This is a genomic window from Paraburkholderia sp. GAS32, assembly GCF_050434225.1.
Taxonomy (GTDB): domain Bacteria; phylum Pseudomonadota; class Gammaproteobacteria; order Burkholderiales; family Burkholderiaceae; genus Paraburkholderia; species Paraburkholderia madseniana.
Genome location: NZ_JBNPVS010000042.1, coordinates 1 through 56845, shown reverse-complemented (window position 1 = coordinate 56845; position 56845 = coordinate 1). Strand labels below are relative to the sequence as shown.

Below are 56845 nucleotides of genomic sequence, written 5' to 3'. Positions count from 1 at the left end.
GGCCTGCTCTACGAACACGAGCAGCTAAATGAGACGCTTCATTCGAATCTGCAGGAACTGCTCGGCGTGCACGACGTCTCCGTCTTCAAGCATCTCGCTGCAATGGTGCGAGCGGGCAAGGTCGTCGATGCCGAAGGCCGAGACGTCTATCTGAGTGGCGCTGACGGCATGAAGGGCCTGGATGGTTTGCGCCTGCCGATCGGCTTTATCCATGGCGAGAAAAACGAAACCTATCTGCCGAAGAGCACCTTGCTGACCTATGACATGCTGGTCGAGCAATGGCCCGAGCAGCCGTATGAACGGCATCTGATTCCCGGCTACGGGCACATCGACTGTATCTTCGGCAAGAACGCGGCGGTGGATGTCTATCCGGTGATTGCGCGGTATCTGAATGCGCATTGACGGAACGGCCAGGGCGTAGCCGCGCGTTACGCCCGCGAACCGCTGGCGCGCGGCGCACCCTGTTCAAAACAACTTGCCCGGATTCAGAATGCCGTGCGGGTCCAGCGCATGTTTGATGGCCGCCATTGCAGCCAATTCAGCCGGCGAGCGCGAGATCGGCAAGAACTCGCGCTTGAGCAAGCCGATCCCGTGTTCCGCCGATACCGAACCGTGCAACGGTCCCAGCATCCCATAGACGAACGCATACACCGCGTGATGATCGACGCCGGGGATCGAATGACCGTCGACGGTGACATGCAGATTCGAATCGCCGATATGGCCGAAGAAATACGACACGTTGCCAGGCCAGCGCTGATCGAGCGCTGCGCGGCAACGATCGACGAAAGCGCCGATTTCGCCGATGGGCAAACTCACGTCAAAGTTGATCGGATCGAGCCGCACCGGAAACTCCGCAGTGCATTCGCGAATCGCCCATAACGCCCGCACGTCGGCCACCGATTGCGCGATCACCGCGTCGCGGATCGCTTCTGAATCGAGCGCTTCGGTCAGCACGGCAGAGAAGCGTTCGCCGTCGTCACCCGCGTCGAAGCTCCCGTGTTCGATCAGTGCATAGAGCGGGTGCGAGTCGGCGAATGGCGAGCGCGTGCCCGTCAGCTTCACGCCGAAATCGTAGAAATCCGGCCACATGATCTCGAACGCGCCGATGTCGTTGCCAAAGCGCGTCGACAGGCGGCGCAGCAGGTTCACGGCGGCGGCGTAATCGTCGAGCGCGACGAGCGCGGTGTGGCGCGCCGCGCGTGGCGGATGGAGCCGCAGCACCGCGCGCGTGATCACGCCGAGCGTGCCTTCCGAACCGATGAACCAGTGTTTGAGGTCGTAGCCGGTGTTGTTCTTGACCATCTTGCCGAGCGAAGTCAGCACGTCGCCGTTGGCGAGCACGACTTCGAGGCCGAGCACCTGATCGCGCGCGGTGCCCGACTGGATCACGCGATTGCCGCCCGCGTTAGTCGCCAGATTGCCGCCGATCTGGCACGAGCCGCGCGCGCCCAGATCGAGGGCGAGTTCGAAACCCGCTTCGGCGGCGGCTTCCTGCGCGGTTTGCAAAGTCGTGCCGGCGCGCACGGTCAGCGTGGCCGACGCGGTGTCGATTTCTTCGACGCCGGTGAGCCGTTCGAGCGACAACGCGATATCTGTCGCGCGCGCAATCGCGCCACCTGCGAGACCGGTCATGCCGCCCTGCGGCACCACCGGTTGATGCGCTGCGTGGCAAATGGCCAGCGCGCGCGAGACTTCTTCCGTGCTGCGCGGCAAAAGCAGCGCGGCGGGACGTGTCGGATCGTGGCGGGTCCAATCGGTCATCGCGTGCTCGCCGATCTGCTCGCCAACGCGCACTGCGTCGGCCCCGAGCGCGGCGCGCAGCGCGTCGAGCGTTGCGGAAAGCGGCGCTGCGCTGACGTTTGCGTTGCTGCCCACGCTGCTTGCGACGCCGTTTGCCAAACTGTTATCCGTCATGCAGTGGTTCCTTGCGTTCCTTCAACCGCCCGTTTCTTGCGATAGCCCATCGAATCATTGATTCGCCCGAGGATGTAGTCACCCGCAGCGACTGGCTGATACTTGAGTTCGGCCTCACTCGTGCCGAGCTCACGCGGATCGACCATCGCACCGTAAGTGGGATCATAGAACGTCGCGATCGAATAGCGCTCGCGCCCCGACGCATTGATCACGCGATGCAAGGTGGAGCGGAAGCGGTCATTGGTCCAGCGCGCCAACAGGTCGCCGACGTTCACCACGAAGCTGCCCTCGATCGGCGGCGCATCGACCCACGTATCGTTGGCGATCTCACGCACCTGCAAGCCCCCCACCTGATCCTGCCACAGCAAGGTAATGCAGCCGTAGTCGGTATGCGGCGCGACGCCGAACTGATCCGCGTCCGATTGGGGCGGCTGCGGCGGATAGTAGACCATCTGCGTGCGCTGCATCCGCTTCGTATAGCGCGGTGCGAAGAAATGTTCGTCGACGCCGAGACTCACGGCCACGGCACGCAGCAGATCGGCGCCGCATGCGGCGACCGCTTCGTAATAGCCGTAGAGCGCAGGCCGCAACTCAGGCATGAAATCCGGCCAGTTGTTCGGCCCTCGCAGCGCCTGGCCCGCACGCACATCGGGATCGTCCTCAGGCAGCTCCAGGCCGATGCTGAAGAACTCCTTGTAGTCGGGACGCTTGGCCTGATACATGGTGGCGTCGCCGAGCGCGTTGAAACCGCGATGCCGTTGATTGACCGCCGCACGCCGCTTCGTCTCCACCGGAAACGCAAAGAACGTGCGCGCCACCTGTTCGGCCGCATCGATTGCCGCTTGCGGCACGCCGTGATTGACGATGTAGAAGAAGCCGATCGTCGTGCACGCTTCGCGGATTTCGTACGCCACGCGCGTCAAAGCCTGCGGGTCGCCGGCACGCACGCCGGCAAGATCGATGATCGGAATGCGGGTCACGGGCATTGCGTTGCTCCCTGGAGGGCTAGTCAATTCAACCGACGAAAGAGGCTGATGAATCAGTCGCGACAAGCTCGCGTGCCTCGTGCATTCCAGTTGTATATACCGCCAAAAGCGTACCCGCAAGTTGCTTTGCGGGGCTTCACGTAAGGGCTTTTCTCTACTCGTGCGTTTATTTATTTCGCGCGAAAACTGCGGTATATACTGCATCGCATGACTCGCGCCGGTCCATGCTGACGAACCGCTTTCGCGCGACACCGCTTTGCCAACCGGAGAATCCCATGAGCATCCTTGCAGGCTGGAAGTGTCGTTTGGTCATGCTGGCGTTGTGCGCGGCAAGCGTCACCGCCCACGCGGAAGACCAGCTCGCCAAAGTGAAGAAAGCAGGCGAACTGGTGGTGGGCACCGAGATGCAGTTCGCGCCGTTCGACTTCCTTGAAAACGGCCAGCAAGCGGGCTTCAATAAGGACCTGTTCGCCGAGGTCGGCAAGGAAATGGGCGTCAAGGTGCGCTTCATCGACTTGCCGTGGCCGAGCGTGCTGCCGGGTCTCGAAGCCGGCAAGTTCGATATGGTGGGCGGCCCACTGACAGTCACGAAGGCGCGCATGGAACGCTACACGTACACCCTGCCGATCGCGGACGCCACCGACGCGCTGCTCAAGCGCGCCAACGATTCCGCCGTCAAGCAATCGTCGGATATCGCCGGCAAGACGGTCGGCGCGGGCAAAGGCTCGGCCCAGCTCGACCAGTTGAAGACCTACGTCGCCACCTTGCCGAAGCCGCCTGAAATCCGCGAATACGTCGACAACAATCAGGCCTACGCCGATCTCGCCGCCGGCCGCATCGCGGCGGTCGCGAACTCGATGACCAACATCGCGTATGTCGCGAAACAACGTCCCGAAACCTTCGCTGTGGTGCAGCCGCCGTTCGGCGCGAAAGTGTACTTTGCTTACTGCCTGCGTAAAGACGCGGACAGCAAGACGCTCGCCGATGCTTTCAACGCCGCGCTCGTGAAAATGCACAACGACGGGCGCCTCGCGACCTTGCAGAAAAAGTGGTTCGGTGTCGCGATGGATGCGCCGACAACGATGCCGACGCCGAACTATTGATGCACTGATCTAGCGAGTGCGACGCGTATGTTCAGCACGACCGTCTTCCTCCAGGGCCTGCCGCTGCTGCTGCATGCGGCACTCGCTACCATCGGCATTTCACTGACGGGCCTCCTGATCGGTTTCTTCGTCGCGATCGGCGTGTGTGCCGCACGCCTCTCCCCGAAGCGCTGGGCGCGCATGTTCGGCGGCGCCTACGTGTTCTTTTTTCGCGGCGTGCCGATGCTGGTGCAACTGCTGCTGGTGTATTACCTGCTGCCGTTCGCCGGGATCAACGTATCGCCCATCGTCGCGGCAATCAGCGCCGTGTCGCTGTGCTCCGCTTCCTATATCGCCGAGATTCTGCGCGGCGGCTTTCTCAGCATTCCGCCGGGCCATCTCGAAGCCGCGCGCATGCTCGGGCTCTCACCGTTCGATATGCTGCGGCGCATTCTGGTGCCGCAGGCGTTTCGCTTGACGCTGCCTTCGCTCGTCAACGAAATGGTGCTGCTGATCAAGGCTTCGTCGCTGATTTCGGTGGTGGGTGTGGCCGAACTGACGCGCACTGCGCAGAACATCGCGGCCAGCACCTATCGGCCGCTCGAAGCCTACGTCGCTGCCGGGCTGATTTACTTCGTGATCTGCGGCACGCTGGCGCTCGTCGCGCACGCCGCCGAATACCGTTTGCAGCACGCCTGACCCACCTAGAGCTTGAGATTGAAATAGGCCATGCAAAAGCTCGACCCCACCGTCATTACACACAACCTGCAGCCGATTGCCGCCGGTCTCGCGACCACGCTCGGCACCTGGGCCGCGGGCGTCGCGATCGGCATTCTGATCGGCTTTCTCATCGCCGTGCTGCAGCTCTTTTGCGGACGCTGGGTGCGCGGCGTATTGCGCTTCTACATCGAACTGTTTCGCGGCACGCCATTTCTGGTGCAACTGTTTTTGCTGTACTACGGCGGCCCGTCCTTCGGCCTCACGCTCGAACCGATGACAGCCGGTGTGCTCGGATTAGGCCTCTACGGCAGCGCGTATTTCGCCGAAGCCTTTCGCTCCGGCTTTCAATCGGTGCCGCCGGGTCATCTCGAAGCGGCAGCCTGTCTCGGACTCACCCGCTGGCAAGCCGTCCTGCGCATTCAGGTGCCGCAAATGCTGGTGCTGATCGTGCCGGCGTTGACCAATCTGATTATCGTGCTGAGCAAGGAAACCGCGGTGCTGTCGATCGTCACCGTCCCCGAGCTCACGTTCGTGCTGACCGGCATCGGTTCGGCCACCTTCGCTTTTGTCGAAACGCTGCTGGTGCTGTGCGTGTGCTATCTCGCGCTGGTCGAATTGACCTCGCGCGCGGGCATGTGGGCCGAAACCCGCATCGCGCGCTTCATGGCATGAACGGAAATCCGGACCATCTTATGAACGCTATCGCCGACATGCCGTCCTCCACTTCCACCGCTGCCTTCGATACACCGCCCGGCGCGCCGCTGATCGAAGTGCGCGACCTGAAGAAACGCTTTGGCGAGGTCGAAGTACTGCGCGGCGTCGATCTCGAGATCGCCCGCTCCGAAGTGGTCTGCATCATCGGCCCATCGGGCTCGGGTAAGAGCACGCTGCTGCGCTGCCTCGCCGCGCTCGAAACCTACGATCAGGGCGACGTGCGCATCGAAGGCGAACTGCTCGGTTACAGCGAGCGCAATGGAAAACGCGTGCGAGCGTCGCAAGGCGAGATCAATCGCGTGCGGCGCAACGTCGGCATGGTGTTTCAGCAATTCAATCTGTGGCCGCATATGACGGCGCTCGGCAATGTGATGGAAGCGTTGCTGCGCGTGCGCAGTCTGTCACGCGATGAAGCGCGCCGCCGCGCCAATGCGATGCTGGAAACCGTTGGCCTCGCGCATAAGGGAGATGCCTACCCGTCGAAACTCTCGGGCGGCCAGCAGCAGCGCGTTGCAATTGCTCGCGCGCTGGCAATGGAGCCGCACATCATGCTATTCGACGAGCCGACCTCGGCGCTCGATCCCGAACTGGTCGGCGAAGTATTGCAAGTGATGAAGCAGCTCGCGCGCGACGGCATGACGATGGCTGTCGTCACGCACGAAATGGGCTTTGCCGCGCAGGTCGCCGACAAGGTGATGTTCATCGATCAGGGGCGCATCGCCGTGCAAGGCAAGCCGCGCGAGGTCTTTCACGATGCCGGGCAGCCGCGTTTGCGGCAGTTCCTGCAAAACTACTTCGACCGCAATGCCTTCTGGGCGCGCGGTCCGGATGATGCGGAGCCGGTATGAACTTGCGCCGATGCCCTCCCGATTCGGCTGGCTCGTGCAGTTCACGCGGACTGTAGCGCAAGGGCCGCCGATGTCCTCCACCGTTCGCAGCAAAGCTCACGACAATCCGCCCGCCGCGGCGATGAAAACCGCGCGCGTGGTGACTGACGCACCGGCCGCCCGCTACGAACAGGTCAAGACCCACATCCGCCAGATCATCGAATCGGGCGCGCGGCAAGCGGGCGACCGTCTGCCGTCCGAGCTGGACCTGGTCGCGACGTTAGGCGTGTCGCGCATGACGGTGAACCGCGCGCTGCGCGAACTCGCCGATGAAGGCCTCGTTACCCGCGTGTCCGGCGTCGGCACCTTCGTTGCGCAAACCAAGCCGCAATCGACGCTGCTGATGATCGCCCATATCGGCGACGAGATCCGCTCGCGCGGTCACGAATACAGCTACGATACCGTCCTCTCGCAACGCGAAACTGCGCCGGTGACGGTGTCGAACGCATTAGGGCTTGCGCCCGGCGCTTCCGTGTTTCATGTGATTTGCGTGCATCGCGAGAACGGTCTGCCGGTGCAGCTCGAAGACCGCTACGTCAATCCGGTCACGGCGCCGGACTTCCTGAAGCAGGATTTCTCTACGACGAGGCCGTCCGAGTATCTGTTCGAGACCGTGCCGGCGCATGACGTCGAGCATGTCGTCGACGCGGGTCTGCCGACGCGCGCCGAAGCCGAGTGGCTGGAAATTCGCGCCGATGAGCCGTGCCTGACGCTGATGCGCCGCACATGGACGAGCGGCGTTGCGGTCACGTTCGCGCGTTTCGTGCATCCGGGCTCGCGGTATCGGCTCGGTTGCCGATTCACGCCGGATCTGTCGCAGCGCCAGGGCTAGCGGCGCGAGCGCCGTGCCCTCGCCCGCTTCCTGCCATTCACACGTTGCCCGCCAGATGGAAACGCGACGCCGGATGCCACAGTTGCACCGACGTCGCCACATCATCGCCGACCCATGTGCGGCGCCATAGCTGCAGGCAAGGCTCGCCGATATCCATCATCAGATGCCGCCGCACATACGCGTCGGGCTTCTGCGCATAGATACGAAACTCCGCGCGCTGGATCGGCGCGAGCCGCACCATGTAGTGATTCGGCGTCTCGACAGTGAAGTCCTGCTCCAGGTACTCGGGGAACACCTTCGGATTGACGTAGCGATCTTCGTACTGGATCGGCTCGCCCTCTTCGCTGTGTACGATGCACGAGTGAAACGCCGGGCCGCTGGCAAGACCGAGCGCTTCGAGCGCTTGCTGATCGTCGCTGGGTTCGAGCGTCAGCACACGTGCGGAATGGCGATGGCCACGTGCGGCGATTTCGTCGGCGATATTGCGGATTTCCAGCACCGTGGATTCGTAGCGCTGTGGCGCGACGAACGTGCCGGAACCTTGCACGCGCGTCAGCACGCGTTCGGTGGTGAGCTCACGCAGCGCGCGCGATACCGTCATGCGCGCGACACCGAATTCCTTGACCAGCTCCGTTTCGGATGGGATCAGGCCGCCCGGCTTCCAGTCGCCCTCGCTGATGCGCCTGATTACATAGCGCTTGATCTGCTCATAGGCGGGCATCGCCTTGGCGGGTGTCTCAGGGGTGCGACCCGGGCGGTCCTGCGTGTCTGCGGTTTGCGCGTTTGTAATAGTGTTCACGTCGACCTCGTGGGTGGTACGCGGGTGGTACACGTTAGGCCGGTTCACCGGCGGGTAAGCCCGCTCACCGGCTTTGTCTCCATCTATCTGATTCATCCATTCGAGCCGGCCACGCCATTGCAGCAACGAGCGTCGTCAGCCTGCGTGGGCAGTGGCCCGGCCGTCGTTGGCCGCCGCGTCGGCGCCAAGCTTCCCCGCCGCGCCAACGCTCGTCACGCTCGCAAATGCGGCGCGAGCTGCGTCGCTAACCGAAGCGTCCAGCCCGGGCCGAATATTACCCGGGTTTGGCAGCGGCGGCGGTGTTTCGTCGGCGATGATGCGAAACGCGATGCTCATGTCGTCCGCGAGCGGCCGATCGTCGCGATACGTCGGCACAGCGCGGCGTATGCGTTGCCAGAGCGCATCGGTGTGCGGCGCGCGCGGTGCGTCGATGCTTTGCAGATCGTAGGCTTGTGCCGCCGCCAGCAATTCGATGGCGATGATGCGCCCGGCGTTGTCGACGATCTCCAACGCTTTCAGCGCAGCGGGCGTGGCATGGCACAGGTGGTCTTCCTGCAGACCGGATGTGATGCCGCCGTCGAGACTCGCGGGCATCGCGAGGCGCCGGTTCTGCGCGACCAGCGAGGCCGCCGTGTACTGCGCGATCATGAAGCCCGAACAGGTGCCGCCCGGCTCCGCGAGAAACGCCGGCAAGCCGCTCACGAGCGGATTGACGAGACGGTCGAGACGCCGCTCGGCCATCGCCGCGACTTGCGCGATCGCGGTGGCAAGGCTGTCCATCGCCAGTGCGATCGATGCCCCCACCGCGTGCGCCTGCGAATAGACACGTGGCTCTTCCGGCGTGCCGGCGACGATCGGGTTGTCGGTAATCGACGCGAGTTCGCGATTGACCACGTCGGCGGTCCCAGTGAGCACGTCACGCGCGGCACCATGTACGTGCGGAATGGTCCGCATGCTCAGCGGATCCTGCGTGCGCTGGCCGACCACCGCGGCAAGAATGCCGCTATCGGCGAGCGCGGTACGCATGCGTTCGCCGACCAGGTTCAGGCCCGGCGAAATGCGCAGCGCCAGCGAGTCTTCGTCGAAGGCCGCGAGTTGACCACGCAGATTCTCGAAGCTCATCGCGGCGACCACGTCGGTCCAGTCGAGCAAACGGGCGGCGCGCGACAGCGCCAACGCGGCGAGACCCGTCACGCACGGCGTGCCGTTGACGAGGCTTAAACCCTCCTTCGCGTCGAGCACCAGCGGTTCAAGGCCGAGCAGTTGCAACGCATCGCGCCCTTTGAGACGCTCGCCGCGATAGCGCACATGCCCCTCGCCGATACAGACGAGCGCGATATGCGCCATATGGCTCAGATAACCTACCGAGCCGAACGCCGGCACTTCCGGCAGGCAATCGGCATTGAGCAACGCGACCAGTTGATCCGCGACTTCGAGGCGAATCCCCGAATGCCCGTGTGCAAAATTGTTGACGGCCGCCGCCATGATCGCGCGCGTCTCGGCAACACCGAGCGGCGCGCCCACGCCTACCGCATGACTCATCAGAATATTGCGCGACAGCGTGCGCTGTTCGGACGGCGACACGATTACGTCGCACAACGCGCCGACGCCGGTATTCACGCCGTACGCGCGAATCCCGCGCTCGACGATCTGCTCGACAAGCACGCGTGCCGCCCGGATACGCGAGCGGGCATCGGTGGAAAGCTCGAGCGGTTCGCCAGCGGCGATGGCCGCCACCTGAACCCAGTCGAGAGGACGATCGGAACGGATCACGGCCATGATAGTGCTCTGTGCGGTGAAGTAACGAAGTGGCAACCAGCCAACGCTGATCGATTAGTTAGTCGCGCGGTCCTGGTGGCTCGACACGAATTGGCGGAAACGGTCCGACTTGCATTCGACGAACACTTCGTCCGGCGTGCCGTCGGCTTCCACCTGACCTTGATGCAGGAACATCACGCGATTCGACACATGGCGCGCGAAACCCATTTCGTGCGTGACGACAAGCATCGTGCGGCCCTCTTCGGCGAGCGAGCGCATCACGCGCAGCACTTCGCCGACCAGTTCGGGATCGAGCGCCGAAGTCGGCTCATCGAACAGCATCACTTTGGGATGCATCGCCAAAGCGCGCGCGATCGCCACGCGCTGCTGCTGACCGCCGGACAGATGTGCGGGATAGTGGCCACGCTTTTCCGCAAGACCGACTTTTGCCAGCAGCGCTTCCGCTTCTTCAACCGATTCGGCACGGCTGCGCTTTTGCACGCGCATCGGCCCTTCGATCAGATTCTCCAGCACGGTCATATGCGACCAGAGATTGAAGTTCTGAAACACCATCCCGAGTTGCGAGCGCACCCGGTCCACCTGGCGGCGGTCGCTCGGTTGCAGCTTGCCGTCGCCGCGCCGCTTCATTTTCAGCTCTTCGCCGCCGAGTGCCACCGAACCGTCATCCGGCGTTTCAAGCAGATTCAGGCAGCGCAGAAAGGTGCTCTTGCCGGAGCCGCTCGCGCCGAGAATCGAAATCACGTCGCCTTGATGGGCGTCGAGCGAAATGCCTTTGAGCACGTGATGGTCGCCGAACGACTTATGGATGTTCTTGACCGACAGTGCAACAGGTGCCGTAGCGTTCATGGGATTCTCCAGATTCTGCAAGATATGCGATCGTTCAGGGCGCGGCGCGGCGTGCTTCGGTCGTGGACGAAACCGGCCGGCTCGGCGAGCTTTGTGCGGGCGCCGCACGCAGATGGCGCGACAGGCGCGTCTCGAGGAAGCCGAGCAAACGCACGATGACGAAATTCAGGAACAGATAGATCAGCGCGGCGCAGATGAATACTTCCGTGGTGCGATACGTTTGCTGAATGATCTGCTGCGCGACGCCGGTCACTTCCCACACGGTGACGAGACTCGCGAGCGCGGTCGATTTGACGAGCAGCACGGCCTCGGTCGAATACGCGGGCAGACACTGACGCAGCGCAATCGGACCGATCACGCGGCGCAGCAGCGCGAAACCCGACAGGCCGATCGAATAACCCGCTTCGATCTGACCGACCGGCACGGCCATCAACCCCCCGCGGATAATCTCAGCGGTATATCCGGCGGTGCACAGCGCCAGGGATAAAACCGCGCACATGTACGGCTCGCGCAACACCGGCCACAGGAAGCTCTCGCGAATCACGCCGAACTGGCCCATGCCGTAGTAGACGAGGAACATCTGGATCAACAGCGGCGAGCCGCGGAACACGAGGATATAGGCACGCGCGAAACGGTTCGGCAGCCAGTGCGGCGACACGCGCATCGTGACGATCACGAGCGAAAGCAAGCCGCCGAGAATCAACGAGCAGAAGAACAGCCCGAGCGTGGTCGGCACGGCCGCGATCAGTTGCCGCAGCGTGTCGAGCAGAAAATCGAAGTCGAAATGCATGATGTCCGGTCCTCGTCAGTTGCGCGCGAAGTTGCGCTTGAAGGATCGGCCCACGCGCGCTTCGGCGTGGTTGAAGACCCGGTTCGAGATGCTGGTCATCAGCAGATACAGCGCGCCGCCCACCACGAAGAACGTGAAGTACTGATGCGTCGAACCCGCCGCCACCTGGCTAGCGCGCAGCAGTTCGGCCAGCCCCGTGACCGAAATCAACGCCGAGTCTTTCAGGCTCAATTGCCAGACATTGCCGATGCCGGGCAAGGCGAAACGCAGCACTTGCGGAATCAGAATGCGGCGCGCCATCGTCATGGTGGGCATGCCGATCGAACGCGCTGCTTCGAGTTCGCCGCGCGATACCGCGAGCACCGCCGAGCGATACACCTCGGCCTGATACGCGCCGGAAATCATGCCGACCGCGAGCGCGCCGACCACGAACGGCGGCACGCCGACAAAGCCGTCCGCGCCGAACCATTGACCAATCGTGGTCACGAGCGTCGAGCCGCCGAAATAGAACAGATAGATGACGAGCAGCTCAGGTACGCCGCGAAACACAGTGGTGTACAGGTCGCCGATCACGCGCAGCGTGCGAAAGCGCGACAGCTTGGCCGCCGCTACCAGCGCGCCGAACACGGCGCCGACAGCGAGCGCCGCCAGCGTAAGCGCGACCGTCATCAACGCTGCGAGCAGCAACACGCCGCCCCAGCCTTCCTGCCCGAAGCCGAGCATCTCTATCAGAGCCATTCCCTACCCCTCATCCATTACGGCGGATCGAACCAGCCGACAGGCGCGGTTTTTCACGCCGCGCCTACCGTTACCTCTGAACGCTCAGGCGAATCAAGGCGTGACGTCGGTCTTGAACCACTTGGCGGAGAGTTTCTTGACGGTGCCATCGGCAAGCGCGGCGCTGATCGCGGTATCGAACTTCGCTTTCAGGTCGGCGTCCTGCTTACGGAACGCGAGACCTTCACCCGGACCCCAGATCGGGCCGCCGATCTTCGGGCCGGCCATGATGATCGACGCAGTCTCTTTCTTGTCGACGTTGGCGGCGTAGTAGGTCACGTCGTCGAACGAGGCGTCGATGCGGCCGTTGGCCAGATCGAGGTCGCGCTCAGGCGAGGTTTTGTAGACGCGGATCGTGGCGACGTCCTTGAAGCCGTCGTTGATGAACTTGGTGTAGACCGTGCCCGACTGAATGCCGATGGTCTTGCCCTTCAGTTGCTTGCGCAAAGCGTCGACGGTGGGTTGATCGGTCTTCGGATCGCCCGACAGCTTGACGACGGCTGCGGTCGGTGCGGCCTTGGGCAGCACTTTCGCGTCAGTCACGGCGAACGTGGCCGGCGTGGCGGCGTACGGCTTCGAGAAGGCGATGATTTTTTCGCGTTCCGGCGTGATCGAGATCGCGTCCATCAGGACGTCGAACTTGCCGGCCTGCAGACCGGGGATCATGCCGTCCCAGTCTTGCGCCACGAGGTTGCACTGGAGCTTGATGCGCTCGCACAGATTGGCGACCAGCTCAGGTTCGAAGCCGCCCAGCTTGCCGCCCGGCAAGGTCAGGTTCCATGGGGCATAACCGCCTTCCAGCGCGATCGTCACCGTCTTCCAGTCTTTGGCCTGCACCGGTGCAGCGAAAATCGTCGCGGCGCCGAGTACGGCGCCCATCAATGCTTTTGCTAACGTCGTGCGCTTCACTTTCACGTCGAAACTCCTTTGATTGAGGAAACCGCCAAGCTGGGTTTTTAACTGCCGTCTAATTTGTATAGACAAGCTTGCATGAGTCAAAAAGCCATCGCAAGAGGATTTTTTCGAAATCGCCGAAATCATCGGGTAAGCCCCTATGCGCGACCGTGTAATAAGGCTTTTAAGGGAGTTTTGAAAGGGCAAAGACGGTGCGCCGGTCACCGCCGGCTGCGCCAGCGTGGTGCGTTTTGTCTAGACAGGTTGGTGTGAGAAGAGCGAACGCGCTTCGAGTTGGCGCGCAGCGCGCCCTACCAGATGAACGGCACGAAGCGATAACGCACGCGCGTGGTGTAGGCGGTGTAGCCCTCGAGTTGCGCTGCCAGCACGCGCTCCTCGCGCACCGCGCGCCAGCCAATGCCGATCACCAGCAACGGCACGCAGGCAAGCCCCCACCACGAGCCGAGCAGCAAGGGAGTGCCGATGAACAACAGCAGCGCGGCCGAGTACATCGGATGACGGACTAAGGCGTAGGGGCCGGTGTCGATGACTTTATGACCGCGGCTTGCCTGGATCTTCACGACGGGCGCGGCATAGCTATTCGCCCGGAACACGATCAGGCACATGAAAATGCAGACGAAGATACTGAGCGAGCCGAAACTCACCAGCCATACCGGCAGCGGCGCCGACCAGCGGTAGCGCATTGCATCGAGCGCCATCAGGACGAGCCAGGCGCTCCACATCACCGCCACGGCCACCATAAAGAAACTGTCCCAGCGACTTTGTTGCGCCTGAACGATCGGCGCGAGACGCTCGGCAAGCAGACCGGGATCGTGGCGCGCCAGCCAGAAACCGACCCACAAACTCAGCCCGCCGGTCTCGATCAGATACCACCAGCCGGCAGGCCACGCGAGCGTACCCGCGGCGCCGAACAGCAGCGCGCCCATGCATACCAGCCAGGCTGCTGTTTGCAGGACAAGGCGCGTGATCATGGCTGGTTCGTGCCCGCTGGTGGTTGTTGAAGTTCGCTATACGCGGCTGTCTCAGACGGAGGCCGTCGCGGGTGAGCGCACGCGCCCGAAAACGTCTGCCATGTCGATGTCGCCCGTGTTCAGACCGAATTGATCGCGAAGGCAGGTTGCGAGTTCGTCCGCGCTTTTTAGCTGCCGCTCGCTGATGATCTGGCCGTCCGCGGCGCGTTCGTTCAGTTGGTCGTTGCGCAAGGTCAGCCGCGACTCTGCCAGGACCCGGCAAACGATCAGATGATTCAGGAAGATCGAATCCGGTGCGGTCGAGGTGTACCAGTTCGAGGTCTCGTAATCGATCCACTCGACCGGGTGCAGGTCGAAACGGTAGACACGGGCCCACGTGTCATCGCGGGATTGGACGTCGAGGTAGAGCGCGTCGTTCGATGCATCGGCGAGGCGGAACGTGCCGAGTTGCGTCGGCTGCGCGGTGCCGGCGATCAGGCGCAGCGGTGCCGTCAACGTCATGCTGCCGAAACCGACATCGGCGATCCAGGCTTCGTCTTTGATGTCGACGCGCAACACCATGTGCGTGCGAGGGGGGATCGCTCCGGATTCGCGGCCCCAAAGGACTCGGCCCAGCAGGGGCGTTATGTCGAAGCCTAACTGCGTCAGGACGTTCGCGAAGAGTGCGTTCTGCTCGAAGCAATAGCCGCCACGTTTTTGCGCGATCAGCTTTTGTTCGACTGATTCGAGATCCAGTTTTACCGCACGGTGTGTGAGCGGATTCAGGTTCTCGAAGGGGATCGCTCTGGGATGCAGCTTGTGGAGTTCCTGGAGCACTTCCAGCGTCGCCGCGCGAGGTCCTTTGTAGCCGATGCGGGTGAAATAGTTTTCCAGATTCACTGTGTGTGACATCGGTGTCGTCCCGGTATGGTTTTGGGCGCCAGGCAGCACTTAAGGCTTTCGCACTGCGGCGCGGCTTCGGAAGATGATCATAGCTTCTTTTGTTCCCTGCCCCGAATCCGGGCTCCGGAACCGGTTCGACATGGCCACAACCATACTAAATCATTACGTTTATATTCCATTTAATTTACATACAAAGAACCTTTAGCAGCAGTACGTAAAGCTAAAAATTACACGCCAGTAATATTGATACGAATCGTTCTCATTTGTGTTGACGCACCTATTCCGCATGCGTACGATCTCGCCATCTGCCGCATCAGGCGTCGCGAACCGATGCGGCACATCGCAGGCACCTGGTGACGTAGCGCCGCGATAGTCAGATCAGTCGATACAACACAAATAAGGATTTCGATGAAGTTCGCTCAGTCCGTCGAGCCCGCCATTCAGGCGCGTTCGCTTCACGACTCCGCCATGCGCGGCGGCGCCACGCGTCGTTCGCGTTTGCCTTCCTTGCGCCGCGCCGCGCTTTGCGCGGCTTTCGCGTGGGCCTCGTTGACCGCCGGCGCGGCCATGGCGGAAGCCAATCCCGATGCCGCGCCGGAAGCGCCCGAAGCCGACCTGAACATCAAGGCGACGCAGACGAATCAGTGGACCGGGTTCTGGAATCGCCCGACGATGCTCGGCGACATCGGCGGTCTGCGCCCCTGGCTGGGCAAATACGGCGTGACGTTCACGCTCACGGAAACCAGCGAAGTGCTCGCCAATGTCCGCGGCGGTCTCGCGCGCGGCGCGGACTACGATGGCCTGACCACGGCGACCGTGCAGATGGACACGCAAAAGGCGTTCGGTTTGCCGGGCGGCCTGTTCAACGTCAGCGCCTTACAGATCCACGGGGCCAACCTCAGCGCCAACAAGCTCGGCACGCTGAATACGGCCAGCGGCATCGAAGCTCAGGACACGACCCGCCTGTGGGAACTGTGGTACCAGCAGTCGTTCCTGAACAAGCGCATCGACGTGAAGGTCGGTCAGCAAAGTATCGACCAGGAATTCATCACCAGCACGAATTCAGCGCTGTTCGTGAACACGATGTTCGGCTGGCCTGCCCTGCCGTCCTACGACATGCCGTCCGGCGGTCCCGCTTATCCGCTGGCCGACCTCGGCGTGCGCGTGCGCGGACAGATCACGCCTTCGTTAACGGCGCTCGCCGGCGTATTCGACGGCGATCCGCTCGGCAACAACCCGAACAACAAGAGCGGCACCAACTTCAACCTGCACAACGGCACGCTGTTCATCGGCGAGTTGCAGTACGCGATCAACCAGCCGGCCGACGGCGAAATGGTCAGTGCGGGCGGCGGCGGTTTGCCCGGCACCTACAAGCTCGGCGTCTGGTACAACAACGGCAGCTTCGCCGATCAGCGCTTCGACAACACCGGCCTCTCGCTCGCGAACCCGGCGACGACCGGCGTCGCGCAGAATCATCACGGCGACTATAGCTTCTACGCGGTTGCCGACCAGATGATCTGGCGCCCGGATCCGGACTCGCCGCGCAGCCTCAACGTCTTCGCGCGCGTGATGGGCGCGCCCGGCGACCGCAATCTGGTGAGCGTCGCGGCCAACCTCGGCATCGTGCTGAAGGCGCCGTTCGTCGGTCGCGACAACGACAGCGCCGGCATCGCGCTCACCTACATCAAGATCGGCAACCACGCGAATGGTCTTGATCAGGATAACCTGGCATTCAGCGGCGGCCCCTACGGCGTGCGCACCAGCGAAACCACGCTCGAAGCGACCTACCAGTATCAGGTCAACCCGTGGTGGCAACTGCAGGCCGACGCTCAATATACGTTCAATGCCGGCGCCGGCCAGAACCCGAGCGATCCGACGCAGCCGCTGCGCAACACGTTCGTCATCGGCGTGCGGACCAACATTACGTTCTGATGCCGTTCGCCATCACCACACACGCTCAAGACCCATCGAATCCCATGCTTTCGATCATGACCGCAACTACCGCTTTGTGCGCAGGCACCGAGGCTCACTCATGAACAATCCCACGCGCAAGTTTTCGCCGCGCGCCGCGCGCGCCCTGATCGCCGCCGCAGTCAGCACGGCCGCATTCGCGACGGCCGGCCTCGCGCACGCCGAACCGCAAGGTTTCCTCGAAACCGTCAAGCATCACACCACGCTGATCAACACCGTGCCGGGGAACGGCGACCAGAATCCGTACGCGGTGGTGGTCGCTCCGGTGACGGCAGGCACCGTCAAGCAAGGTGACGTCCTGGTCGGCAACTTCAATAACTCGACCAATCTGCAGGGTACCGGCAGCACGATCATCAACTATCACCCGGACACCAAGGAGATGACGGTGTTCGCCACGGTGCCGCGCGATCTGAAGGAATGCCCGGGCGGCATCGGCCTGTCGACCGCGATGACGATGCTCAAGTCGGGCTACGTGATCGTCGGCAGCACGCCGAGCAATGACGGCACCACCGGCACCAAGGGCGCCGGCTGCCTGATCGTGATCGATCCGAACGGCAAGGTTGCATCGGCCATCAGCAGCCCGAATATCAACGATCCGTGGGGCAACATGGCGGTCGTCGATAACGGCACCAGCGCGACGCTGTTCGTCAGCAACGCCGGCTTCGGCGTGGGCGGTGCGAACGGCAATCCGCCGGTGTTCAAGCAGGCCACCGTGCTGCGTCTGGACCTCGACGTGCCGGCCGGCAAGGCTCCCGTCGTCAAGAAGGAAACCGTGGTGGGCAGCGGCTTCGGCGCACAGGCCGATAAGGGCGTGTTCCTCGTCGGCCCGACCGGACTCGCGCTCTCGAACGATCAGAAACTGCTGTACGTGTCCGATGCAATCGGCAACCGCATCACCGAAATCGACGAACCGATGACGCGCGACACCAGCGCAGGCGTGGGCCGCCAACTGACCGCCGACGGTCTGCTGCATCGCCCGCTTGCAATGGTCACCGCGCCGAACGGCCACCTGCTCGTCACGAACGCGCTGAACGGCCAGATCGTCGAAATCGATCCGGCCAGCGGCAAGCAGATCTACGCACGCTGGATCGACACCGACAAGGCGCAATCGCCCCCGGGCAACGGCGACCTGTTCGGTCTCGCGATGACGCCTGAAGGCGACGGTTTCTACTACGTGCAGGACGACGTGAACACCCTGGTGCTCGCGAAGTAGACGCAGCAAAGACGGACGCAGATCCGGCCAACGAGCCGGAACGCAACCCAGGCATTCCCCACGGCCAAATGAAGGTGAAGGAACCATGGCAAACGATCAACCCCCGCGGCCCTCTCGGCGCGGTTTTCTGAGGGCCGGCAGTGCGGCGGTCGCAGCGGGCGCGAGCCTCGGTGCGACCGGCGTCGCCCAGGCCGCGCTCGGCAAGACGCCGGCGCACGGTGCCGATCCGCAGACGGCGGTCGAGCCGTTCTACGGCTTGCATCAAGGCGGCATCGTCACGCCCCAGCAGAGTCACACGTACGTTGCCGCGCTCGATCTGACGACCGAGAAACGCGAAGACGTGATCGCGCTGCTGCGTGCCTGGACCGACGCTGCCGCGCGCCTGACGCAAGGCGCCACAGCCGCACCGCTGCCGACCGGCGCCGCGGCCAAAACAGCACTGGCAGACACAAAGATTGATACGCAGGTCGGCACGAAGTCCGATGCCAAGGCCAACGACACAGCCTACAGCCCGACCAACACCAAAGCCGCGCCCGATTCCGGCGACGTGCTCGGCCTCGGCCCATGCGGCCTGACGATCACGTTCGGTTTCGGCCCGGGTCTGTTCACGAAGGACGGCAAGGACCGCTACGGCCTCGCCTCGCGCCGCCCCGCCGCGCTCGTCGATCTGCCGCGCTTCAACGGCGACCAGCTCATCGCCGAAAAAACCGGCGGCGACCTGTACATCCAGGCCTGCGCGAACGATCAGCAGGTCGCGTTTCACGCGGTCCGGCAATTGGCGCGTCTCGCGTACGGCACCGCAGCGATGCGTTGGGGCCAGGCCGGTTTCCTGTCCGGTCCGCGCGGTCAGACGCCGCGCAATCTGATGGGCTTCAAGGACGGCACCAACAATCCGTCGACCGCAAAACCACAGTTGATGAACGAATTCGTCTGGGCCGGCGCCACCGCCGACGCGCCCTGGATGGAAGGCGGCACCTACACCGTGGTACGGCGCATCCGCATCACGCTCGAACACTGGGACAACACTGAAGTCGACTTCCAGGAGCAGGTGTTCGGCCGTCACAAATATAGCGGCGCGCCGATCGGCAAGAAAAACGAGTTCGACGCCGTGGACCTGAAGGAAGAGGACAAGGACGGCAATCCGGTGATTCCGGAGAACTCGCATGTGCGTCTGTCGAATCAGGCGAGCAACAACGGCGCGCAGATTCTGCGCCGCTCCTATTCGTACAACGACGGCACGAACTTCTACATCGAGCGCTGGCCGCCGTGGCGTCAGGAAACCGAGTACGACGCGGGGCTGATTTTCGTGGCTCACCAGAGCGACCCGCGTACCGGCTTCATTCCGATCAACGACAAGCTCGCGAAGTTCGACATGATGAACCAGTTCACGACGCACGTAGGCAGCGCGGTGTTCGCGGTGCCGCCGGGCGCGAAGCCGGGTTCGTATATCGGCGCGGGGTTGTTCGAGACGTAATGCAAGCCACGAAGTAAGTCGCAAAGCAAGCCGCCGGCCGCGAGGCAGGCGGCGCATCAAAGACCAACAACATCACTAACGGATTTTAGGATCATGGCTCATTCCTGGTTTGGCACTCGCCTGCGCCTCGTCAGCAGCGCTGCCGCCCTCACGCTGGCCGCCTTCGCGACCGTACCGTCGACGGCCCACGCTGCGTCGATCACGCTCTACAACGCGCAGCACGAGCAGGTCGTCAATCTGCTCGCCAAGGACTTCGAAAAGCAGTCGGGCATTTCGGTGAAGATCCGCAACGGCGAAGGCCCGGCGATGGCCGCGCAAATCGTCGCGGAAGGTGCAGCGACGCCCGCCGACGTGTATTTCACGGAAAATTCGCCCGAGCTGACGCTGCTCGAAGAGAAAGGCCTCTTGAACAAGGTCGACGGTTCGACCCTCGCTACCGTGCCGGCGCGTTTCAACTCGCCGACCGGCGCATGGGTCGGCGTGACCGCGCGTGAAAGCGTGCTGGCCTACAACACGACCAAGCTGCAAGCATCGCAACTGCCGCAATCGCTGATCGACCTGGCCAAGCCAGAATGGAAAGGTAAGGTCGGCATTGCACCGAGCGACGCCGACTTCCTGCCGCTCGTGAGCGCCGTACTCGCGCTGAAGGGCGAAGCGCAAACCGTGCAATGGCTGAAGGGCCTGAAAGCCAACGCGCAGATTTTCGACGACGAAGAAGGCGTGGTCGCCGCGGTCAATCGTGGCGGCGTGGCTACCGGTGTGATCAACAACTACTACTGGGACCGTCTGCACGCCGAACTCGGCGACGCGAAAACCCGCAGCGCGGTTCATCACTTCGGCAACGGCGACGTCGGCGCGCTGGTGAACGTGTCGGGCGCGGCAGTGCTGAAGTCCGCGCACAACACGGACGGCGCGCAGAAGTTTCTCGCCTATCTGGTCGGCGAACGCGCGCAAAAGTTGATGGCGAACAGCCACGTCATGTTCGAATATCCGCTGCACGCAGGTGTCGCGCCGGACCCGATCCTCAAGCCCTTCGCTGAACTGAATCCACCGGCGCTGACGATCCAGCAACTCGGCGACGACAGCCAGGCAGGCAAGTTGCTGCGCCAGGCAGGCTTACTGTAAATGAGCGATGCCGTGTCAGCCGGGCCTCCGGTTGTAACCCCCGCCCCGGCGCGCGCCCATTCGCGCGCGCCGCGCGGTTTGTTCGCGGCAGCAGCACTCAGCGCTTTGCTGGTGTTGCTGCCGATTGCGTTTACCTTCTGGCGCGCCGCGAGCTTCGGTATCGGCGAGGCGGTCGATCTGATCTTCCGGCCACTCGTCGGCGAACTGCTGGTCAACACGCTGCTGATCACCGTATCGACCACGCTCGTCTGCGCTGCCGTCGGCACGGCGGCCGCCTGGTTTGTCGAACGCACGCATTTGCCGGGGCGGCGCATCTGGGCCGTGCTCGCTGCCGCGCCACTTGCGATGCCGGCCTTCATCTCGAGCTATGCCTGGGTGTCGCTGAGCCTGGATTTGCAAGACTTCAACGGCGCATTGCTGGTGCTGAGCTCCGCGTATTTCCCGCTCGTTTATCTTCCGGTGGCCGCGGCGTTGCGCAGCATGGACCCGGCGCTCGAAGAAAGCGCGCGCGCGCTCGGCTGCAACCGCTGGACCACGTTCATTCGCGTCGTGCTGCCGCAACTGCGCCCTGCGCTGCTCGGCGGCATGCTGCTGGTGGCACTCGGCGTGCTGTCTGAATTTGGCGCGTTTACGCTGCTGCGCTTTCGCACCTTCACCACGCAAATCTACGCGGAATACCGCACCAGTTTCGACGGCGGTGGTGCTTCGCTGCTCGCGTGCCTGCTGATCGTGATCTGCCTCGTCGTGCTGGCCTTCGAGTTTCGGGTACGCGGCGCGGCGCGTTATGAACGCGTCGATCGCGGCACACGTCGCGCGGTGTTGCGCTACGACCTCGGCGCGTGGCGTTGGGTCGTCGTCGCCGGTTTTGCCGCGCTTGCGATCGCAACGCTCGGTGTGCCGCTCGGCATGATCGGCTTCTGGCTTACGCAACCGGGCGCGGCCGCCGTCACCCCGGCTGACGTGTCGCCCGAACTGCTGTTCAACGCGACGATCTCGTCGCTCGGTTTCGGGCTCGCCGCCGCATTGCTGACCACGCTACTGGTGGTGCCGCTCGCGTTCCTGCTGGTGCGCTATCCGACGCGTTTCGCGACGCTGTTCGAACGCACCGTGTTTCTGGCACAAGGCATACCCGGGCTGGTGATCGCGCTGGCCATCGTGTCGCTCGCGGTGCATGCACTGCAACCGCTTTATCAAAGCGCGACGCTGCTGGTGATCGCTTACGCGATGCTGTTCATGCCGGTGGCACTGGTGAGCGTGCGCGCCGCCTTCATGCAGGCGCAGCCACGTCTTGAAGAGACTGCGCGCGCACTCGGCCTGACCTGGTCGCAGACCCTGTTCCGCGTGGTGTTGCCGCTCGCGGGCCCTGGACTCGGCGCGGCCGCGGCGATGGTGTTCATTTCGGTCGTCACCGAGCTGAATGCGACGCTGCTGCTCTCTCCCATCGACACGCAAACACTCGCGACCCAGGTCTGGGCCGACACGTCGACAATGGCGTTCGCCGCCGCCGCGCCCTATGCGGCGTTGCTCACCGGCATTTCGCTGTTCGCCTCCGGCCTCCTGTTCGCATTGCTCGGCAAATCGGCATTACTCGGCGAGCGCAGCTGAACGTCGCGCGCCCTCGCCCGCTTTTTCCATCGGATTTTCATGAGCGAACTTCGTATCCGCGGCCTGCAAAAATCGTTCGACGGCCATCCGGTGCTGCACGGCATCGATCTCTCCGTCGAACGCGGCACGCTGCTCGCGCTGCTCGGACCGTCCGGCAGCGGCAAGACCACCTTGCTGCGGCTGTTGTGCGGCTTCGAACGCGCGGATCGTGGCAGCGTCGAAATCGACGGCCGCCTCGTTGCTGGCGACAACCTGCATGTGCCTTCCGAGCAGCGCCACATCGGCTATGTGCCGCAGGAAGGTGCGCTGTTTCCGCATCTGTCCGTGGCGGACAACATCGTGTTCGGCTTGCCGCGGACGCAGCGGCGCGCACGTCATCGGGTGGCTGAATTGCTGGAGCTGGTCGGCTTGCCCGCGAACTTCGGCGCTCGCGCGCCGCAGCAGTTATCGGGCGGTCAGCAGCAGCGTGTGGCGTTGGCTCGCGCGCTCGCGCCGTCGCCGACGCTGGTGATGCTCGACGAACCTTTCTCCTCGCTCGACGCCGCCTTGCGGCTCGAAACGCGGCAAGCGGTGGCAAGCGCCCTGGCCGCGACGGGCGCAACGGCGGTCCTTGTCACGCACGATCAATCGGAAGCGCTGTCGCTCGGTCACGAGGTTGCGGTGCTGTGGAACGGCCGGCTGATCCAGACCGCCACGCCGGAGACGCTGTACCGCCGGCCGGTGACGCGTGAACTCGCGTCGTTCGTCGGTGAAGCGGTGTTGTTGCCGGGCGTCGTCAAGCACGATCGCGTCGACTGCGAGCTCGGCGACTTGGCGCTGTGCGAGCCGATGGGCAATGGCGCAGTCGATGTGATGGTGCGGCCTGAACAGATCCGTCTGCTGCGTGCTGAAGAAACGATGCCGAATGGCGTGGCGTCCTATGACGCCGTCGTGCAGGAGGTGATCTTTCAGGGGCAGGACGCGGGCGTCGCGCTGCAATTGCAGTCCGGCGCGCGGACCGTGGTGCGCGCTCGCGTGCCGGGTTATCTGTCGCCGCGGCCGGGCGAACACGTGCGGCTTGCGGTGGATGGTGAAGTGACGGCTTATCCGCGTAGTTGAGCGGCGCGGTTAAGCCCCGCGCGTTTGCGGGCGCAGCGACAAATCCTGCACCATCTGCGCGGCCAGATAATCGCACGTGGGCCGGTCCGATTTGGCGCTACGCGCCACCACGATTTCCAGCGGCGCGATCTTCGGCAAGCCTTGCGCTTCGCCGAGAATCGCCAGCCGCGGCGGCACGCTGCATCGCGTGAGTGCGATCACCGACAGCCCCGCGTCCACCGTCGCCACTAAACCCATCAGACTGGCGCTGCTAAACGCCGCCCGATAGCGGATATGCGCGCCGTCCAGCGCAGCCAGCGTGTGCTGGCGCGCGACACAACCCGGCTCGTAAAGCCCAACTGGCAAAGGCGACGCCGCCAGCACCGGCGTATCCACCGACGCCCCTACCCACACCATCGGCTCGCTGCGCACGAACTCGCCGCGCAATTTTCGGTCACGCGTAACGAAGGCGAGATCGATCTTGTTGTCCGCCAGCATCGGCGCGAGCGACGTGCTCTGCGCGCAGACGATCTCGATCTCCACGTGCGGATACAGATTCGAAAAACGCCGCAATACCGGCGACAGCAGCGACGACACGTAGTCGTCCGGTGCGCCCAGCACCACGCGCCCGGTCACCTCGGGCCGCACGATCGCCGACCACGCCTCCTCATGCAACGCCAGCACGCGCCGCGCGTATTCGAGCAGCGTATTGCCGGGCCGCGTGAGCGAGAGATTGCGCGTATTGCGGGCGAACAGCGTGGTGCCGAGCATGGTTTCGAGCCGCTTGATCTGCATGCTGACTGCCGCCTGCGAGCGATGCACGGTCGTCGAAGCCTTCGTGAAGCTGCCCGTTTCCACCACCGCGACGAAGGTGCGCAGCAAATCGACGTCGAATTCGGGGTGCATGATTTATCAATCCAGCTTATGGAATTACTCAATTTAATTCGTTTGTCCATGCCGCGCAAGCCGCGCGATACTCGTGACTCCACCTTATGTGACCCACTTCCGGAGCCGCTTCGCATGTCCCTCACCCAACGTCAACAAGGCGCCATTACGCTGGCCAGCGGCGGGCTTCTGATGGGCACGCTCGGCATCTTCGTCGAGGAAGCGCGGCTCGGCGCGCTGACGCTGGTGTTCTTTCGCTGCCTGTTCGGCTTCCTCTCGCTCGCGGCGTATTGCGCGTGGAAAGGTTTCTTCACACGCGCGCATTTCACGCGGCGCACCGTCGCGCTCGCGCTGATCTCCGGCGTGTTGATGGTCACGCAGTGGGTCGGTTTCTTCGACGCAATCCATCGCACCAGCATTGCGGTGGCGACCGTGGTGTTTCATGTGCAGCCGTTCTGGGTCGTGCTGATGGGCGCGGCGCTGTTCAACGAGCGCCTCGGCGCCGACCGGCTCGGCTGGATCGCAACCGCGTTCGTCGGGCTAGTTTTGGCTTCGGGCGTCGCGGCCACCGTGAATCTGCAGGGACATACAAGCTATCTGATCGGTATCGGAGAAGCATTGGCAGGTTCGGTGCTGTATGCGAGCGTCACGCTGATCGCCAAGGGACTCGGCAGTCTGCGACCGCATCTGCTGACGCTCGCGCAATGCGCGGTCGGCGTGGTGTGCCTGCCCTTCATTGCGCCGCTTACCGCCGTGCATATCGGGCCGATGCAGTGGTTCTGGCTGGTCGGCATGGGCGTGCTGCATACGGGGTTGTCATACGTGCTGATCTACGGCGCGCTACCGAAACTGACCACGCCGATCATCGCCGTGCTGCTATTCGTCTATCCGCTGACGGCGATCGTGGTCGATGCGGTTGTGTACGGGCGAGCGCTGTCGCTGCCGCAACTCGCGGGTATGGCATTGATCGTCATCGCAAGTCTGGGCGTGAATCTCGGCTGGCCGCTACTTTCGATGTTGCGCCCCGGCGCCCGCGCACGGCGTCACGCCGATTGAGCTTTGAGCAGTAGGGCCGGCGGCGCCGGACGGGTTGCACGCCGGTCGCGCGCCGCTTACCGTCACCGGGTGACAGTTCGCGTTCGGGGCATCGGCTTTCATTTCGCCGAAAAAAATCCCTGCAAAAACCCCGCATTTTCCATTCATTTCGCACAATCGAGAATCGTTCTCGTTTATACTTTCCAGATATTACAAGCCGGGCACTGATCCGGCTTCTGCTGCACTTCCCATCCCCACATCGACATGCCATTCCGAGGCAGCCGATGTCACGCCAGCGCATCTTGCGTTGACGCACGGCGCCCCGGCCGTTTCGACTTTCGAATTCATTCAACAGCAACAGGGGAAATCACCACTTCGTCTCGCCTGACTGACCACACGCCCTTTGCCTGGCCGTGCGCGCCTGCTTGCGCCTTCTTTGCGCACGTCTGGCGCTTTTGTATTGGCGCTTCCGCTGAACGCTGCACGTCAAAACCAAAAACACTACCCATCCATACTCGAAGAACGTCGCCATGAACGTCAAAAAGAATACTTACCGCGCGCTACTGCTCGCCACTTCTCTTGCCAGCGCCAAACCTTTGCTGGCGCAGGAAGCTACGCCCGCTGCCGGCGCGGCCGACAGCACGCTGCCCGCCATCGCCGTCAAGGCCGCGGCCGACCGCTCGTACGACTCGAACACTTCGAACACCGCGACCAAGATGAACATGTCGCTGATGGACGTGCCGCAGACGGTCAACGTCGTGCCGCGCGCGCTGCTCGACGAACAGAACGCGACCTCGCTGCAGGACGCGTTGCGCAACGTGCCGGGCATCGGTTTCTCGGTCGGCGATGGTCAGCGCGACCAGATCACCCTGCGCGGCTTCAACAACATCACCGATCAATACGTCGACGGCATTCGCGACGATGCGCTCTACTATCGCGATCTGTCGAACGTCGAACGTGTCGACGTGCTGAAGGGGCCGGCGGCCGTGCTCTATGGACGCGGCTCGGCCGGCGGCCTGATCAACCGCGTACTGAAGAAGCCGACGGCCAATCCACAGCAAGCTGTGGGTGTGACGCTAGGCACCGAAGGCGAACGGCGCGGCGAATTCGATCTCGGCTGGAATGCGAACGACGCCGCGCGTTTTCGCATCACCGGCGCCGCCGAAAACTCGAACAGCTTTCGCGACCAGTTCCAGTTGAATCGCCAGGCCGTGGCGCCGTCCGCGCAATTCCGCATCGACAAGGACACCATCCTCAATATCGAAGCCGATTATCTGCACGACCGCCGCACCTCGGATCAGGGTCTGCCCGCCTATCTCGGCCGCCCGGTCAACGTGCCGATCAACACGTACTACGGTTCGGCCGACGCCGCGAACACGTCCTATAACGATGTCGATGCGAAGAGCGCGACTGTATCGCTCGATCACCGCTTCAACGATTCGCTGTCGTTGCACACTGCCGTGCGCGCGTACGACTTCTCGCTCGAACGCAAAAACTACGTCACGTATGAGCCGATCAAGACGGCGCCGAATCCGGTCGTCACGCTCGATCAAAGCACCCGCTTTCGCCAGGATCACGGCGTGGACGGCCTCTTCGAATTGACGCAGAAAACGACGCTGTTCGGGATGAAGCACGAGCTGCTGTACGGCGTCGAGCTGTCGCAACAGCAGAAATTCGACACCCTCTACTCGACCACCAAGGTCGCAACGTACAACCTGTACGATCCGCAACTCATCGATTTGCCGGGTGTGAAGCCGGGCACGGCGGCGAAGACGAATGCATCGACCGTGCTGGGACTCGCCGGCGTCTACACGCAGGACCTGATCTCACTGACCGAGCACTGGAAGATTCTTGCCGGCCTGCGCTTCGACTATCTGACGCAGACCCGCAACGACTACACTTCGGCGCACGTGAATCTGGACCGCACGGATCGCGCGTGGAGTCCGCGTGTCGGTCTGATTTACGAACCGCTCGACTGGGTGTCGCTGTACGCGTCGTATAGCCAGTCGTTCTCGCCGCTCGCCGATACGCTGATCAGCAGCGGCGCATTCGCCAACGGTTCGGCGCTGGCGCCGCAAAAGACCACCAGCTTCGAAATCGGCTCGAAGTTCGACCTGGGCCGCGCGAGCTCGAGCGTCGCGCTGTTCGACATGAAGCAGACCAATCAGCAGATCGCCGATCCGTCCAACCCGACTTACGCGCTGCCGATCGGTACGCAGCACGTGCGCGGGCTGGAACTATCCACCACGGGAGAAATCGCGCCGAAGTGGTCCGTGTATGCGGGGTATGCGTACCTGAACGGAAACGTCGACGGCTCGCCGCAAGCGAGTTCAGCCGGGCTGGTGCTGCACAACAACACGCCGGGACTGATGCCGCGTCATAGCGCGAGCGTGTGGATCAAGCGCGATCTGAAGTACGGGTTCTACGCGGCTGGCGGTGCGCAGTTCCAGTCGGCGCGCTATACCTCGGCGAGCGATGCGGTCACCTTGCCTTCTTTCGTGACGTTCGATCTCGGCGCGGGGTATCACGGCAAGAACGTGGACGTGGCATTGACGCTGGATAATCTGTTCGACCGCAAGTACTTCATCGCGGCGCACGGCAACGCGGATATGTACAACATGCCGGGCGCGCCGCGCACGCTGACGGTGTCGGCAAGGTGGCGTATGTGAGGGGTGTAACGCGTGACATGCGCTGCACGCGTTGATGCGTTAAACGAACAACCGGGCACTGCGCCCGGTTGTTCGTTTCAGTCGTCATAGTGAAAACGGCTCACTGCGGCAACACCTCTCCCTTCGTCTCCGGCGCAAACGGAATCACGAACAGGCCGACGATAAACGCCAGCGCCGTGAGCGCCACCGGCACGCCCAGCGTATGCATATGCAACACCGCCGCGCCGAGCAGAAAATTCACACCGGCTCCGACAAACCGCCCGAACGACGTGCAGAACGCAAACGCCGTGGCTCGCACCCGGGTCTCGAACTGCTCCGGCAGCCACAAGCTGAACAGCGCGAAATTGCCGCCGAAGAAACCCAGCACGCAGAGCCACGCAATAAATGGCGCGAGCCCATTCGGCAGATAGAACGCCCAGCCAAAACTGCCGACAATCGCCACCGCCATGCCGAGGAAGTAAACCGCCAGTGTCTTCTTGCGGCCGATCCGCTCAGCCAGCGGCGGCAACGCGAGACAACCGAGAATCGTCGAAATCGACAGCAAGCCGGTTGCCAGCGACGCGGTCCGGATCGCATCGTTCTTCGCCATGCCGGCCTTCGTCGCCAGTTGGATAACAGCCGATGGCTCGTATACCGCGCCTGCCCACAAACCGATAATCGCGATCGTCAGTAGAATGCACGCAACCCACGTGCGGCGCCGATACGTCGGCCCGAAAATTTCGCGCAGCGGTTTGGCGCGCACGGTGCTCGCGTCCGCCTTTTCCCACTTCTCCGTTTCCTTCACGCGCAGCAGCACCAGAATCGCGACCACGACCGGCACCGCGCCGGTCAGGAACATCGCGCGCCAGCCGTAGTGCACGCCGATCGTGTAGTTGAGCGCGGCCGCCAGAAAGAACCCGGCGTAATAGCCCGTTTGCAGATACCCGGCGCCCATCTTGCGGCGATCTTCCGGCCATGACTCGGCCACATAAGTTCCCGCCAACGCCCACTCGCCGCCAATGCCGACCCCGGCAATGAAGCGATAGATGGCGAGCTCCCACACGTTGTGCGAGGTCGCCGCAAGTCCCGTGAAAATAGCGAACGTGAAAATGGTGCCCGCCAGCACCTTGGTGCGGCCGAAGCGGTCCGCCAGCGGTCCCCAGATGAACGACAGCCCCCAGCCCACCAGAAACAGCGCGAACAGAATCGAACCGGCGAGGCCGACATTCGCGGGCGTCGCGGCATACCCCGAGCGCGGCAGCAACTCGGTCAACGCCGGCGTCAGCACGAGCGCGTAGATGAACGAGTCCATCCCGTCGAGCGTCCAGCCGGCCCACGCTCCCCAAAATCCTGCGATCTGCGAACGATTGAGCGGCGTGCGGCGCCGAACGACCGGCGTGCGGTCGGTTAGTGAATTCATCATGCTCCTCCGGCCCTGCGGTTGGCTTACGTGACTTACATAAAGGGAACGACGAGATGGCGCGCTTGCCAGTGGATCGCTGTGCCTCGTATAACGACGAGAGGACATCGCAGGCCACCGGGTGGTGGAAAACTTTCCGGGTTTGCCCGCCTGTTAAGTGCGCAATTTCATATATAATATTCAATATCATGAACGACGCAATAGATGGTTTTCCCCTGGATGCCCCGGCGCGCAGCCCGCTTTTACCCGCGGCGGCGCCGCGTGAGAGCACGTCCCACATCATCGCGGAGGCGTTGCGCGCGGCGATTGTCGACGGCACCCTGGCGCCTGGTGCGCCGCTGCGGCAGGACGCGATCGCGCGGCATTTTTCGGTCAGCGCCATTCCTGTGCGCGAGGCCTTGCGCCAGCTCGAAAGCGAAGGCTGGGCGAGAGCCGCCGTGCATAAAGGCGCGACCGTCGCGCCGTTGTCGGCGGATGAAGCGCGCGAAATCTATGAGATTCGCTCCGCGCTGGAGAGCCTCGCCATCGGACTCGCCATTCCGAATCACACGGCCGCCACGCTGCGCGAATCCGCCACCCTTTGCCTTGCCGCCGAACGCGAGCCGGACCCGTCGTTGTACGTCGCACGCAATGTCGCGTTTCATATGAGCCTGTATGCGCCCGCCGCCCGTCCGCAACTCGAGGACATGATCGGCACGCTGCATCGGCGCGGCGAACGGTATCTGCGCCTGAAGTTCGGTCTGCCGTCGTACAAAGGCGAGTCGGACAACGAACACACCGCCTTGCTCGACGCCGTACAACGTCGTGATATTCCCGCTGCACAGTCCCTGGTTGTCGCGCATCTGCTCGGCACCGGCGACCTGCTCCATCGTTTCCTGACCGAACGCGCGCAGGCGGAAGCCGCGCTTGCGAATCAACCCAAGCCGCGCGCCAGACGCACGCGCACCACCACCGGGAGCTGAATCCGCCGATGAATCGATCCGCCGAAGCCACCGAAGCGTCCACCACCGCACGTTCCTGGACCACGCGCCGCGACGAAAAGAACCGTCGACTCGCGGCCATCGCACCATGGCTGGAAGACGGCGTCCTGCCGACCAACCGTATCGTCGATGCGCTTGAAACACTGATTCAGCCGGGCGACCGCGTCGCGCTCGAAGGCGACAACCAGAAACAGGCCGACTTCCTGTCGCGCGCGCTTGCCAAGGTGGACCCGCAAAAGATCCACGACGTGCATCTGCTGATATCGAGCATCGGCCGTCCTGAACATCTGACGCTGTTCGAGCGCGGCATCGCGCACAAGGTCGACTTCTCGTTTGCCGGGCCGCAGAGTTTGCGCGTCGCGCAACTGCTCGAAGACGGGCAACTCGAAATCGGCTCGATCTACACGTACGTCGAGTTGTACGCGCGGATGTTCGTCGATCTCACGCCGCACGTCGCGCTGCTGTGCGCGGAAAAGGCCGACCGTCACGGCAATCTGTACACCGGTCCGAACACCGAGGACACGCCGACCATCGCCGAAGCCGCCGCGTTCCGGCACGGCATCGTGATCGTGCAGGTCAACGAAATCGTCGATGAACTGCCGCGCGTCGATATTCCGGGTTCGTGGGTCGACGTAGTCGTAGAGGCGGATAGGCCCTTCGCCGTCGAGCCGCTCTTCACGCGCGACCCTCGGCATATCGGCGACCTGCAGGTACTCACCGCGATGATGGTGATTCGCGGCATCTACGAACCGTACGGCGTGACATCGCTGAATCACGGCATCGGCTTCGATACGGCGGCGATCGAATTGCTGCTGCCCACCTACGGCGAATCGCTCGGCCTGAAAGGCAAGATCTGCCGCAACTGGACGCTCAATCCGCACCCCACCATGATCCCCGCGATCGAATCGGGCTGGGTCGACAGCATCCATTGTTTCGGTAGTGAGGTCGGCATGGAGGCGTACATCGAAGCGCGCCCCGACGTCTTTTTCACCGGCAACGACGGCAGCCTGCGCTCGAACCGTGTGCTGTGCCAACTGGCCGGTCAATACGGCGTCGATCTATTCATCGGCTCGACCTTGCAGATCGACGCGGACGCCAATTCGTCGACGGTCACGCGCGGCCGCCTCGCCGGTTTCGGCGGTGCGCCGAATATGGGCCACGATCCACGCGGCCGGCGTCATTCGAGCGAGGCATGGCTCAAGCTGCTGAAAGATCAGGGTCCGGTGTCGCGCGGACAGAAGCTGGTCGTGCAAATGGCTGAAACGTACAAGAAAGGCGGCGAGCCGACCTTCGTCGATGAACTCGATGCGGTGGCCGTCGGCGCGAAGAGCGGCATGCCGATCGCGCCGGTGATGATCTACGGTGACGACGTGAGCCACGTCGTCACCGAGGAAGGCATCGCGTATTTGCACAAGGCCGAAGGGATCGACGAGCGGCGTGCGGCGTTGGCAGCGGTGGCCGGTGTCACGCCGATCGGGCTGCGCGCGAAGCCGGAGAAAACCGCCGAATTGCGCCGGCGTGGCATCGTCGCGTATCCGGAAGATCTCGGCATTCGACGCGGTGAAGCGAAGCGCTCGTTGCTGGCCGCACGCAGCATCGACGATCTGGTGACGTGGTCGGGTGGACTGTACGAGCCGCCGGCCCGCTTCAGGAGCTGGTAACGATGGCGCCCGCTGTTTTGCTCGAGTGCGAGGCCGACGCCATGCCGGACGCGAAGGCGGAACTCGCGTCCCGTGCGGCCGCGCTGACTGGGAGAGAGACGGGCACGGCCAGGTTCACGGCGTATGCCGAACCAGTGGCTGACGTCGACGTGCTCTGGCGCATCGCGCCGGCACGCCAGCGCGCCACGGTTTTGCACGCGGCAGACACGGTAGAAAGGCAGGCGGTTAGGGTACGGGCAGCACCGTCCGATGCACAGCTCGCGCGCTTCGCGGTGTCCGCGCTAATCGAAGAGGCTCAACTCACGCCGAAACCCGCACTGGTCGACCGGCGCGGCAGCGGTGCGCATCGCGACCTCGATCTCGCCACCATGCTGCGCTCGGCACATGCGTTGGAACCAACCTTCGCGGCGCTCGCCCGCGCGGCTCGCCGCCACGGCGAACCATCCGCGCTTTTGCGTGCTGAACTCGCGCAGATCGGCCGCGCCGGCGAACAGGACATGCTGCATGCCACCGGCGGCAGCAACGCGCATCGCGGCGCGATCTGGATCGTCGGCTTGCTGGTGGCGGGGGCTTCGATGACGGGCGACACTGCGCACCTGAGCGCTTCGCGCGTCTGCACGCTCGCGGCACAAACTGCCTGCTTCCCGGATCGCTTCGCCGCCCCCTCCGATAGTCACGGTGAACGCGCGCGGCAGCGCTATCAGGTCGGTGGAGCACGCCGCGAAGCGCAAGACGGTTTCCCGCATGTCGTCAATATCGGCTTGCCCGCTTTACTCGCAGCGCGGGCCCGAGGAATCGACGAAACCGCCGCGCGCGTCGACGCCCTGCTCTCGATCATGGTGTCGCTCGACGACACCTGTCTGCTGCATCGCGCGGGTTTGCCCGGTTTGCACGCCGCGCAACGCGGCGCGCGCCGCGTGCTGCAAGCCGGCGGAAGCTCGACGCCGGATGGGCACACCGCCCTCGTCGCACTCGAACACGCATTGCTGTCGCTCAACGCATCCCCTGGCGGCGCAGCCGATCTGCTCGCCGCCGCCCTCTTTCTCGACATGCTGGCGCATCACGACGCCGGCGGGAGCTCAGCCTCATGGAACATCTGACCTTCGACTATCCGGCGCAACGCGCCGTCACGACTCGCGCGCATGTCGGCGTAGTCGGTTCGGGCGATCTGGAAGTCCTGCTGTCGCCAGCCGAAAACGGCGCGGCCCTGAGCGCGCATGTGGTCGTGCGGACCAGCGTCGACGGCTACAGCCACATCTGGAAGAGCGTGCTCGACCGCTTCTTCACGCGCTACGACGGCGCAGCGCAAATCGAAATCAACGACTTCGGTGCGACACCGGGCGTCGTCGCGCTGCGGCTCGCGGAGGCCATTGAAGCGGCGGAACAGGGAGACGCCGCATGACTACTGTCGCCGCCGCACACCCCGCGCCGATGCTGCGCGAAAGCTTTATCGAACTGCCCGCCCGCGAACGCGCCCGCTCGCTGCTCGACGCCGGCACGTTCCGCGAACTGCTCGGACCGTTCGACAAGATCGAATCGCCGTGGCTGCCGTTGCAAGGTGTCGTCTGCCAGGCGGATGACGGCTGCGTGATCGCACGCGGCACTATAGACGGCGAGCCGGCTGTGGTCGCTGCCATCGAGTCCGCGTTCCAGGGCGGCAGTATCGGCGAAGTGTCGGGCAGCAAGATCGCCGCCGCGCTCGAGATGGCCTTGCGCGACTGCGAACGCGGCAAGATCGTCCGCCCAGTCGTGCTGTTCGAAACCGGCGGCGTGCGGTTGCAGGAAGCTAACCTCGGTCTCGCGGTCATCGCCGAGATTCAGGCCTCGATTGTCGCGTTGCGCCGGCATGTGCCCGTGGTCGGCGTGATCGCGGGGATGGTCGGTTGCTTCGGTGGCATGTCGCTGGCAGCGGCCTTGTGCTCGTATCTGGTCGTAACGAAACAGGGACGGCTCGGCATGAACGGCCCCGAAGTGATCGAACAGGAAGCCGGTATTGAAGAACTCGATGCGAGCGATCGGCGCCGCGTTTGGCAATTGATCGGCGGCGAACAACGGGCCGCGACCGCGCTCGCCGATCAACTGGTCGACGACGATGCGGACGCGGCACGCGCCGCCGTGCGGTCCGCATTCACCCAAGGGCTGCCGGCTGCGCATCGCAGCGAACAGGTTGACGTTTTTCTCAACCGCCTCGCGCGAATCGACCCGGCCAGCGTGACGCCGGAAACGATGCGTGACGTGTACAACCCACATGCGCAGAACAACGCGCGCAAGGAGCAGGCATGAGCGATGCCACCCTCAGCCGCGGCGCACGCTGGTTCCATGCACTTGCCGGCGAATCGTCCGGTAACGCGCCCGTATGGTGCGGCGACGCGTCGCTCGGCGGCGAGACCGCGCACTTCATTGCGGTCGTCCCCGATCCCGACAACCGCTTTCCGCGCGCGACCGATAACGTCGTCGGTCTCGAACAAGGCTGGCTGCTCGCACGCGCTGTACGCGAGGTCATTGCGCAGGACGAAGCGAGCGGTACGCGCCGCCCAATCGTCGCGATCGTCGATGTGAAAAGCCAGGCGTACGGTTACCGCGAAGAGATGCTCGGCATTCACCTCGCCTGCGCCGCCGCGGTCGATGCCTATGCATCGGCGCGCGACGCCGGGCATCCGGTGATCGCGCTGATCGTCGGGCCCGCCATGTCGGGCGCATTCCTCGCGCACGGCTATCAGGCCAACCGGATCGTTGCACTCGAAGCGCCGGGCACGATGGTTCACGCAATGGGCAAGGAAGCGGCCGCGCGCGTTACGCGGCGCACCGTCGAAGCACTCGACGCGCTCGGTGAAACCATTGTGCCGATGTCGTACTCGATGACGTCGTTCGCCAAGCTTGGCCTGCTCGATCAGTTGATCGAAGGCATCGACGCCGACGCACCCGATGCCGCGCAAATCGAGCGCGTGCGTCAGGTATTGACCGAACAGATTCGCAGCGCGCGCGCTGGCGGTCGCGATCTGTCGCATCGTCTGGAATCGGCTGCCGCTCAAAAGAATCGCGCGGCGTCGATCGAAGTGCGGCGGCGTCTCGCCGAACAATGGGATGCCGTGTAATGCAGGTCTGCGCCGCGCCGCCGTTTGCAGCCGATCACGCGTTGTCGTGCGACGCGCGCTGGCAGCCGCATGATCTGCTGCGCTTGCACCGCTTGCCACAGTTTGACGGCGAGCCAGCGTGGGTTCGCGGGTCTTTCGAGCGCGCGCCGTATGCGGTTGTGCGACGCGCACTGGCCGCTGACGGCTTCGTGGCGATCGGCTTGCGCGGTACGGAGCGGTCGCAGCGTTACGGCACGTGGGCGCATCGGGACGATATTGAAATCGCCGTGGCGCCGGAAGCGTTGGCGCGACGCAGCCCGCTTGCGTCGCGCAATGCGTTGCCGACTTTCGCGGCCCTTGCTGCACTACGACGCGACACGGCCAGCGCATTGGCTGGATTCGTTTGGGGACCGACCGGCAGCGCAGGCTTCGAACTGGCAACGCAGACTCTCACGGTCACGTTCTCGAGCGATCTCGATCTGCTGATTCGCGCACCGGAAAAACTCTCGCACCACGCCGCCATTCAGTTGCTGGACTATCTTCAAGCGACCGCGCAACGCGCCGGCATTCGTGTGGATGCGCAACTGGAAACGCCCGCAGGCGGCGTTGCGCTGGCCGAGTGGGCAGCGGACAAAGCACGCGTGATGGCGCGCCATGCTCGCGGGCCGCAATTGGTTACCGATCCGTGGGCGCCCGCTCACGGCAATGCCTGATGCTTGCTCTTCTGTTTCCCGGCCAGGGCGCGCAGTCGGAAGGATTTCTGCACCGTCTGCCGCAGCATCACGCCGTGACCGGCACACTCGAAGAAGCGTCTCAGGTGCTCGACATCGACGTACTCACCCTTGACACGCCAGATGCCCTGCGCTCAACCGTAGCTGTTCAGATCGGTTTGACCGCCGCGGGCGTGGCGATCACACGCGCACTGGCAGAGGAACAACTCTTGCCGGAGATCAGCGCGGGTTTGTCGGTGGGCGCGTACGCGGCGGCGGTCAGTTGCGGCGCGGTTCACTTTGGCGACGCGTTAAAGATGGTTCGCAAACGCGCCGAGTTGATGGAGACAGCGTACCCATCCGGCTACGGTCTCGCGGCAGTGTCGGGTTTGACCGAGTACCAACTGGAAACACTCGCCGCGCAGCACGCTGAAGCGGGCAATCAACGCGTCTATATTGGCAACGTAAATGCGCCGCGTCAGATCGTCATGGCCGGGGCGAATGGCACGCTGGACACGTTCATCGAACGCGCTCTGGCGGCAGGTGCTCGCAAAGCCATGCGTCTTGCGGTAAGTGTGCCGTCACATTGCGAACTGCTCGCGCATGCCACGGACGAACTCGTTGCGTACGCAAAAGACGTCCCTTTCCACACGCCACAGACTACCTATATCGGCAATCGCGGCGGCCGCCCCTTGTACACAGCAGACGCCATTCGCGACGATCTCGCGACCAATATGCGTCACACCGTACGCTGGTTCGACGCGCTCACCGTTATGCAGGAAATGGGCGCCCGCGTGCTGATCGAAGCGCCGCCGGACCAGGTGTTGACGGACATTGCGCGCGAGAACTTTCCGGAGACCACTGCGCTTGCCGCAAGTGCCTTCTGGTTCGACAAGCTGGTCGCTACTGCGCGTCGGCGACTCGGTATGGATGGACTCTAAGACGCGGCCATTCGCCCGACTCGAGCCCTGCCTCACCGCCTCTCGATCAACTGCCGCCCCATCGCCTTCGCATACTGATCACACGCGCTGCGTGCAACGCGCGATGCCGCCAGCACACCGACGTCGGCGTCGTCGCGGTAGATCATCGCAACGTCGATCGGCGGCGGCAGCGGACGCACCTGCAATTGCCCCAGTTCGCCGCTGCTCAGAAAAGGTTCGACGAACAGCGCCGGTACTGCCGCGATTCCATAGCCATCGCGCAACAGTTTCACGATCACCGCCACCGACGGCATACAGGTCACCTGAGTATCCGCAAGCGGCACACCGGCGCGCTTCGCGAGCATCTCCACGATCGCCTCCACGGCGACTTGCGGCGCGGTGCCACGGCCGAACGTCAGCACGGGTTTCCGCAATACAGTCTGCACATGCTTCGCACGGCTCGCCGGAATCAGATCGTTGCGCGCTATCCAGCGCACCGGATAGCTCGCCAGCAAGGTCGAAACGATCGACGCTTCCTGTTCGCCGGTTTCCTCCACCTGAATGACGAGATCCAGCTCGCCGGCGCGCAAACGAGGCCCAAGCACGGCGCTCGAGTCGACGGTCAGGTCTACGACGATGCGGTTGTACTCGACGTTCAGCATCCGGATGTAGTCCGGCAGCCAGCTATGCACCACCGTTTCGATGACGCCGAGCCGCAACCGCTTCGTCACCTGGGTTTCGTCCTGTGCGGCCAGTTGCAGCGAGCGCGTGGCCTGCACCACCGAGCGCGCATGCGCGAGCAGCCGTTCGCCATGCGCCGTGAGCTGGAATTCGGCGGCATCGCGCTCTATCAACTCGACGCCCAACTCTGCTTCAAGCGTTTTGATGCGTAGCGAAATCGCGGCGGGCGTCGCGTGCATTGCCGCAGCGGTCGCGCGAAAACTGCCTAGACGGGCGAGCGTCAGAAACGTTTCGACAAAGCGGGTATTCATTGCATTAGCTCTCCCAACAGCGACCCGAAAGACTCGATCATCGCCGCAAAATCACCGGCGGTGCTGTTAAGTTTAATTTAACAAAACACAAGAATAACTCGCTGGAAGGATATTTTTGGCGTTACTAATCTGGCTTCCATCGGTCACCCGGACCTAGCTGGAGTCAAGCCGTTCATGTCCTACACGCCATCCGAGTTTCGTCAGCAGATTCGCAGCCGCCGTCTTTCCGGGCCGACTGCGGGCTACTGCGGCGACTACGCGCAAGCCAATCTGGCGATCCTGCCCAGGCAATACGCCGACGACTTCCTGCGCTTCTGCACGCTCAATCCGAAGGCTTGCCCGTTGCTCGGCATCGGCGAACCCGGCGAATGGCGTGTCCCATCGCTCGGCAACGATCTCGACATACGCAACGACGTCCCCGCGTTTTACGTGTATCGCCACGGCGAACGTGCCGAGGAGGTGCGCAGTCTCGACGAACTGTGGCGCGACGATCTGGTGGTGTTCGCGATCGGCTGCTCGTTTTCGTTCGAGGAAATGTTGCGGCGTGAAGGTATTCCGCTGCGCCATATCGAACAGCAGGTCAACGTGCCGATGTATCGGACGCGGGAACGCAACGTGGCCGCAGGGGTATTCGGCGGCAATCGCGTAGTTTCGATGCGACCGATGAAAGCCGCCGACGCAATCCGCGCCATCCAGATCACCAGCCGTTTTCCCGCGGTACATGGCGCGCCGGTTCATATCGGCGATCCCTCGCTGATCGGTATTCGCGACATTACGCGGCCCGATTTCGGCGACGCAGTCGAGGTACGCAGCGACGAGTTACCGGTGTTCTGGGCCTGTGGCGTCACACCACAAGCCGCGATAGAAAGCGCGCGTTTGCCGTTTGCAATCGGGCACAAACCGGGACACATGCTCGTCACCGACATTCCCAACACCACGCTGGCGATGCTCTAGCCGCGGCGCTATTTGAGTTGCCCCACCCCAAGTCGCGCACCAAGACGCGGCCACTGACTACGACCGGAGCCCAGCTATGAAAACCGAAGTACAGTTGACCGCAGACACCGAGCGCTACAGTGCGCCCGGCACAGGCAAAAACCCGTTTGCGTGGTATCAGCAGATTTCCGTTAGCGAGAAGCGTGCGTTCTGGAGCTGCAAGATCGGCTACGTGCTCGACGCAATGGACACGCAATTCCTGAGCTTCGTGATTCCGACGCTGATCGCGACATGGGGCATTACGCGCGGCGATGCGGGTCTCATCGGGACGGTCACGCTGCTGAGTTCCGCGCTCGGCGGCTGGGCGGCCGGTGTGCTGTCGGATCGCATCGGCCGGGTGAAGACCTTACAGATCACGATTCTCTGGTTCGCGGTTTTCACGCTGGCTTGCGCACTGGCGCAGAATTTTTCGCAGCTGCTATGGGCACGTGGCCTGATGGGGCTCGGCTTCGGCGGAGAATGGACGGCGGGCGCAGTGCTGATCGGCGAAGTGATCCGTCCGCGTGACCGCGGCAAGGCGGTAGGCCTTGTACAGGCAGGCTGGGCAATTGGCTGGGGCGTGTCGACGCTGCTGTTCATGGCCGTGTTTTCATGGGTACCGGCCGACTACGCGTGGCGCGTGCTGTTCGCGATCGGTATTGCGCCGGCGCCATTCGTGATCTGGATTCGCCGCTTCGTTGAAGAGCCAGAGGTGCATCGGCAGCAGAAAGAAGCGCAAGCCGCGGCACAAACGCGTCCCTCGTTGCTCGACATCTTCCGCGGCGACATCGTCTGGACGACGCTGCGTGCGTCCATTCTCGCGACCGGCGTGCAAGGCGGCTACTACGCGGTGACCACCTGGCTACCGACGTATCTGAAGACCGAGCGGCATCTGAGCGTGATCGGCACCGGCAGCTATCTGGGGGTGGTGATCGTCGGCTCGTACTGCGGCTATCTGACGGGCGCTTACGTCAGCGACAAGATCGGCCGCAAACGCGCGTTCATCACGTTCGCGCTGGCCTCGTGTGCGATCGCGCTGATCTACACGCAACTCCCGCTCGACAACCTCACGATGCTCGTGCTCGGCTTCCCGCTCGGCTTCTGTGCGTCCGGCATTTTCTCGGGGATGGGCGCGTTTCTCACCGAGCTGTTTCCGACGCGCATTCGGGGCTCCGGCCAGGGCTTCTGCTACAACTTCGGGCGGGCAGTCGGCGCGACATTTCCGTTCCTGATCGGCTACGTCTCGCAGACCATGACGCTCGGTCACGCGATCGGCGTATTTGCCGCCGCGGCATACGGACTCGTGATCCTCGCCGCGCTGACGTTGCCGGAAACCCGAGGGCGGGAACTCAGCACCTAAGCCGCGCTGCCGCGCACTCGCGCTATAACGCCTGCTCCGGCGCGCGTCCGATCACATGGGAATCGGACGCCGCTGGTGCATCGCCGCGACCATGCTCACGGCCTGGCGTCACAACAGCACCGGTGCCACCCGGCCGCCCCACCGATTTCGCATGCCGCTCGATCAGCCGTTGCAGCAGGCAGAACGCGCACAGCAACGCGCCGATCACAATGCGGGTCCACCACGAACTGAGCGTGCCGTCGAAGGTAATCAGCGCCTGGATCGTGCCTAGAATGCCGACGCCGAACAGCGAACCGATCACATAGCCGACACCGCCCGTCAGCAACGTTCCGCCAATCACCGTCGCCGCGATCGCGTCGAGCTCCATACCCTGCCCTTGCAGCCCATAACCCGACAGCACGTAGAACGTGAACACCGCGCCGCCGAGCGCCGAACAGAAGCCGCTCAACGCATACACGCCGATCCGCGTGTGCGCGACCGGCAAGCCCATCAGCAACGCCGAGCGCGGATTGCCACCAATCGCATACACATTGCGGCCAAAACGCGTGAAATGCGCGACATAGATCGCCGCGGCAAGCGTGACGAGGGCGATCAACACATTGGCCGTCACCGAACCGACACCGATATTGAGCCGAAACGCGGAAATTTTCTGGAACGTCGGATCGTTGATGGTGATCGACTGCGTCGTGATCAGAAAGCACAGGCCACGCGCGAAGAACATGCCGGCCAGCGTGACAATGAACGCCTGCAAGCGGAAAAAGTGAATCAGCGCCCCCTGTACCGCGCCGAACACCGTGCCCATCAGCAACACGATCGGCACGATCAACCAGACTGGCCAATGCATGTGTTCGGACAACACCGCTTCGACGATGGTGGTCAGCGCCACCACCGAGCCCACCGACAGATCGATCCCCCCGGACACGATCACAAACGTCATACCGATCGCGACAATCAGCAGGAAGGCGTTATCGACCAGCAGATCGAGCAGCACTTGCCACGAGAAAAAGCCGGTGTACATCACCGAGCCGAAACCGAACAGGGCGCAGAACAACAGGACAGTGACGGCGATCGGTAAGGTGCGCGGATCGACGATATGAGCCCAGGCCTCGAGGAGTCGTCTCATCGCGCCACCCCGCGCTGCCTGAAGAGCGACATGGCGAGCGAGCGCGCCGAGGGCGACTGGATCACGCTCACCGCCAGCACCACGGCCGCCTTGACGACGAGCGTCGCTTCCGGCGGCACGCCGATCGAATAAGTCGTATAGGTGAGCGTCTGGATGATCAACGCTCCCAGCACGGTGCCGGCGAGACTGAAGCGGCCACCGAGCAGCGATGTGCCGCCGAGCGTCACCGCCAGAATCGCATCGAGTTCGAGCAGCAGGCCCGCGTTGTTGCCATCGGCGCTGCGCACGTTCGAGCTGATGAGGATGCCCGCCATCGCGGCGGTCAGTCCCGAGAAGCCGTACACCGCGAATACCAGCGCTTTCGAGCGCAGGCCGACGAGACGCGTCGCCACTGGATTAACGCCGATCGCGCGAATGAAGAGCCCGAGCGCGGTGCCTTCAACGAGCCCCACGGTGGCCAGCACGGCAACGCTTGCGATCCACACCGAACACGGCACGCCAAGCCAATACCCACCGCCGACGAACAGGTAACCCGGTGCGCCGATCGGGATGATCTGCCCCGCAGTCAACAATTGCGCAATGCCACGGCCGGCGACCATCAGGATCAACGTTGCGATGATCGGCTGCATGCCGACGAACGACACCAGCAATCCGTTCCACATGCCGCTCAACACGCCGACGATCAGCGCCGCGACCAGGGCCTGCACGATCAATCCGGCGCTCGGCGCGGGTTGCGTAACGAGTATCGTGGCCGCTGCGGCGCCAGCGATCGCGACCACCGCGCCAACCGAAATATCGATGCCGCGCGTGGCGATCACCAGCGTCATGCCGGTCGCAACCAGCACCAGCGGCGCAGCGCGATTCAACACGTCGATCGGCGCGCCGAACAGGTGCCCGTCGAGCATTCTCAAAGAAAGAAAATTTGGATTCACCAGGAGGTTCAGGGCGCACAAGAGCACCAGCGTGACGCACGGCCAGATCAACGGGCGCTCCACACCATCGCGCACGAACCAGTTCGATAGCTTCATTCGCCGCTCCCCGCGATGAGTCGATAAATGTTGTCTTCGTTCGAGGCCTTGCCGGCCACTTCTGCGATCTTGCGACGATCGCGCAGCACCGCCACACGATGACTCACGCGCAGCACCTCGCTGATCTCCGACGAAATGAACAGGATGCTCAGACCGTTCGCGCACAGCGCCAGCAAGCGGTCCATGATGTCGAACTTGGCGGCGACGTCGATGCCGCGAGTGGGCTCGTCGAGAATCAGGAGTTTGGGATTCGTGGCGAGCCAGCGCGCGAGCAGCGCTTTCTGCTGGTTGCCGCCGGAGAGCAGCCCGATCGGCTGTTCGGCGTCCGCTGCCTTGATACCGAGACGCTCGATCCACATGTCCGCGATTTCTTGCGCGCGATGCCGTTTGATCTTGCGCAGCCAGCCGCGTCGCGCCTGCAGCGCCAGCAAAATGTTCTCGCGGATCGACAGTTCGGCGACGATGCCCTCTTTCTTGCGGTCCTCCGCGCAATAGCCGATGCCGTGGCGCACCGCGTCCCGGGGCGAACGCAGCCGCACAGGCCGGCCTTCGATCAGGATCGTGCCGCTGTCGGCGCGATCTGCTCCGAACAACAGCCGGGCGGTCTCCGTGCGGCCCGAGCCTAGCAGGCCGGCCAGGCCCAGGATCTGGCCCGGCTGCACGTCGAGGTCGATCGGCTGCAACGTGCCGCGCCTTCCGACGCCGCGCAATTCGACGAACGGCTGAACCGCGTCCTTGCTCTCTGGCCCTTCATGAACAGCGTGGCCGTCATGTGCCGCCTCGCGCAAACGCGCGCTCATGCGCTCATGACCGACCATCTTCGCGACCAGTTGATCGGCCGGCAGATCCCGCGCGAGATATTCGCCTTCACGCTCGCCGTTGCGCATTACCGTGATGCGATCGGAAATGGCATAGGTTTGCTCGATGAAATGCGTGACAAACAGAATGGCGATTCCAGACTGCTTAAGATGCCGAAGTATTTTGAAAAGCTGCGCGACTTCGCCGTCGTCGAGACTGGAGGTCGGCTCGTCGAGGATCAGCACGCGTGCGTCGACTGACAGTGCCCTTGCGATCGCCACCATCTGCTGCACGGCGATCGGATAGGCGTCGAGCGATCTGGTGACGTCGAGCGTCACGTCGAGGCGGGCAAGCGCTGCCTGCGCGCGCCGCTTGATGTCGGGCCAGTCGATCGCGCCGAAACGCTTTGGCTGCCGGCCCGCAAAGATGTTCTCCGCCACCGACAGGTTCTGGCACAGGTTCACTTCCTGATACAGCGTGCGCACGCCGGCCGCTTCCGCCTCCTGCGGCGACGCAAACGCGACGGTCTCGCCACCGAGGCGGATCGTACCGGCGTCAGGCGCGACTACGCCGGTCAGCACGTTGATCAGGGTGGATTTGCCGGCGCCGTTCTGTCCCATCAGGGTGTGAATCTCGCCGGGGAACAGACGAAAGTCGACCCGCTGCAGCGCTTTCACGCCCGGAAACGTCTTGCTGACGCCGGTAGTGGCCAGAATGGGTTCGAGTGCATTCGAGGCGGCGCCGTCGCGAGCGTCGCCTGTGACGGCCTTCATGGCCGGCGGATTGGGTTCCGATGCGGGATGCGTCATAGACCTCGCTCGATCGGCGGTGCGTTGGTCGGGTGGGCTCAGGCTGGCCCCGTTGTGCGCAATCTGATTCTGCGGAAAAGAGACCGCCCGCTGCCGAAGCAGCCAGGCGGTCAGGCACCACTGGAGAAACCCCTGCGATCCGTCCGTACTTCGCTTGCGTTCTGCGTCTATCGTATGGATAGCTAATCAGTTAGCCATCACACTCCGCCTCAGTACTTGCGCGTCGGCAAAGTCTGCGCCGCGACGCTCATCGGGAAGACGGTCTCTTCCGTCAGGATGCGCTTGGGCAGCGGCTTGCCGGCCACCACGTCCTTGACCGCCGACATCAGTTGCGGCCCCAGCAGCGGACTGCATTCCACATCGACGTTCATCTTGCCCGCGGCCATCGCCTGGAAGCCGCCCTTGGTCGCATCGAACGAGACGACGGTGATGTCCTTGCCCGGATGCATGCCGGCCTCTTCCATCGCCTGGATGGCGCCGAGCGCCATATCGTCGTTATGCGCATAAACTACATTTATTTTATTTCCATAAGTTTTTATAAATGCTTCCATCACCTGCTTGCCACCGGCAAGCGTGAAGTCGCCACTTTGCGACGCAATGATCTTGAATTTGGGATCGCTCTTGATCACTTCGATCAGGCCGGAATGGCGGTCGTTGGCAGGCGCCGAGCCGACCGTGCCCTGCAGTTCTGCGATGTTGATGGGACCTGGATCATTCTTATAGTGATCGGCCAGCCAATGACCACCGCGCCGGCCCTCTTCCATGAAGTCCGAGCCAATCATCGTTACGTACAGCGACGTGTCTTTCACGTCGATGTTGCGGTCAGTCAGGATCACCGGAATTTTTGCGGCTTTAGCTTCGCGCAGCACCGGCTCCCAGCCGGATTCGACGACCGGAGAGAACGCGATCACATCGACTTTCTGCGCTATGTAGGAGCGGATCGCCTTGATCTGGTTTTCCTGCTTTTGCTGGGCGTCGGAGAATTTGAGCTTGATCTTGGCGTCCGCCGCCGCTGACTTCACCGACTCGGTGTTGGCGGTTCGCCATGCGCTTTCCGCGCCGACCTGGGCGAAGCCGAGGGTGATCTGTTTGTCCTGCGCGTATGCGCCCGGCGCTGTCAGCGCCAGTGCGCCGATGCTCGAGCAAAGCGCAAGCGCGCCCAACGCACGACATGCGGCGCGTCGTGTATTCGCCATGACTGTCTCCTGATCGTTGTTGTGTAGGCGATCCATCGAACCCGCCCGGCATTCGCGGCCCTCACGGTGCGTGGATCGTGATGTAGCGTAGTGTCTGGGGCGTTAACCGTCCAATCATATGATTCGCGTCAGCGATACCAATTCTGGTATCGCTGGCGGTATCGGCAGTAACGGTGGACGTGGGCAATGCTGCGGGTTCGCTCGAGCATCGGCGGCGATCGAGCGTAACGCTGGAGATGCTTTTTTATGCGCTTAAGTGCTCGATGTGGCTTCGTGCCTTATAGCGAGTGGGTGCCGGGCTTTGGGGCCTTCGGACCAGGAGCGGCGCGGCTAACGGTCAGCCCGCAAGCTAGCGAGTTGCCCCGCGCGGCGTCACCCAGCGAAACGTCAGATTGATCCGCTCGCCGGCCACACGCGGCTCCTTCGGCACGCGATGCCGCCAGTCGGCCTGCGTGTTGCCCTTCATCACCAGCAAGCTGCCGCCTTTCAGCGAAAACGACTGCACGACGCCAGTCTTGTTGTGCCGCAAGTCGAAAGTGCGCGCGACGCCCAGGCTGATCGACGCAATCACCGGCTGGGTGCCGAGTTCAGGCTCGCGGTCCGCATGCCATCCCATGCTGTCGGTGCCGCTGCGGTAGCGGTTGATCAGCACGCTGTTAAAGCGCGCGTGGCAGCTTGCCTCCGCGGCGGCTCGCAGTTCCGCGACGGTCGCGGTCCACGGTTGCGGTACGTTGCGAATGCCGGAGTAGACGTAGACCGCGTCCGGTTCGCCCTGCCAGGCGGTCAGCCGCGGCAGCGGCACACGGCCGGCGGGCGTACCCATCATGTCTTGACGCCATTCCACTTCGCCGATGAGTTGCGCCAAAGCGCGCGCCGCGGCCTCGGGCGCGAGCCACTCGGGATACCAGTCCACGTCGGGCGCCGGAAGGTCGTCGAAAAGGTCCGCCATAAGATTGCCCGAATGCGATTGCGTGCGCGACACGTGCGCGAGTGAGAACCTAGCTATTATGGCGGCAACGACGACGACGCTCACGCCTGTGGCTTGCGCTGTCATCCGTTTTTTTCACTCTGCAACTTCAACGGGTATCCATCATGATTCTTTCCGATCAGGCTCTCGACCAGCTCTTTCGCAAAGCGCGCACCCATAACGGCTGGCAGGCCAAACCGGTCGACAACGCCGTGCTCAAGCAGCTCACCGAACTCGTGCTGCTCGGCCCGACCTCGGCCAATTCAAGCCCCGGCCGCTTCGTCTACGTGAAAACGCCCGAAGGCAAAGAAAAGCTGCGTCCGGCCTTGTCGCCGGGCAATCTCGAGAAGACGATGGCGGCACCGGTCACGGTGATCGTCGGGATGGATATGGCGTTTTACGAGCATCTGCCGAAACTGTTTCCGCATGCCGACGCGCGTAGCTGGTTCGCCGGCAACGACAGGGCGATCGCGGATACGGCCTTTCGCAATTCGACGCTGCAAGGCGGCTATCTGATTCTCGCTGCTCGCGCACTCGGCCTGGACACGGGTGCGATGTCGGGCTTCGACGCCGCCAAGGTCGACGAGGCCTTCTTCGCCGGCACGACCGTAAAGTCGAACTTCCTGATCAATCTGGGCTATGGCGACCCGTCGAAGCTCTTCCCGCGCAGCCCGCGCTTCTCCTTCGACGAAGCCGCCCAGATCGTCTGAAAGCCCTTAAGCCGCCGGTGCGTTTATCTGAAGAGCGCCACGTAGAACACCACTGTGCCGATCACCGCACCGATAAAGCAAAAGCCTTCGTCAGCGTCGTCGCCATTGGAACGCAACCACGCGCCGACGACGCCGAACAGCCCTGCGATGCCGAGTGCAACGCATACCATCACCACGTCGAATAACGCGTTTTTGCCCAGCTCGGAGAAGTCGATGTCGCGCACGCCGAAGTACAAGGCGAGCGCCATCAGCGATATGCCCACCAGCGGCAGCATGACGTGGCTGCCCTCTCGTCCGACGTGATGCCCATGAAGTACGTGGCGTACGTGATTGCCCGACCCAAGCAGTTTCATGATGCGCCTCCTGCCTCGCCCTCAACCGAGGACAAAACGAACCGCCGCTGGGCCGCGATGGCCCTGAGACGAGCCGGTTCTATTTGAGAATAGTGCACGCGAAACACAATTCAAAGCCCATTTAATTAGAGCGTCGCTGCAGTTCAGACGGCGGCATGCGGCAACGAGAATTGCTGCGTTGCGGTATCCACTTGCCTCGTCAAAAACAGACGTGTCCGGCCAGTCCTGGAAGCAGATCTGGCGCCCTCGGCAAGGGTTTGCACATCTCGGTAGAATGATCCGGCTCGCCCGCTATTTCATGATTGCAGTTGGCGAGCCGCCGCCGTTGCTCCGCTCGTGCCGGCCCCTTCCCGCCTCTATCCTCTCTATGCGCCGCTCATCGTTTCTTGTTCGCTTCATCCTGATTGGCATCCTGCTGCATATCTACGTCGGTTTTCGTCTGATTCCCGACATGCCCGTCAGCATCACCGGCCGGTGGCTGTGCGCGTTGTGGCTGGTGCTGTCGATCTTTCTGATACCGCTCGGCATGCTGGCGCGCACCATCAAACAGCAGCCGCTCAGCGACCGCCTCGCGTGGGTCGGGCTGCTGGCGATGGGTTTCTTCTCGTCGCTGCTGGTTCTGACGTTCGCGCGTGACCTGGCGCTCGCCTCGCTGCTCACCGTCGATGCAATCTGGCCGAACACGATAGCAATCGCGCATTGGCGCATCGGCTCGGCGGCCGCGGTACCGCTGCTTGCGCTGCTCTCGACACTCGTCGGCCTGTTCAACGCACGGCGCCGCGCCAAGGTCGTGACGATCGAGGTGCCGATCGACGATTTGCCGCCGGCGCTCGACGGCTTCACGATCGTCCAGATCAGCGATATCCACGTCGGCCCAACCATCAAAGGCCGTTACGTGGATGCGATCGTCGACGCGGTGAATCGTCTGAAGCCGGATCTGATTGCCGTCACGGGCGATGTGGTGGACGGCAGCGTGCCGCAATTGACCAGACACACGCAGCCCCTATCACGGCTCAGCGCGCGTCACGGGGCGTTCCTCGTGACCGGCAACCACGAGTATTACGCCGGTGCGAACGCCTGGGTCGATGAATTCCGGCGCCTGGGGTTAAACGTTCTGCTTAACGAGCATGTGATCGTGGAACACGACGGCGCGCGCGCCGTGATTGCCGGGGTGACCGATTACTCAGCGGGCCATCATGATCCGTTGCATCGCAGCGACCCGGTTGCGGCCCTCGCAGGAGCGCCTGGCGACGTGCTGATCAAAGTACTGCTGGCACACCAGCCGCGCTCTGCCGAAGCAGCCGCGGCAGCAGGTTTCACACTGCAGCTATCCGGCCACACACACGGCGGGCAGTTCTTCCCATGGAATTTCTTTGTGCGTCTCCAGCAGCCGTTCACGGCTGGTCTCGCACGGCTGAACGGCCTGTGGGTCTACACGAGTCGCGGCACCGGCTATTGGGGACCGCCGAAGCGCCTGGGAGCTCCCTCGGAGATCACGCGATTGCGCCTCGTGCCCGGCGAGCCCGACTAAGGCCCCGGGCTAGAGTGCCGCATATCGCCGCATCGGAGTCATACTGGATTGCACTGCAAAAAAGAAACGCGGATGTCCGCAAAGGACATCCGCGCTTTGGCGCTGACGCGCCACGTCAGCCAATTTGCGTTACTGAGCTGGCGCGACGGCCACGCTAACCTGCGGTGCGTATGCCACCGACACTTGCATACCCGGCGTCACGCCGGCGACCTTTGCCGGCTCGCGGCCCTGAATATGAAACACCGCGCCATTCGGGCCCTTCAGGGCCATGATGCCGGAGGCATGATCGATCGCCTGAACTTCGGCGGTCACGTTCTGTACAGTGTTCTGCTGTACCGGTTGAACAGCCGCGCCGTGGCCGTCGGCACCGCGCGTCACGCTGACCATGGCGTTGCGCATCATGCGGATATGGACCTTGCCACCCTGCTTGATCTGCGCCAGGTTGCTCGTATCGGTAATGTTGAATGAAGCTTCGCCGCCCTGTGCGTCGAGCACAGTCACGGAATGTTTTGCCTGGTCGATCGACTTCACGACACCATCCGCCTGCAGCGTGCTGCTGCCTTCAAACGGCGCAGGCAAACCGGCGGCGAACGACACGAGCGGAGCCGCAGCAATCAATGCGCCGGCAATAACGCCGAGAGCTTTTTCTTTCATATATTCCTCAATTGGGTGAACAGCGGAAAAGAGACGACATGGTGCGGATCGGATGTGCAAGGTACAGCGCAAGGACAACCGAAAAATTTCTGGGCGAAACCCTGGGAAATGAAACGTGGATTGAGCACCCGAACCACACGACGTGTTTCGAAGTGTGCGAACAGTGTGTTTTCCGGGATGGACCTCGTCAATATTCGGAGTCCGTATTTATGCGAGGAAAATTCCGATCTTGCCGGGGAAAATTCTGCAAGCGACCCACAACACATTCCGCCACCCTGCCTCATCCCGGCTTGACTTAACTTTGCAGAGCTGCCTAGAATTCGCCCAGTTCATTTAACCGGAATCACGATCTTGGACAGTAGCAGTAGTACCAGTCGAGCTTCGATTCGCCCGATCGCCTGATCGGCAAGATTTCCGCGTCAGCCTTTGCCTGTCGCCGTCTTGCCCTCGGGCCCGACGGTGCACGTCGCTTTTACCCTCTTGCTGCAAGTGAAGCGCCGCATGGCCCGATGGCCTGCGCATGCTCCACGCCTTTTGCGTCGCGAGCCCCCGCTCGCATGCCTTGTCACGCCTGACCACGCTCGCGTTCCACCTGCGGATACGTGATGCTGTCATGCGTAAGGTTCACACTGTGCGAACACGCGCTTCAACCTCTCTTACCGATGACAATTGAATTCGTCTTGCGGCTCTTTGCCGCCTTTAGCTGCGGGGTCGCGATCGGCCTCGAACGGCAGATGCGCCAGCGCAACGCCGGCCTGCGGACCATCACGCTGGTCGCCAGCGGCGCGTGCCTGTTCGTCACGCTCGGCGTGCTGACCGGCAACGGCACCGCCGGTATCACCCAGATTGCCGCGTATGTCGTCTCCGGCGTCGGCTTTCTCGGCGGCGGCGTGATCATGCGCGACAAGGGCTCCATTCAGGGGATCAACACCGCCGCGACCTTGTGGTGCTCGGCGGCCGTCGGCGTATTGTGCGGTGCGGGGCATTACGGCCCGGCCCTCGCCGGCACCGCGGTCGTACTGCTGACCAATACGGTGTTGCGTGAAGTGAGCCGTGCCATCAACGCGGCGCCCGTTTCGGACGCCGACCTCGTGCGCGAGTATGTGCTGACGATCGTTTGCCGGGAGGCCGATGAAATTCACATTCGTACCGCGGTATCCAACTCAATGTATTCGACACCGCTGTCGTTCCAGAGCCTGACGAGCGAAGACGTCGAAGACGATACGGGACGCATTCGCGTTACCGCAACATTGAAGCTGCATCCGAAAGATCAGCCGAAGCTCGAACAGATGGCCAGCCGCATCAGCATGGAAAAGAGCGTATCGAGCGTGAGCTGGACGGCTAAAGATGCGGAGCCGACGCCTGAGTGAGCCACCTCGCGTAAGCTCCCCATATTCGTGCGCATCGTCTACACTTAGCTTGCAATAGATTCAGACAATGTTAATTCCGCGTCCTGAATATGGACTGTCCCATAACCTTCGACTAAGCTCTGTCACCGTGATTTTTTCACACTCAACCATGGAGTCTCGAATATGGAACACGGCATCATTGCATGGCTCATCATCGGCGCAATCGCCGGCTGGCTGGCTGGCGTGCTCGTCAAGGGCGGCGGCTTCGGTCTGATCGTCGACATCATCGTCGGGATTGTCGGCGCATTCATCGGCGGCTGGCTTGCCGGTGTGTTGCACATTTCGCTCGGCGGCGGCTGGATCGGTTCGATCATTACCGCCGTGATCGGCGCCGTCATTCTGCTGTTCCTTATCCGGCTTGTGCGGCGCGGCACCTGAGCGTAGCACCTGATGTCTTACGGCGTCGGGAGCGAATGCCACCTGACGCCGGTTTTACTTCGCGTTTAGAGACGCGCCTCTACTGCCGGCAACATCGAGCCGGTGTCACGCAGTCGCGTATGCCAGGTGAAAGCCTGGTCCAACCGATGCGGCGTTTGCCCACCCCATTGCAAGGCATCCCGATAGTAGTCGCGAAGCAGATCGCGATAGAGCGGATGCACGCAGTTTTCGATGATCAGCGTAGCGCGTTCCCGCGGCGCCAATCCGCGCAGATCGGCGAGGCCCTGCTCCGTCACGACTACGTCCACATCGTGCTCGTTGTGATCGCAGTGCGGCACCATCGGCACGACACTCGAAATGCGGCCGCCCTTCGCCATCGACTTCGTCGCAAAGATCGCGCATGACGCATTGCGCGCGAAATCGCCCGAGCCGCCAATGCCGTTCATCATGTGCGTGCCGCCGACGTGCGTGGAATTCACATTGCCGTATATGTCGAATTCCAATGCGGTATTCAAGGCGATCAGACCGAGCCGGCGAATCACTTCAGGATGGTTGCTGACCTCCTGCGGACGCAGCACCAGGCGATCGCGATAGCGCTCGAGTTCACCGAACACTTGCGCCTGACGCGCTGCCGACAACGTGATCGACGCACCCGAGGCGAACGTCACCTTGCCGGCGTCCATCAGATCGAAGGTCGAATCCTGCAGTACTTCTGAGTAAATTTCGAAGGCGCCGAAAGGCGAATCGACAAAACCGGCCAGCACCGCGTTGGCAATCGTGCCGATGCCCGCCTGCAACGGCGGCAATTGCGGGGGCATGCGTCCGCATGACACTTCGTGCTGGAAAAACTCAATCAGATGGCGCGCAATCAGCTCGGTTTCCGCATCCGCGGGCAGCACCGTGGACGGGCTGTCCGCCTTGTCGGTGATCACGATCGCCGCGATTTTTTCTGGCGGAATTTCGATGGCATGCGTACCAACGCGGTCTTGCGGATGCATGATCGGCAGCGGCTCGCGATTCGGCCTGCGGCCCGGAATCCAGATGTCGTGCAGCCCTTCGAGTGCGAGCGGCTGGGCAAGATTGATTTCGACGATGACCTTGTCGGCCAGGATCGCAAAGCTGGCCGAGTTGCCGACTGAAGTGGTCGGCACGATGCCGCCAGTTTCGGTGATCGCGGTGGCCTCGATAATGGCGACATCGAGCTTGCCGAGCTGATTCGCGCGCAGCATCTCGACAGTTTCAGACAGATGCTGATCGACGAACATCACTTCGCCGCGGTTGATCGCATCGCGCAGGGTCTTGTCGACCTGAAACGGCAAGCGACGCGCCAACACATGCGCCTCGGTGAGCATGCGATCCACGTCATGACCTAGCGATGCGCCGGTCATCAACGTAATTTGCAGCGGCTTGCCTTCCTGCCGGACGCGCTCGGCGAGTGCGACCGGGACAGCCTTGGCGTCGCCCGCGCGCGTAAAGCCGCTGGCGCCGACGCGCATGCCGTCCTGAATCAGAAGCGCCGCCTCGGCGGCTGAAGTGATTTTTCCGCGCAGCGCGGAGCAACGAATCCGGTCCTGGTACATGAAATCGAGTCTCTCCATAATCGCCCGTCCAGTCTACCGGTGCGCACGTCTGCGGTGTGCTTCGCTCAGTAGCCAGTTTGTCGCACCAGCCGCGGCGTCTCGACGGGACGGCGTCGCGGCCAGGCGTTTCGTCGCGTGCAACATTCCCGCGACAGGTCTTACAGGTACTGCTGGTGTTGCGCGTGGCGCTGCTTAGCTGCCGAAGAAAATATTACAGAAACTCACAGGCCCTACGCACTCTTCAGCTTTGGCCTTCGGTACTGCGACACGGCGTTGCTCATCGACGCTCTTCGCGCGCGGTGCATTCGCCTGTGCGACCTGTTGTTCCGAGGCGGCAGGCGCCGTCTGTGCATGAGCGACAGCAGCGGACAAAGTGCAGGCAATCAGGGCAATCTTCAACACATTCATTTCGTTCTCCAGTTCTTACGATTCCGTCCCGCAGGAAGTTCTTTTTGGGGACTGCGCGGCGGTGAAGAAACTATATGACCGCCACCTACGCGGATAAACAAGGCTGGACGGAAGGGACCTTTCCATCTGGCAGAAGGATCGGGGCGCACGCCCGATCCGACGCGCGGGTCAACGCGTATGGAAAGGCGCGTCTTTGTCGAGCAACGCCGTGCGGATGAAGTGCAGGCAACTCAGGATGCGCTGCAGGTCGTGTCGCTGGTCCCGGTCGGCACGGACGGTTTCCAGCAGGTCCTGCGCGATCCACGTGGCCGCGCGCACGGATCCGAGCGCGCGCTCGAGAGCGTGTGAGTCCGGTCGCGCAAAGAGCCGCGCGAGGTCGTCGCAAGTCCGCGTGAGGCCGCTGTTCCAGTGCGAATGAAGGGCTTGCGCGTAGCCCGCGCGCGCTGCTTCATTGCGCAGATCGATCACCGCGTGCCCTACTTCGAGGGTGACGAGCATCCAGCGCAACGCATCACGGCGGCGTCGGGAGCGCCGCGTCAGTAGCATGCGCAACTGTGAGGCCAGATCGTGAGTGCTCGACTGAAAGCGTTGATTGAGTCCGGGCAGTTCGTCCTTGCACGCAGACACGACTTGCGCGCGCAAATCACCCTTGATTCTCTCGGTGAGCCACGGCATGTCCGCGGGAAACACCACCGAGAACACGATTGCTGCAAGCAATAACGACGCCGTGATCGCTATCCCATTGTTGATCAGCAGATCGGGCGCATACGTGACGACGTTGTCCGGCGCGGCGAGCAGGCAGAAGAACACCGAAAATCCGATGCCATACCCTGCCGAGAGCTTGCGCGACGCGATGAAGGCGCCGAGTGCAAGCACCGGAGCGAGCATCGCGCAAAGCAGCGGAAAGCCGTCGATGTTCGGATATACGTAGCACGTAAATAGGTAGCCGGTCATGGTCGCCAGCACCGCACCGACCGCCATCTGCACGGCCATTTTCGATGCGTTCGACGCGGTCGACGTCAACGCACAAACCAGCGCCGCGCCGATCACTGCCAGACCGCCGCTGGGCCAGTCGGTGGCGATCCAGAACCAGCCGGCGATCGCCATCACCACCGCCGACCTGGCAAAGGTAAACGCGACCACAAAGCCGTTCGTCCTGCTCACGTAGCGGCCGGCGGTGTACGGCCCAGCTCCCGGTTTGCGCCACGCCAAAGACGCGTAAGTCTCGGAGTAGCGGATCCATTCATCGACAAATCGATATAGCAGTTCCGAGGCGGTATCGAAGTCCGCGAGCGATTCAGCGGGCGCGGCTTCCAGTGGCCGTCTCGTTTCACGCACGCGCCTTGGCAAGCTCGCCTGAAAGAGCCGCAAGCCGGCAGCTACGTGCGCTGCATCAGCATTCGCATCTCGCGTGGATTCAAGCAGTGCCGACAGCTCGCTGAAGTACGGCGTGATGGCGTCGACCCTCCAGATCGGGCCGCTGACACGCAGACGTTTGAGCAACTGGTGCAGCGCATGCAGCCGCGCACATGCGTCCATAAATTCGCCGTTCAGACGGCCGAGATGCTGGCTGCGTGAACGCATGGCCGGATCCTCGAAGGCAGCAAATGTTCGCGTCGCTTCAAAGCCGACGATCTCGTCGACGAGGTCCGCAAAGCGCCGTTCAAATTGGCAACGGTCGATTCCGCGACCCAGCACCTCGGCAGCGAACGCAGTAAAATTTGTATATCGAAGATGAAGTGCGCGCCGCAGCGCAAGACTGGAACGCTGCGGCACGATGAGCGCGCTGACTGCGCTCGAACACACGATACCGACCGCCACTTCCGCTGCGCGCGTAAGCGCCGCCAGAAGCAGGTCGTGAGGCGCCGTGACATTCGGGATGCCGATCAAAGCGGCGGTATAGCCGGCCAGCACAAAGCCGTACCATCTGAAATGCCGATACCGGACCGCTGCCGCGATACAGACGCTCACCCAACCGATCATGCCGAGCATGTACAACTCGGGCTGCTGGACGAACAGCGCGCCGAGCACCAGGGCAGCGACCGTCCCCACCGCAGTGCCAAGAATCCGGTAGAAACTCTTGGCGAGCACCATGCCGCTGAACGGCTGCATCAGCACGAACACCGTGGTCATCGCGATTCGCGGCTGCTGGAGATCCAGAAACATGGCGATGCCCAGTGCCAGCAAACCCGCAGTGACCGTTTTCAGCAGATGCAGCCAGATCAGACCGTCGCTGTTCGCCCAGTCGCGAACGGCGGGACTGAGCGCCGGCAACATGACGCGCCACTGCCGGCGAGAATCCACGGTGGGCTTGATCGCATGTTGGCGTCTCATCATCAGAAAGCAACGCGTCTCGGTTTGTCGCTAAAAGAAGCCCCGGTGAACGCTGCGCACACCAGCAGGCAAGGCGCCGATTGTAAGAGCATGCGCTGCGCGTATTAATAGGACGGGCGCGGAACCTCCCTTCCAGAATGAACAACAATGGGCTTGCGGGACAGGCGGACAATACGGCTTCTGCCGTGAAATAGAAGGATCGATGGATACGCTACAAAATATGCGAGTGTTCGTGCGCGTGGTTGAAGCCGGTAGTTTTACCGCCGCCGCGCAGTCACTCAATTCGACGACTGGCGCGATGTCGCGCGCGGTCTCGGAACTCGAGGCTCATCTGCGTACGCGCTTGCTGAACCGGTCGACGCGGCGGCTCGCGCTCACCACGGCGGGCGAGCGTTATTTGAAACGCTCTCAGCAGATCCTTGCAGATGTCGACACAGCGGAAGAAGAAGCAAGCTGCGCCCACGAACGCCCTGCCGGCGCTTTGCGGATGCACAGCTTTGCCAGTATCGGCCAGCATTACGTGCTGCCGGCCATCTCCCGGTATCGCGCGCTTTATCCCGAAGTGACCGTCGAGTTGACGTTGTCGCAGCGCATGCCCGACCTGTTCGAAGGCAGCGCTGACGTCGCTGTTATCGGCGCCTCGACTCTGCCGAATTCCGACCTCGTGTCGCTCCCGCTTGGTACAACGTTCAGCATCCTGTGCGCATCGCCTGCTTACGTGCGTGCTCATGGCGCGCCGCAACAGCCCAGCGACCTGGCGCATCACGAGTGTCTGATCTTGCACACGCCAGCATTTCCGGCCTACGAATGGGTGCTCGACGGCCCCAACGGCAGCGAGATGATGGAAGTGAATGGACCCGTGCAAGTGAATATTGCGGAATCGCTGATCGTCGCGATTCGCGAGGGAATGGGCATTGGTATGGTGCCGCTCTATGCGGCGATTGCCGGGCTGCGTGACGGGACGTTAGTCCGCGTGCTGCCTGAATATACGCTGCAGAAGATGAACGTTTACGCGCTGTATCCGTCACGCAAGTTCGTCGATGCGAAGACGCGGACGTGGGTTGAGTTCTTACGCACGCATCTGCCGAAGGTGATTGCACGCGACGAGGCGTTACTTGCGGAAGTTGGCCAGATGCATGCAGTTGATGGCACTGTGCCTGTGAGAACGGCTGGCATTGGGGGCGGAGATGTCGCCGCGCACTGACGCAGTTTTTTAGCTGACGAGCTGGCCGCGCCTGTGGAAGGTAGCAACGTAGGTAACGAAGTGGCGGGACATTTGTGACGGCATCTATGGCCTGCCAGATAGCGGCAGTGTTTTCGTGACGCACCTCTCGGAATGGAGGTGCGTTGTCCCGCGGGTTGGGAACGAGAGTTAAGAGTCCGCGCGTGTGCTCGCTACGACGCCAGAGTCTTGGCGCTGAATTCAGAGCCGTAAACGCAGAAACCCCACCTTTGCGGGGTGGGGTTTCTGATGCTGCAGGGGAGCCTGACGATTACCTACTTTCACACGGGAATCCGCACTATCATCGGCGTGGAGTCGTTTCACGGTCC

At 62.9% G+C, this 56845-nt stretch carries 52 protein-coding genes (1 of these 52 cut by a window edge); 29 read left to right on the top strand and 23 right to left on the bottom strand.

Translation table 11 applies throughout. The features are described from left to right. A protein-coding gene (locus P3T25_RS36510; protein WP_266241006.1) for an alpha/beta fold hydrolase crosses the window boundary here: on the top strand, positions 1 to 402 show its end. It extends 3009 nt beyond the left edge of the window; 402 of the gene's 3411 nt are visible here — the last part of the coding sequence; its start codon lies beyond the left edge, outside the window; it ends in the stop codon at positions 400 to 402. Positions 403 to 465: 63 nt separating this feature from the next. Here the strand turns inward: P3T25_RS36510 and P3T25_RS36505 are convergent, their stop codons facing one another. Together P3T25_RS36505 and P3T25_RS36500 are read right to left on the bottom strand one after the other, a co-directional pair. Continuing rightward, a complete protein-coding gene (locus P3T25_RS36505) occupies positions 466 to 1914 on the bottom strand; it encodes an FAD-binding oxidoreductase (protein ID WP_266241007.1) in 1449 nt (482 codons plus the stop codon). Then, positions 1911 to 2900, bottom strand: a complete 990-nt coding sequence (locus P3T25_RS36500) for an isopenicillin N synthase family dioxygenase (RefSeq protein ID WP_266241008.1) — start codon at positions 2898 to 2900, stop codon at positions 1911 to 1913. Before P3T25_RS36500 ends, P3T25_RS36505 begins: the two co-directional genes overlap by 4 nt. A 275-nt stretch (positions 2901 to 3175) precedes the next feature. Between P3T25_RS36500 and P3T25_RS36495 the strand changes: the two genes are divergently transcribed. From P3T25_RS36495 to hutC (P3T25_RS36475), 5 genes are all read left to right on the top strand, one after another. Beyond that, a complete protein-coding gene (locus tag P3T25_RS36495; RefSeq protein ID WP_154566043.1) occupies positions 3176 to 4003 on the top strand; it encodes a transporter substrate-binding domain-containing protein in 828 nt (275 codons plus the stop codon). A 27-nt stretch (positions 4004 to 4030) separates the two neighbouring features. Then, positions 4031 to 4681, top strand: a complete 651-nt coding sequence (locus P3T25_RS36490) for an amino acid ABC transporter permease (RefSeq protein WP_054040252.1) — start codon at positions 4031 to 4033, stop codon at positions 4679 to 4681. Positions 4682 to 4711: 30 nt separating this feature from the next. Then, positions 4712 to 5374, top strand: coding sequence for an amino acid ABC transporter permease (locus tag P3T25_RS36485; protein WP_154566042.1), 663 nt, complete (start codon positions 4712 to 4714; stop codon positions 5372 to 5374). A gap of 20 nt (positions 5375 to 5394) precedes the next feature. After that, the gene (locus P3T25_RS36480; RefSeq protein ID WP_154566041.1) at positions 5395 to 6264 is read left to right on the top strand and encodes an amino acid ABC transporter ATP-binding protein; all 870 of its coding nucleotides are present in this window, start codon (positions 5395 to 5397) and stop codon (positions 6262 to 6264) included. 70 nt (positions 6265 to 6334) lie between these two features. After that, positions 6335 to 7135: a histidine utilization repressor gene (hutC, locus tag P3T25_RS36475; protein ID WP_154566040.1), complete on the top strand. Its 801-nt coding sequence runs from the start codon at positions 6335 to 6337 to the stop codon at positions 7133 to 7135. 37 nt (positions 7136 to 7172) lie between these two features. Here the strand turns inward: hutC (P3T25_RS36475) and hutC (P3T25_RS36470) are convergent, their stop codons facing one another. The 8 genes from hutC (P3T25_RS36470) to P3T25_RS36435 form a co-directional block, all read right to left on the bottom strand. Then, positions 7173 to 7856 carry a histidine utilization repressor gene (gene hutC / locus P3T25_RS36470; protein ID WP_154566065.1) on the bottom strand — a complete coding sequence of 228 codons (684 nt, stop codon included), beginning with the start codon at positions 7854 to 7856 and terminating at the stop codon, positions 7173 to 7175. Between the two features lie 213 nt (positions 7857 to 8069). Next, entirely contained in the window at positions 8070 to 9713 is a 1644-nt protein-coding gene (locus P3T25_RS36465; protein ID WP_266241009.1) for an HAL/PAL/TAL family ammonia-lyase, read from the bottom strand. A gap of 54 nt (positions 9714 to 9767) precedes the next feature. Then, positions 9768 to 10559: an ABC transporter ATP-binding protein gene (locus P3T25_RS36460; protein ID WP_429361872.1), complete on the bottom strand. Its 792-nt coding sequence runs from the start codon at positions 10557 to 10559 to the stop codon at positions 9768 to 9770. 34 nt (positions 10560 to 10593) lie between these two features. Next, entirely contained in the window at positions 10594 to 11349 is a 756-nt protein-coding gene (locus tag P3T25_RS36455; RefSeq protein WP_154567711.1) for an ABC transporter permease, read from the bottom strand. 15 nt (positions 11350 to 11364) lie between these two features. After that, positions 11365 to 12087: an ABC transporter permease gene (locus tag P3T25_RS36450; RefSeq protein ID WP_154567712.1), complete on the bottom strand. Its 723-nt coding sequence runs from the start codon at positions 12085 to 12087 to the stop codon at positions 11365 to 11367. Positions 12088 to 12180: 93 nt separating this feature from the next. After that, a complete protein-coding gene (locus tag P3T25_RS36445; protein ID WP_154567718.1) occupies positions 12181 to 13005 on the bottom strand; it encodes a transporter substrate-binding domain-containing protein in 825 nt (274 codons plus the stop codon). Positions 13006 to 13331: 326 nt separating this feature from the next. Then, the gene (locus tag P3T25_RS36440) at positions 13332 to 14012 is read right to left on the bottom strand and encodes a methyltransferase family protein (RefSeq protein ID WP_266241010.1); all 681 of its coding nucleotides are present in this window, start codon (positions 14010 to 14012) and stop codon (positions 13332 to 13334) included. A gap of 51 nt (positions 14013 to 14063) precedes the next feature. Further along, the gene (locus tag P3T25_RS36435) at positions 14064 to 14903 is read right to left on the bottom strand and encodes an arylamine N-acetyltransferase family protein (RefSeq protein WP_266241011.1); all 840 of its coding nucleotides are present in this window, start codon (positions 14901 to 14903) and stop codon (positions 14064 to 14066) included. 399 nt (positions 14904 to 15302) lie between these two features. Here P3T25_RS36435 and P3T25_RS36430 point away from each other — a divergent pair, with 399 nt between their 5' ends. The 6 genes from P3T25_RS36430 (at position 15303) to P3T25_RS36405 (ending at position 23380) form a co-directional block, all read left to right on the top strand. Beyond that, the gene (locus tag P3T25_RS36430) at positions 15303 to 16826 is read left to right on the top strand and encodes a carbohydrate porin (protein WP_266241012.1); all 1524 of its coding nucleotides are present in this window, start codon (positions 15303 to 15305) and stop codon (positions 16824 to 16826) included. Positions 16827 to 16926: 100 nt separating this feature from the next. Continuing rightward, positions 16927 to 18078 carry a hypothetical protein gene (locus P3T25_RS36425; protein WP_266241013.1) on the top strand — a complete coding sequence of 384 codons (1152 nt, stop codon included), beginning with the start codon at positions 16927 to 16929 and terminating at the stop codon, positions 18076 to 18078. A gap of 85 nt (positions 18079 to 18163) precedes the next feature. Then, the gene (locus tag P3T25_RS36420; protein WP_266241014.1) at positions 18164 to 19552 is read left to right on the top strand and encodes a Dyp-type peroxidase; all 1389 of its coding nucleotides are present in this window, start codon (positions 18164 to 18166) and stop codon (positions 19550 to 19552) included. Positions 19553 to 19645: 93 nt separating this feature from the next. Further along, on the top strand, positions 19646 to 20677 hold the full coding sequence (locus P3T25_RS36415; protein WP_154565772.1) for an iron ABC transporter substrate-binding protein: 1032 nt from the start codon (positions 19646 to 19648) through the stop codon (positions 20675 to 20677). Next, a complete protein-coding gene (locus tag P3T25_RS36410; protein WP_266241016.1) occupies positions 20678 to 22282 on the top strand; it encodes an ABC transporter permease in 1605 nt (534 codons plus the stop codon). 39 nt (positions 22283 to 22321) lie between these two features. Further along, on the top strand, positions 22322 to 23380 hold the full coding sequence (locus P3T25_RS36405) for an ABC transporter ATP-binding protein (protein ID WP_154565774.1): 1059 nt from the start codon (positions 22322 to 22324) through the stop codon (positions 23378 to 23380). 9 nt (positions 23381 to 23389) lie between these two features. On the opposite strand, the gene P3T25_RS36400 is transcribed toward P3T25_RS36405, so the two are convergent. Then, positions 23390 to 24265 carry a LysR substrate-binding domain-containing protein gene (locus P3T25_RS36400; RefSeq protein ID WP_154565775.1) on the bottom strand — a complete coding sequence of 292 codons (876 nt, stop codon included), beginning with the start codon at positions 24263 to 24265 and terminating at the stop codon, positions 23390 to 23392. 114 nt (positions 24266 to 24379) lie between these two features. Here P3T25_RS36400 and P3T25_RS36395 point away from each other — a divergent pair, with 114 nt between their 5' ends. Further along, a complete protein-coding gene (locus P3T25_RS36395) occupies positions 24380 to 25300 on the top strand; it encodes a DMT family transporter (protein WP_266241017.1) in 921 nt (306 codons plus the stop codon). A gap of 509 nt (positions 25301 to 25809) precedes the next feature. Continuing rightward, on the top strand, positions 25810 to 27948 hold the full coding sequence (locus tag P3T25_RS36390) for a TonB-dependent receptor (protein ID WP_429361865.1): 2139 nt from the start codon (positions 25810 to 25812) through the stop codon (positions 27946 to 27948). Positions 27949 to 28048: 100 nt separating this feature from the next. On the opposite strand, the gene P3T25_RS36385 is transcribed toward P3T25_RS36390, so the two are convergent. Then, positions 28049 to 29347 (bottom strand): MFS transporter, encoded by a 1299-nt coding sequence (locus P3T25_RS36385; RefSeq protein ID WP_171927927.1) that lies wholly within the window; start codon positions 29345 to 29347, stop codon positions 28049 to 28051. 188 nt (positions 29348 to 29535) lie between these two features. Here P3T25_RS36385 and P3T25_RS36380 point away from each other — a divergent pair, with 188 nt between their 5' ends. From P3T25_RS36380 to mdcH, 8 genes are read left to right on the top strand one after another with little or no spacing between them, the layout of a single operon-like run. Next, positions 29536 to 30309, top strand: coding sequence for a GntR family transcriptional regulator (locus tag P3T25_RS36380; protein WP_266241019.1), 774 nt, complete (start codon positions 29536 to 29538; stop codon positions 30307 to 30309). An 8-nt stretch (positions 30310 to 30317) separates the two neighbouring features. After that, a complete protein-coding gene (gene mdcA, locus P3T25_RS36375; RefSeq protein ID WP_154565780.1) occupies positions 30318 to 31988 on the top strand; it encodes a malonate decarboxylase subunit alpha in 1671 nt (556 codons plus the stop codon). A 2-nt stretch (positions 31989 to 31990) separates the two neighbouring features. Beyond that, entirely contained in the window at positions 31991 to 33088 is a 1098-nt protein-coding gene (locus P3T25_RS36370; RefSeq protein ID WP_266241020.1) for a triphosphoribosyl-dephospho-CoA synthase, read from the top strand. Continuing rightward, a complete protein-coding gene (locus tag P3T25_RS36365) occupies positions 33076 to 33390 on the top strand; it encodes a malonate decarboxylase subunit delta (protein WP_266241021.1) in 315 nt (104 codons plus the stop codon). The genes P3T25_RS36370 and P3T25_RS36365 overlap by 13 nt, the downstream gene beginning before the upstream one ends. Then, positions 33387 to 34271: a biotin-independent malonate decarboxylase subunit beta gene (locus P3T25_RS36360; RefSeq protein WP_266241022.1), complete on the top strand. Its 885-nt coding sequence runs from the start codon at positions 33387 to 33389 to the stop codon at positions 34269 to 34271. Before P3T25_RS36365 ends, P3T25_RS36360 begins: the two co-directional genes overlap by 4 nt. After that, complete coding sequence (mdcE, locus tag P3T25_RS36355; protein WP_266241023.1) at positions 34268 to 35083, top strand: biotin-independent malonate decarboxylase subunit gamma; 816 nt, start codon at positions 34268 to 34270, stop codon at positions 35081 to 35083. Before P3T25_RS36360 ends, mdcE begins: the two co-directional genes overlap by 4 nt. Beyond that, entirely contained in the window at positions 35083 to 35775 is a 693-nt protein-coding gene (locus tag P3T25_RS36350) for a malonate decarboxylase holo-ACP synthase (protein ID WP_429361860.1), read from the top strand. Before mdcE ends, P3T25_RS36350 begins: the two co-directional genes overlap by 1 nt. Beyond that, a complete protein-coding gene (gene mdcH / locus P3T25_RS36345) occupies positions 35775 to 36713 on the top strand; it encodes a malonate decarboxylase subunit epsilon (RefSeq protein ID WP_266241025.1) in 939 nt (312 codons plus the stop codon). The genes P3T25_RS36350 and mdcH overlap by 1 nt, the downstream gene beginning before the upstream one ends. Before the next feature lie 32 nt (positions 36714 to 36745). Here the strand turns inward: mdcH and P3T25_RS36340 are convergent, their stop codons facing one another. Further along, positions 36746 to 37684 (bottom strand): LysR family transcriptional regulator, encoded by a 939-nt coding sequence (locus P3T25_RS36340; protein ID WP_266241026.1) that lies wholly within the window; start codon positions 37682 to 37684, stop codon positions 36746 to 36748. A gap of 174 nt (positions 37685 to 37858) precedes the next feature. Here P3T25_RS36340 and P3T25_RS36335 point away from each other — a divergent pair, with 174 nt between their 5' ends. Then, positions 37859 to 38638 (top strand): putative hydro-lyase, encoded by a 780-nt coding sequence (locus tag P3T25_RS36335; RefSeq protein WP_266241027.1) that lies wholly within the window; start codon positions 37859 to 37861, stop codon positions 38636 to 38638. Between the two features lie 76 nt (positions 38639 to 38714). Further along, complete coding sequence (locus tag P3T25_RS36330) at positions 38715 to 40016, top strand: MFS transporter (protein WP_266241028.1); 1302 nt, start codon at positions 38715 to 38717, stop codon at positions 40014 to 40016. Between the two features lie 22 nt (positions 40017 to 40038). Here P3T25_RS36330 and yjfF read toward each other — a convergent pair whose 3' ends face one another. From yjfF to P3T25_RS36305, 5 genes are all read right to left on the bottom strand, one after another. Further along, positions 40039 to 41139: a galactofuranose ABC transporter, permease protein YjfF gene (yjfF, locus tag P3T25_RS36325; protein WP_266241029.1), complete on the bottom strand. Its 1101-nt coding sequence runs from the start codon at positions 41137 to 41139 to the stop codon at positions 40039 to 40041. Then, positions 41136 to 42167 (bottom strand): ABC transporter permease, encoded by a 1032-nt coding sequence (locus tag P3T25_RS36320; protein ID WP_266241030.1) that lies wholly within the window; start codon positions 42165 to 42167, stop codon positions 41136 to 41138. Before P3T25_RS36320 ends, yjfF begins: the two co-directional genes overlap by 4 nt. Then, on the bottom strand, positions 42164 to 43774 hold the full coding sequence (locus P3T25_RS36315; RefSeq protein ID WP_429361856.1) for a sugar ABC transporter ATP-binding protein: 1611 nt from the start codon (positions 43772 to 43774) through the stop codon (positions 42164 to 42166). The genes P3T25_RS36320 and P3T25_RS36315 overlap by 4 nt, the downstream gene beginning before the upstream one ends. A gap of 209 nt (positions 43775 to 43983) precedes the next feature. After that, positions 43984 to 44970, bottom strand: a complete 987-nt coding sequence (locus P3T25_RS36310) for an ABC transporter substrate-binding protein (protein WP_154565790.1) — start codon at positions 44968 to 44970, stop codon at positions 43984 to 43986. Positions 44971 to 45319: 349 nt separating this feature from the next. After that, complete coding sequence (locus P3T25_RS36305) at positions 45320 to 45919, bottom strand: alpha-ketoglutarate-dependent dioxygenase AlkB family protein (RefSeq protein WP_154565791.1); 600 nt, start codon at positions 45917 to 45919, stop codon at positions 45320 to 45322. Between the two features lie 143 nt (positions 45920 to 46062). Here P3T25_RS36305 and P3T25_RS36300 point away from each other — a divergent pair, with 143 nt between their 5' ends. Further along, on the top strand, positions 46063 to 46647 hold the full coding sequence (locus P3T25_RS36300) for a malonic semialdehyde reductase (protein ID WP_154565792.1): 585 nt from the start codon (positions 46063 to 46065) through the stop codon (positions 46645 to 46647). A 23-nt stretch (positions 46648 to 46670) separates the two neighbouring features. Here P3T25_RS36300 and P3T25_RS36295 read toward each other — a convergent pair whose 3' ends face one another. Further along, positions 46671 to 47000, bottom strand: a complete 330-nt coding sequence (locus P3T25_RS36295) for a hypothetical protein (RefSeq protein WP_154565793.1) — start codon at positions 46998 to 47000, stop codon at positions 46671 to 46673. Positions 47001 to 47367: 367 nt separating this feature from the next. Between P3T25_RS36295 and P3T25_RS36290 the strand changes: the two genes are divergently transcribed. Then, positions 47368 to 48531: a metallophosphoesterase gene (locus P3T25_RS36290; RefSeq protein ID WP_266241032.1), complete on the top strand. Its 1164-nt coding sequence runs from the start codon at positions 47368 to 47370 to the stop codon at positions 48529 to 48531. Positions 48532 to 48660: 129 nt separating this feature from the next. Here the strand turns inward: P3T25_RS36290 and P3T25_RS36285 are convergent, their stop codons facing one another. Then, positions 48661 to 49185, bottom strand: coding sequence for a hypothetical protein (locus P3T25_RS36285; protein WP_154565795.1), 525 nt, complete (start codon positions 49183 to 49185; stop codon positions 48661 to 48663). 662 nt (positions 49186 to 49847) lie between these two features. Here P3T25_RS36285 and P3T25_RS36280 point away from each other — a divergent pair. Continuing rightward, positions 49848 to 50555, top strand: a complete 708-nt coding sequence (locus tag P3T25_RS36280) for an MgtC/SapB family protein (RefSeq protein WP_154565796.1) — start codon at positions 49848 to 49850, stop codon at positions 50553 to 50555. A 162-nt stretch (positions 50556 to 50717) separates the two neighbouring features. Further along, on the top strand, positions 50718 to 50972 hold the full coding sequence (locus P3T25_RS36275) for a GlsB/YeaQ/YmgE family stress response membrane protein (protein ID WP_028197420.1): 255 nt from the start codon (positions 50718 to 50720) through the stop codon (positions 50970 to 50972). Positions 50973 to 51037: 65 nt separating this feature from the next. On the opposite strand, the gene P3T25_RS36270 is transcribed toward P3T25_RS36275, so the two are convergent. From P3T25_RS36270 to P3T25_RS36260, 3 genes are all read right to left on the bottom strand, one after another. After that, positions 51038 to 52552, bottom strand: coding sequence for an acetyl-CoA hydrolase/transferase family protein (locus P3T25_RS36270; RefSeq protein ID WP_154565800.1), 1515 nt, complete (start codon positions 52550 to 52552; stop codon positions 51038 to 51040). A gap of 192 nt (positions 52553 to 52744) precedes the next feature. After that, positions 52745 to 52960 carry a hypothetical protein gene (locus P3T25_RS36265; RefSeq protein ID WP_154565797.1) on the bottom strand — a complete coding sequence of 72 codons (216 nt, stop codon included), beginning with the start codon at positions 52958 to 52960 and terminating at the stop codon, positions 52745 to 52747. Between the two features lie 168 nt (positions 52961 to 53128). Further along, complete coding sequence (locus tag P3T25_RS36260; RefSeq protein WP_429361894.1) at positions 53129 to 55294, bottom strand: FUSC family protein; 2166 nt, start codon at positions 55292 to 55294, stop codon at positions 53129 to 53131. Positions 55295 to 55496: 202 nt separating this feature from the next. Here P3T25_RS36260 and P3T25_RS36255 point away from each other — a divergent pair, with 202 nt between their 5' ends. Next, positions 55497 to 56498 (top strand): LysR family transcriptional regulator, encoded by a 1002-nt coding sequence (locus P3T25_RS36255; RefSeq protein ID WP_266241033.1) that lies wholly within the window; start codon positions 55497 to 55499, stop codon positions 56496 to 56498. Positions 56499 to 56845: the final 347 nt, after the last annotated feature.

Excerpts from the sequence above, each read along its gene's own strand:
- P3T25_RS36505 (WP_266241007.1), bottom strand. The coding sequence starts at position 1,914 with ATGACGGATAACAGTTTGGCAAACGGCGTCGCAAGCAGCGTGGGCAGC.
- P3T25_RS36500 (WP_266241008.1), bottom strand. The coding sequence starts at position 2,900 with ATGCCCGTGACCCGCATTCCGATCATCGATCTTGCCGGCGTGCGTGCC.
- P3T25_RS36495 (WP_154566043.1), top strand. The coding sequence starts at position 3,176 with ATGAGCATCCTTGCAGGCTGGAAGTGTCGTTTGGTCATGCTGGCGTTG.
- P3T25_RS36490 (WP_054040252.1), top strand. The coding sequence starts at position 4,031 with ATGTTCAGCACGACCGTCTTCCTCCAGGGCCTGCCGCTGCTGCTGCAT.
- P3T25_RS36485 (WP_154566042.1), top strand. The coding sequence starts at position 4,712 with ATGCAAAAGCTCGACCCCACCGTCATTACACACAACCTGCAGCCGATT.
- P3T25_RS36480 (WP_154566041.1), top strand. The coding sequence starts at position 5,395 with ATGAACGCTATCGCCGACATGCCGTCCTCCACTTCCACCGCTGCCTTC.
- hutC (WP_154566040.1), top strand. The coding sequence starts at position 6,335 with ATGTCCTCCACCGTTCGCAGCAAAGCTCACGACAATCCGCCCGCCGCG.
- hutC (WP_154566065.1), bottom strand. The coding sequence starts at position 7,856 with ATGCCCGCCTATGAGCAGATCAAGCGCTATGTAATCAGGCGCATCAGC.
- P3T25_RS36465 (WP_266241009.1), bottom strand. The coding sequence starts at position 9,713 with ATGGCCGTGATCCGTTCCGATCGTCCTCTCGACTGGGTTCAGGTGGCG.
- P3T25_RS36460 (WP_429361872.1), bottom strand. The coding sequence starts at position 10,559 with ATGAACGCTACGGCACCTGTTGCACTGTCGGTCAAGAACATCCATAAG.
- P3T25_RS36455 (WP_154567711.1), bottom strand. The coding sequence starts at position 11,349 with ATGCATTTCGACTTCGATTTTCTGCTCGACACGCTGCGGCAACTGATC.
- P3T25_RS36450 (WP_154567712.1), bottom strand. The coding sequence starts at position 12,087 with ATGGCTCTGATAGAGATGCTCGGCTTCGGGCAGGAAGGCTGGGGCGGC.
- P3T25_RS36445 (WP_154567718.1), bottom strand. The coding sequence starts at position 13,005 with ATGGGCGCCGTACTCGGCGCCGCGACGATTTTCGCTGCACCGGTGCAG.
- P3T25_RS36440 (WP_266241010.1), bottom strand. The coding sequence starts at position 14,012 with ATGATCACGCGCCTTGTCCTGCAAACAGCAGCCTGGCTGGTATGCATG.
- P3T25_RS36435 (WP_266241011.1), bottom strand. The coding sequence starts at position 14,903 with ATGTCACACACAGTGAATCTGGAAAACTATTTCACCCGCATCGGCTAC.
- P3T25_RS36430 (WP_266241012.1), top strand. The coding sequence starts at position 15,303 with ATGAAGTTCGCTCAGTCCGTCGAGCCCGCCATTCAGGCGCGTTCGCTT.
- P3T25_RS36425 (WP_266241013.1), top strand. The coding sequence starts at position 16,927 with ATGAACAATCCCACGCGCAAGTTTTCGCCGCGCGCCGCGCGCGCCCTG.
- P3T25_RS36420 (WP_266241014.1), top strand. The coding sequence starts at position 18,164 with ATGGCAAACGATCAACCCCCGCGGCCCTCTCGGCGCGGTTTTCTGAGG.
- P3T25_RS36415 (WP_154565772.1), top strand. The coding sequence starts at position 19,646 with ATGGCTCATTCCTGGTTTGGCACTCGCCTGCGCCTCGTCAGCAGCGCT.
- P3T25_RS36410 (WP_266241016.1), top strand. The coding sequence starts at position 20,678 with ATGAGCGATGCCGTGTCAGCCGGGCCTCCGGTTGTAACCCCCGCCCCG.
- P3T25_RS36405 (WP_154565774.1), top strand. The coding sequence starts at position 22,322 with ATGAGCGAACTTCGTATCCGCGGCCTGCAAAAATCGTTCGACGGCCAT.
- P3T25_RS36400 (WP_154565775.1), bottom strand. The coding sequence starts at position 24,265 with ATGCACCCCGAATTCGACGTCGATTTGCTGCGCACCTTCGTCGCGGTG.
- P3T25_RS36395 (WP_266241017.1), top strand. The coding sequence starts at position 24,380 with ATGTCCCTCACCCAACGTCAACAAGGCGCCATTACGCTGGCCAGCGGC.
- P3T25_RS36390 (WP_429361865.1), top strand. The coding sequence starts at position 25,810 with ATGAACGTCAAAAAGAATACTTACCGCGCGCTACTGCTCGCCACTTCT.
- P3T25_RS36385 (WP_171927927.1), bottom strand. The coding sequence starts at position 29,347 with ATGAATTCACTAACCGACCGCACGCCGGTCGTTCGGCGCCGCACGCCG.
- P3T25_RS36380 (WP_266241019.1), top strand. The coding sequence starts at position 29,536 with ATGAACGACGCAATAGATGGTTTTCCCCTGGATGCCCCGGCGCGCAGC.
- mdcA (WP_154565780.1), top strand. The coding sequence starts at position 30,318 with ATGAATCGATCCGCCGAAGCCACCGAAGCGTCCACCACCGCACGTTCC.
- P3T25_RS36370 (WP_266241020.1), top strand. The coding sequence starts at position 31,991 with ATGGCGCCCGCTGTTTTGCTCGAGTGCGAGGCCGACGCCATGCCGGAC.
- P3T25_RS36365 (WP_266241021.1), top strand. The coding sequence starts at position 33,076 with ATGGAACATCTGACCTTCGACTATCCGGCGCAACGCGCCGTCACGACT.
- P3T25_RS36360 (WP_266241022.1), top strand. The coding sequence starts at position 33,387 with ATGACTACTGTCGCCGCCGCACACCCCGCGCCGATGCTGCGCGAAAGC.
- mdcE (WP_266241023.1), top strand. The coding sequence starts at position 34,268 with ATGAGCGATGCCACCCTCAGCCGCGGCGCACGCTGGTTCCATGCACTT.
- P3T25_RS36350 (WP_429361860.1), top strand. The coding sequence starts at position 35,083 with ATGCAGGTCTGCGCCGCGCCGCCGTTTGCAGCCGATCACGCGTTGTCG.
- mdcH (WP_266241025.1), top strand. The coding sequence starts at position 35,775 with ATGCTTGCTCTTCTGTTTCCCGGCCAGGGCGCGCAGTCGGAAGGATTT.
- P3T25_RS36340 (WP_266241026.1), bottom strand. The coding sequence starts at position 37,684 with ATGAATACCCGCTTTGTCGAAACGTTTCTGACGCTCGCCCGTCTAGGC.
- P3T25_RS36335 (WP_266241027.1), top strand. The coding sequence starts at position 37,859 with ATGTCCTACACGCCATCCGAGTTTCGTCAGCAGATTCGCAGCCGCCGT.
- P3T25_RS36330 (WP_266241028.1), top strand. The coding sequence starts at position 38,715 with ATGAAAACCGAAGTACAGTTGACCGCAGACACCGAGCGCTACAGTGCG.
- yjfF (WP_266241029.1), bottom strand. The coding sequence starts at position 41,139 with ATGAGACGACTCCTCGAGGCCTGGGCTCATATCGTCGATCCGCGCACC.
- P3T25_RS36320 (WP_266241030.1), bottom strand. The coding sequence starts at position 42,167 with ATGAAGCTATCGAACTGGTTCGTGCGCGATGGTGTGGAGCGCCCGTTG.
- P3T25_RS36315 (WP_429361856.1), bottom strand. The coding sequence starts at position 43,774 with ATGACGCATCCCGCATCGGAACCCAATCCGCCGGCCATGAAGGCCGTC.
- P3T25_RS36310 (WP_154565790.1), bottom strand. The coding sequence starts at position 44,970 with ATGGCGAATACACGACGCGCCGCATGTCGTGCGTTGGGCGCGCTTGCG.
- P3T25_RS36305 (WP_154565791.1), bottom strand. The coding sequence starts at position 45,919 with ATGGCGGACCTTTTCGACGACCTTCCGGCGCCCGACGTGGACTGGTAT.
- P3T25_RS36300 (WP_154565792.1), top strand. The coding sequence starts at position 46,063 with ATGATTCTTTCCGATCAGGCTCTCGACCAGCTCTTTCGCAAAGCGCGC.
- P3T25_RS36295 (WP_154565793.1), bottom strand. The coding sequence starts at position 47,000 with ATGAAACTGCTTGGGTCGGGCAATCACGTACGCCACGTACTTCATGGG.
- P3T25_RS36290 (WP_266241032.1), top strand. The coding sequence starts at position 47,368 with ATGCGCCGCTCATCGTTTCTTGTTCGCTTCATCCTGATTGGCATCCTG.
- P3T25_RS36285 (WP_154565795.1), bottom strand. The coding sequence starts at position 49,185 with ATGAAAGAAAAAGCTCTCGGCGTTATTGCCGGCGCATTGATTGCTGCG.
- P3T25_RS36280 (WP_154565796.1), top strand. The coding sequence starts at position 49,848 with ATGACAATTGAATTCGTCTTGCGGCTCTTTGCCGCCTTTAGCTGCGGG.
- P3T25_RS36275 (WP_028197420.1), top strand. The coding sequence starts at position 50,718 with ATGGAACACGGCATCATTGCATGGCTCATCATCGGCGCAATCGCCGGC.
- P3T25_RS36270 (WP_154565800.1), bottom strand. The coding sequence starts at position 52,552 with ATGTACCAGGACCGGATTCGTTGCTCCGCGCTGCGCGGAAAAATCACT.
- P3T25_RS36265 (WP_154565797.1), bottom strand. The coding sequence starts at position 52,960 with ATGAATGTGTTGAAGATTGCCCTGATTGCCTGCACTTTGTCCGCTGCT.
- P3T25_RS36260 (WP_429361894.1), bottom strand. The coding sequence starts at position 55,294 with ATGAGACGCCAACATGCGATCAAGCCCACCGTGGATTCTCGCCGGCAG.
- P3T25_RS36255 (WP_266241033.1), top strand. The coding sequence starts at position 55,497 with ATGGATACGCTACAAAATATGCGAGTGTTCGTGCGCGTGGTTGAAGCC.